The organism is Methylobacterium sp. 77 (assembly GCF_000372825.1).
Classification (GTDB): Bacteria; Pseudomonadota; Alphaproteobacteria; order Rhizobiales; family Beijerinckiaceae; genus Methylobacterium.
This window is the reverse complement of sequence record NZ_KB910516.1, coordinates 2,255,877-2,311,522: the sequence shown is the minus strand read 5'-3', so window position 1 is coordinate 2,311,522 and position 55,646 is coordinate 2,255,877. Positions and strand designations below refer to the sequence as shown.

Here is a 55,646-nt window from a genome sequence, read left to right as displayed (position 1 = left end):
GGGATCGACTGGGTCGCCCTGCGACCGGTCCTCGTCTACGGCGCGGGCGTGAAGGGCAACATGGCCACCCTGTTGCGACTGGCGCAAACGCCCTATCCCCTGCCGCTCGCCGGCCTCAGCGGGCGCCGCTCGCTGATTTCGGTGGAGAACCTGTCCGCCGCCATCGTCACGGTGCTGCGTCACCGGGGAACGCTCGGCCGCGCCCTCGCCGCCGCCGAACCGGAGGCGCTGAGACTGCCCGACATGATCGCGGCTTTGCGGTCCGGCCTCGGACGGCGGCCCGGCCTCGTTCCCTGTCCGGAAAGCCTGTTCGGCCTCGCCTGCCGATTGACCGGCCGCAGCGAGGCTTTTGCGCGCCTCTCCAGCGATCTCGTGGTACGGTCGGACGGGCTGGCGGCTCTGGGCTGGCAACCGAGGCTGACCTCGTCGGAGGGGCTCGCGGCCCTGGCTCGCGGCGACGCCGCCACTTGAGCGATCGCCGGGTTTAAGCGATCGCCGGGACAGGCTTCGGCTCGGCGGATCGTGCCGCGCGGTGGCGGTAATCCGGGATCGCGACCTCGAACACCGCGTCGGCCGCGGCCCTGTCATGGCTCTCCACCGCCCGTTTCAGGGCCTCGATCCAGCCTTCGAGCACCGTGCGGTCGGCAAAGACCGGTTTGGCCGCCATGACACCGTCGATCCCGTCGAGGGCGACACGCGGCTCCTCACGGGCGAACAGGATCTCGTTCAGGCGCTCGCCCGGCCGCGAGCCGGTGAAGACCACGTCGATATCCTCGCCGGGCTCGAAACCGGCGAGCCGGATCATGCGCTCGGCGAGGTCGAGGATACGCACCGGCTGGCCCATCTTGAGCACATAGACCGCCGCGCGCTGATCGGTGCCGGAGGCGGGGAGGGCGACGTTGCGGCCCTCCCGGTCGCCATGGGAGGCGGCGGTCAGGACGAGGTCGGCCGCCTCGCGCACGGTCATGAAGTAGCGCACCATCTCCGAATCGGTGACCGTCAGCGGGCCGCCGCGGGCGATCTGCGCCTTGAACACTGGCACCACCGAGCCGACCGAGCCCAGCACGTTGCCGAAGCGCACGGCAATCAGCCGGGTCGGCTTGTCCTGCGGGTCGGCCGCCTGCTCGGCATCGAGGGCCTGGGCCACCATCTCGGCGAAGCGCTTGGTGACGCCGAGCTGCGATACCGGCTCGATCGCCTTGTCGGTGGAGATCATCACCATGGCGCGGGCGCGGGCGGCGATGGTCGCGTCGGCCACGTTGATCGAGCCGAGCACGTTGGTCTTGATGCCCTCGGACCAGTCCCGCTCGAGATAGGGCACCTGTTTCAGGGCGGCGGCATGGAAGACGTAGTCCGGCCGGAAGGCGGCGAAGACCGCGTGCAGGCGCTCGCGGTCGCGGATGTCGCACAGGGCGCCGGTGACGTCGGCGGCGGCGATGGCGGGCTGGCTCAGGATGCCGTGCAGGGCCGGCTCGGAATTCTCGACCACGAGCACCGAAGCTGCGCCGAAGGCCACGGCGCGGGCGACGATCTCTGAGCCGATCGAGCCGCCGCCGCCGGTGACGATGACGCGGGTGCCGGCGAGGAAGCGCTCGAGGCGCGGCCGGTCGATCGAGACGGTGGGCCGCAGCAGCAGGTCCTCGATCTCCAGCGGCGCCAGTTCGGCGTCGCGCATCCCCTCGCCGAGACTGGTCACCCGCGAGAGCGGAAGCCCGAGGCGGCGGGCGCGGGCGATCAGGTCGTCGGGCTCGGCATCCGGCGTCAGGGCGTTGGGCACCGCCACGAGGCGGCGCACCGGGGTCCCTTCCGCGGCGAGGGTGGCGACGACGCGCTCGAGATCGGAGAATCCGCCGAGCACGGGGACGCCGCGCATGATCTGGCCGGTCTCGTCGGCGCGGGGCGACAGGATGCCCTTGGCCGAGAGCCGCCGAACGGAGCCGGATTCGATGGCGCGGACGAGAAGCTCGATATCGGTGCCGCGCCCTAAGAGCAGCGTCGGGGTCGTGGCCGCGCGGGCGTGGCTCTGCCGCGAGCGGGTGTATTTCAGGTAGCGGAAGGCGAGCCGGGTGCCGCCCAACAGGAAGATCTGAAGCACCCAGTACAGGGCGATGGCGATCTTCCCGAAGAAATAGAAGCCGTACATGTTCGCCGAAACGAGCACGTAATCGACCACCAGAAGGCTGAGGGCGAGGACGCTCGCCGCGCGCACGATCCCGGCGAGGTCGGGAAGCGAGGCGAAGCGCCACTTGGTCCGGTAGAGCTTGAACCGGCCGTAGACGAAGGCGGCGTAGACGATGAACGGCGGCAGCAGGATCGGGAGCGCGTGCAGACGCTCGGCGAGCAGCTCACCGTTGAAGCGGAAGATGAAGGTGAGGGTCACGGCCAGGACGGTCGCCACGCAATCGTGGACCACCATCACCGCCGTCTTGTACGTGCGCTGCTGCATGGGCTCCGGGCCGGGCGCGGTATCGGCGACGGAATGCCCTTCTGTCAACGCATCCTGCAATGCCCGAGCGTGGAGATCAGTTCAGGGACCGCACCGCGCGCATGACCGCATCGTCGGTCTCGTCGAGATCCGGCGCGTCGATGCGCCTGTATCGCGCCTGGATCAGGCCGAAGACACCGAAGGCGAGATGGCCCGCCGCGACGATGCCGAGGAGGAGGGATCCGTAGGGCTGGGCCCGCAACGCGGAGAAGGCCCCGGCGAGGCCCTTCACCTCGGAGGAGGCCTGATACCAGGCCGCGACCACGACGAAGCCGCCGATGATGAGGAAGGCGATCCCGCGCGCGGCATAGCCGAATTGGCCGAGGGGCTTGACCCACCGGCAATGCGCCTCGTCGAGGGAGAGCCTTTCGGTGACCTTGCCCTTGGCGGCCTTGACCAGGAAGGCGATCCCGCCGCCAACGATCCCGAGGCCGACCAGTCCGACGAGCCAGGGGCCGAACGGCTTGTCCAGAAGCCACGCCGTCCAGTCCTGCAATCCCCCGTCACCGCCGCTGGCGCGCCGGCCGAGGCCGAGGGCGAGGCTCGCCGCCGTGATGCCGAGGCCGGCCGCGACGATGCCGCTGCCGAAACTGGCCGCGCGAATGACCAGACCCTTCGCGGACGTGCCGTTACGATCCGCATCGGTGATCGATTCGACGAGGCGCCAAGTCGCGAAGCCGAACAGGCCGAGGGCGATGAGGCCGACCAGGATCGCCCCGAACGGGCCGAGGAAGACCCACCGGATCGCGCTCTCACTGTCGCCGGTGCTGCCGCCCCGCCCGAGCGCCGCGAGCAGGGCGAGGCCGCCGACGATGCAATAGACGATGCCGCGGGCACCGAAGCCCATGCGGGCGAGACGCTCGATGGTGTTCCGGCCGAGACGCTTCACGAGGAGACCTTCACCACCAGCCGGCCGAGCGTGCCGTGGCATCCCAACGCCAGATGACGGGAATCCGCTCCTGCGCCGTAGCGCTATTCTTTGCCGGCGCGAGGTGCTGGCGCCCTATTCCGCGCTGCGCGTCGCCTTGCCGGCGAGGGCGACGTAGAAACCGAGGCCGTCACCGGCCGGAAGGGTCTGGAGCCGGTCGACGATGCCCTTGCGCTTGGCGTCGAGCAGCAGGCGGCCGATGGGCTGGAACAGGGTCTCGCCACCGCCTTCCGGCGGCGGATCGAAGCGGATCGCCACGGTCTTGCCTTTGCCGAAGCGGCTGCGTTCGAGCATGTCGTTCAGGGATGCCTCGGCCGTCGGGCGGTTGGTGCCGCGCAGGTCGAGCACGGATTCCGCATCGGTGACCCCGAGGGAGCCACGGAGCTTGTCGGCATAGAAGTCTTCGAAATGGGGCAAGGGCAGGACCTGAATCGACGGGTTCCGGGGTAGCGAAGGCTCAGATGGGGACGTTCATATAGGGATCGCGAACGGAGACGCTTCCGCCGAGTTCGGGCAGATCGAGAAGATCGTCACGATAAAGCGCGTCGACCGCCCAATCGCCGGCATCGAGCCGGCGCCAGGCCTCGATCCTGACCTCGTCCTGCGACACGAGCAGGAACGTGCGAAGACTCGGTACGGACCGGTAGAAATCGGTCTTGCGCCCGCGGTCGAGGCTCATGGTGCTCTTCGACAGCACCTCCGCCACCAAGATCGGATCGGAGGCGTAACCATCCGGCAGGAGAGGGCCGCAGCGCACCACCACATCGGGGATCGGCGCAAAATCATCCATCGCCGCGCTGAGGATGGCGAGGCCGGGCAGCGCCCGGCAGCCTTTGTGATCGGCGAGGTCGCCGAGCCGTCTGATCAGGTTCGCGACGATGGTCTGATGGCGCTCGCGCGGCGGCGACATCAGCACCGCAAGACCGTCGAGCAGTTCCCAGCGCTCATCGTCGGGCCGGTTCTCGACCCAGAGGCGGTATTCGGCGACGTTCATGCGGGAATCGCGGCGCGCGGCGACGGCCATGGCGGATGCTCTCGGTCGGAGACGGGATGCTACCATCCCGCCCGCCACCTGCAACATCCATGCGCTGCATGGACCGGCCTATCGTGCCGATATCCGGGAGGACAGCGTCGGGCGACGCGCGGCCTCACATTCCGGATGCGGCGCGGGCCGCCCGCGATGGCGCGGACGGCCCAGACGTCTCAGCTCTGGACGAGGACGTTGCGGAACTGCCAAGGATCGGTCTCGTCGATGTTCTCGGCGAACAGGCCGGGGCGGCCAGCGAGCGGGGTCCAGTCGGTGTAGACGCCGACGACCGGGCCGAGATACGGCATCTGCACTTCGAGGCAGCGGCGGAAGTCCATCTCGTCGGCCTCGACGATGCCGGCCTCCGGGTTCTCCAGCGCCCAGACCATGCCCGCGAGGACCGCCGAGGTCACCTGAAGGCCGGTGGCGTTCTGGTAGGGCGCGATACGGCGGGTCTCCTCGATGGAGAGCTGCGAGCCGAACCAGTAGGCGTTCTTCTCGTGGCCGTAGAGCAGCACGCCGAGTTCGTCGATCCCGTCGACGATCTCGTTCTCGTCGAGGATGTGGTGCTTCTCCTGCACCGCTGCCGCCTTGCCGAACATCTCGTGCAGCGAGAGCACGGCGTCGTTGCAGGGGTGGTAGGCGTAGTGGCAGGTCGGGCGGTAGGCGGCGCGCTCGCCCTCCAGCACCGTGTAGTAATCGGAGATCGAGACGGCCTCGTTATGGGTCACGAGGAAGCCGAACTGGCTTTGCGCGGTGGGCGTCCAGGATCGCACGCGCGTGTCGGCACCGGGCTGGAGCAGGTAGATCGCGCAGCGCGAGCCCTTCTCCTGGTCGCGGGCATTATCCGGGCGCCAGGTCTCGTGGGTGCCCCAGCCGAGCTCGGCCGGCTGGTTGCCCTCGGAGACGAAGCCTTCCACCGACCAGGTGTTGACGAACACGCCCATGGGCTTGGGGCCCTTGGCGCGCTGGGTATCGCGCTCGGCGATATGGATGCCCTTGACGCCGACTTCGCGCATGAGGGCGGCCCACTCGGCGCGGGTCTTGGGCTCGGCCGTGGTCAGGCCGAGATCGGCGGCGACGTTGAGGAGACCCTGTTTCACGAACCAGGAGACCATGCCGGGATTGGCGCCGCAGCACGACACGGCGGTGGTGCCGCCGGGGCTGGCGCTGCGCGCGTCGAGGATGTCCTGGCGAAGCGCGTAGTTGGTGCGGTCGCCCTGGCCCTTGGACTTGTCGAAATAGAAGCCGGGCCAGGGCTCGGCTACGGTGTCGATGTAGAAGGCGCCGAGTTCACGGCACAGTTCCATGATGGCGCGGGAATAGGTGTCGACCGAGACGTTGACGCAGAAGCCCTGGCCGCCGCCCTCGGTGAGGAGGGGGGTGAGGACCTCGCGGTAGTTCTCCTTGGTCAGCGCCACCTGCTCGAAGCGCAGGCCGTGCTGGTCGGCCAGCGACTTGTGCGCGTCCGAGGGCTCGACCACGGTGAAGCGGGCCTTGTCGTACTCGAAATGGCGCTCGATGAGCGGCAGGGTGCCGCGGCCGATCGAGCCGAAGCCGATCATCACGATGGGACCGCTGATGCGGCCATGGACGGGCCAGGTGGTGGCGGCTTCGGTCATGCGGGCAATCCTTCTTCTCGGCCCCACTCGAACTCAACGAGCGAGGCACGTCCTTAGTCGGCGGAAATGACGGTCAGGCGACGGGCTAGTGGCCGCTTGAACGCGCGCGGTCAACCGTATCGGCTCCGACCATGCATCGTATCGCGGTGGGGGCGACCCCACCGACGGTTAAAGAACGGTTTCGTCGACGCATGAATCAGACGCAGGTCGCCATCCCGTTCAGCGCCATTGCGGTCGATGATCGACGCGCCGATATTGCACTGCAACAAATACGAGAACATCAACTATAGGGATGGAAAACACACGAACGCCGAAAGACGGAGTTCCCATGTTATCCTTCTTCGTATCCAGCACACCTGCTCAGGCCGACGAGCCGATCGATCGCGACCCCGGCGTCATCACCCTTGCGGCCGCCCTGATCCGCGCCGTTCGCCGCCAGCACGACGCCGCCTTCCGCCGCCGTTGCGATCAGGCCAACATACACACCGCGATCTAGCGATCACGCCGCATGTCGTCGCGCATCCAGCCCCACCGGACAGGCAGCCTCCTCGAGGAGGCCTGATGCGGTGAGGGTTCCGACGGCACCGTCGAGGCTTCCCCTGCGCAGGTTCAATCCAAGGAACCTCGCCCGCTCGAACGGGCCGGGCAGGGAAATACCGTCCATCAGTTCGCGGGAAAACCCGAACCGGGCATAATACGGCGCATCGCCCACCAGGATGATGGCGCCGTGGCCGAGGGCGCGAGCCCGCCCGATGGAAGCCCACATCAGCGTGCTGCCGAGACCGTGCCCCTGAAGCAGTGGATCGACGGCGAGGGGCCCGAGCAGCAGGGCCGGCCGGCCTGGACCGGCCTCCACGTGCCAGAGGCGGACGGTGCCGACGACGCGACCGCTCAGCTCGGCCGTCAGCGACAGGCCGGGCACGGGCAGACGGCCCTCGCGCAGGCGCTCGGACGTCTTGAGGTATCGCGCGGGGCCGAAACAGGTATCGAGCAACAGCTCCCGAGCCGAAATATCGGTCGGCCGTTCGTCACGAATCTCGATCAAGGCCGCGCCCTCTCCCAGGTCCTGGCGGGTAACTCAATTGCCGTCTCCGCAGGCGGCTCCACGCCTGCGGATCGGGACGGCACGGTGCTCGTTCCTCGATCGGATCGAGGTCAGATGACGTATTGCTGGAGGGGCGGGAAGCCGTTGAACGCCACCGCCGCATAGGTGGTGGTGTAGGCCCCGGCCCCCTCGATCAGCACCTTGTCGCCGATGGAGAGCGAGATCGGCAGCGGGTAGGGCGCCTTCTCGTAGAGCACGTCAGCGGAATCGCAGGTCGGCCCGGCGAGCACGCACGGCGCCATGCGATCCTCGTCGTGATCGGTGCGGATCGCGTAGCGGATCGACTCGTCCATGGTCTCGGCGAGGCCGCCGAACTTGCCGATATCGAGATAGACCCAGCGGATCTCGTCCTCGGCATCGGACTTCTTCGAGACCAGGATCACCTCGGCCTCGATCACGCCGGCATTGCCGACCATGCCGCGACCCGGCTCGATGATGGTCTCGGGCAGCTGGTTGCCGAAATGCTTGGTGAGCGCGCGGAAGATCGCGTCGCCGTAGGATTCCACGCCGGGCACCGCCTTGAGGTACTTGGTGGGGAAGCCGCCGCCGAGATTGACCATCGACAGGGCGATGCCGCGATCGGCGCATTCGCGGAAGATCGTGGAAGCGGAGGCGAGCGCCCCGTCCCAGGCTTCCGTGTTGCCCTGTTGCGAGCCGACATGGAACGACACGCCGTAGGCATGCAGGCCCTGGCGGCAGGCATGTTCGAGGACGTCGACGGCCATCTCCGGCACGCAGCCGAACTTGCGCGACAGCGGCCATTCGGCGCCCGCGCCGTCGCAGAGGATGCGGCAGAACACCTGGACCTCGCCGGCCTCGATCCCGACCGCATCGGCGGCGCGGGCGATCTTCTCGACCTCGGCCTCGCAATCGACGGCGAACAGGCGCACGCCGAGCTTGAGCGCGCGGCCGATGCAGCGCTCCTTCTTGATGGTGTTGCCGAAGGAGACGCGGTCGGCGGTGGCGCCGGCGGCGAGCGCCATCTCGACCTCGACCACGGAGGCCGTGTCGAAGCAGGAGCCCATCTCGGCGAGCAGGCGCAGCACCTCCGGCGCCGGGTTCGCCTTCACGGCGTAGAACACGCGGGTATCGGGCAGGGCGCGGGCGAAGGCGGTGTAGTTGTCGCGCACGACATCGAGGTCGAGCACCATCACCGGGCCTTCGTCCTGGCCCATGTCGCGGCGTGCGCGCAGGAAATCGCGGATACGATCGGTCATGGTCGTTCCAACCCACAGGTTCGCGAGCGCCCGTCCATGGGGCGCGCTGTCGAATGTCAGGACGGCGACGAGCCGTCCGGCGTCTGGGGGCGATGCGACGCGACACGCGACGTGCTGTGGAGACACGTCGTCGACCGCGGGCGCATCAGCACCCGGAAGCTGCCGTGGATTGGAAGGGGGATCCCCACCGCACGCCGGGCAAAGAGAAACAAGCCTCTTCGGTGCCGGCCTTTGGAGGGCCGACGAGACCAAAAAAGCCCGTTCGTCGTTGCTTTAAGCTGCGTCCCCCGTGGAGAGCGGGGTTCGCCGGTTTCGCCTCCGGCTGCCGGTTGTTGTCGGGGTCCGGTGTTGCCACCTGGATGCCGGCCGGAGGGAATCCACCCTATCGACCATCGATCCTTTAAGACCCCTGGCGGCTGTCCGGCAGTTGGCCGGATGCCCACCAACCGGCACGCGGCCACAGGCACGTGCGAAATTGGGCAAGGCGCGTATACGGTCTGACGGCTTTCGCCACAAGAAAAATCGGGGTCGTCCCCCTGCCGCAACCGGCCGTTTCCCGCGATTGTGACCTCGAAGGCTCACTTCCGCGCGGGAGCCCTTTCCAAGGGGCTTCGAACCGGCCATCAAGCGGGCGGTTTCACCATGTCGGGCTTCGATGTCCAGGCGCGTCGTCGCTCCGGTTCGATGACGCGCCGGAAGGCGTGGCTTGGCTCATTGCTCGCCGTCCGTCCGAAGAGTGCAGGATCATGTCCGACCCCACCCGCCGCGCCGTCGTCTCCGGGATCGCCGCGCTGTCCGTGGCGGGCACGCCATCCGCTGCGCAGGACGGCCGCGCGCCCAAGCCCTTCGACTTCGAGGATGTGGAGCGGCGCGCCGAGGCGCTCGCCAAGGTCGCCTACGATGCCCGCGTGCCGAGCCTGCCGGCACCCATCGCCAAGCTCGATTACGACGCCTGGCGCGACATCCGCTTCAAGCCCGACAAGGCTTTCCGCGGCGGCGAGGGCAGCCCGTTCCGGCTGCAGCTCTTCCATCTCGGCTTCCTCTATACGCGGCCGGTCACGGTGAACCTCGTGCGGCGCGGGATCGCGACGCCGATCGCCTATCAGTCTAGCCTGTTCGACATGGGCCGGACCAAGCTCGACAAGCCGCTGCCGGTCGATCTCGGCTTCGCCGGCCTGCGCTTCCACAGCACCCTCAACAAGCCGAACCTGCTCGACGAACTCATCGTCTTCCTCGGCGCGAGCTATTACCGCTTCCTCGGGCGCGACCAGCTCTACGGCCTTTCCGCGCGCGGCCTCGCCCTCAATGTCGAGGGAGAGGGCGGCCCCGAGGAATTCCCGGTCTTCCGCGAGTTCTGGGTGACGATGCCCGAGACCGGCGCCGAGGCCCTGGTGATCCACGCGCTCCTCGACAGCCCGTCCGTGACCGGCGCTTTCGCCTTCACCGTGAAGCCCGGCGACGAGACCAGCGTTTCGGTCCGCACCACGCTGATCCCGAGGGTGGCGCTGCCGTCGGTGGGGCTCGCCCCGCTCACTTCGATGTTCTTCATCGGCGAGAACGACCGCCATCACTCCGACGATTACCGGCCGGAACTGCACGATTCCGACGGTCTCCAGATCGCCGCCGGATCGGGCGAGTGGCTCTGGCGCCCCCTAGACAATCCGAAAGAGCGGCGCATCTCGTCTTTCGTCGATCGCGATCCCAAGGGATTCGGACTGATGCAGCGCGACCGCGCTTTCGAGACCTACCAGGACCTCGAAGCCTCCTATGACCGGCGGCCGAGCTACTTCGTCGAGCCCGAGGGCGGCTGGGGGGAGGGGGCGGTGACGCTGATGGAACTGCCCACCGACACCGAGGTCAACGACAACGTCGTCGCCTATTGGCGCCCGAAACAGCCCTACCCGGCGGGCGAGCCCGTTCGCCTGGCCTACAGCGTGCGGGCGATGGGCGCGGGCGGCCATCTCCATCCCGGCGGGCGCGTGGCGAACACCTTCTCGGCGGCGACTGTCGCCAGCGGCACCGCGAAGGCGGACGAGGCGAAAGGCGCCCTGAGCCGCCGCTTCCTCATCGATTTCAACGGTGGAGACCTGTCCTACTACCTGCCCGATGCGAGCAAGGTGGAGGTGGTGGCGAGCACCTCGCAGGGGCGCATCACCGCGACGTCGCTCACCCCGAACCCGCATACGGGCGGGCTGCGCGCGGCGATCGACGTGACGCTCGACACGGCCGGCCACTCCACCGACCTGCGCGTCTTCCTGCGCAGCGCAGGGCGCGCGCTTTCCGAAACCTGGGTCTATCCCTGGACCGCAGCGTGAGCCCGCAGCCACAGAAGGCGCCATCCGTCGCCCTCGTCACCATCCGCCCGGCGACCCTGGGCGATCTCGACGCCCTCGTGGCCCTCGAACACGCCGCCTTCGTCGGAGACAGAGCGGAGCGGCGGGCGATCCGCCACGCCATCGGCTCGCCGTCGATGTCGCTGCTGGTGGCGCTGGACGGCGAGGACACCTCCATGCTCGTGGCCGCGGCGACGCTGGAGCGCCGCAAGGGCAGCCGCCGAACCAGGCTCTCCTCCATCGCGGTCTCGCCGGGACGAGCGGGGCAGGGTCTCGGCAGCCTCATGCTGGACGCCGCCGAATCCGATGCGAAAGCCCATGGCTGCACGCGGTTGCGGCTGGAAGTGAGGGCCGATAACGGCGCCGGCATCCGGCTCTACGAGCGCCACGGATACGAGCGCTTCGCCATCCTCACCGACTATTACGAGGACGGCATGGAAGCCTGGCGCTACGAGAAGGCACTGTAGACGGCCGTCTCGCGCGCGGCCCGGCGAAGACCATCCCCGCCGGACCGGGTGTCCCCTCCAGGAACGGGAGGAGGGGACGAAGTCGGCTCAATCGCAGGATTCGCGCGTCACGGTCTTGCGGTCGCCTTCGTCGTTTTCGCGGGTGACGGACTTGGTCCGGCAGCCATCGCCCGATTCCCGGGTCTCGACCGTGCGGGACTCGGATGCAGGACGATCGACGATGACGCGGTCGGGCGCGTCGCGCTCGATGATCGTGGTCTGGGCCTGGACAGCAGAGGCGCCGAACAGAGTCAGTAGAGCAGCGGTGGCAAGGATGTGATGACGCATGGGGATCTCCTTCGAAACCATGCGCCCTAACGGACTTGCGAGCTCGACCGTTCCCGATTTGCCGAATTCTCCCGCCGAGAGTGTTTCGAGACTTACACCGCGTCTCACCGACCCCGAGCCATGGTCGGGGTCAGTGAGGTCCGGCGGACGAACGCCGCCGCGCAGTCGCGCGGCACGACCTCGCTGAGGTCCGGTCTTATCCCTCGATCTTCGAGAAGTCGGCGACTTCACGGGTCGCCGCGCGCAGGGCATTGAGCAGGGCGAGGCGGTTCTCGCGCAGGGCCGGGTCTTCGGCATTGACGGTGACCGTCTCGAAGAAGGCATCCACCGGCGCGCGAAGGGTCGAGAGCGCCCGCATGGCCCCGGCGAAATCCTCCGCCGCCACGGCCGCCGAGGCGGCCTCCCGCGCCGCGACCAGCGCCTCGGACAAGGCCTGCTCCTCCGGCTCGCCGGAGGCCGCGATGGCGACGCGGTCCGGCTCGGCCTCGTAACGGCGCCCGTCCTTCTTCTCCTCGATCCGCAGGATGTTGGCCGCGCGCTTGTAGCCGGCGAGCAGGTTTTTGCCGTCGTCGGTCTCCAGGAACTTGCCCAAGGCCTCGACGCGGCGGACCACCATCAGGAGATCGCGGACATTGGCCATCCCAGCTACTAGGGCAGGGCTCGTCATTCCCATATCAAAGACAGCATCAACGAGATCGTGGCGCCGACCGTTATCGCGAAGCTGAACCTTGGTGCGCTCCTGAATGAAACGCAGTAGACTGAAGGCGAGGTCTGATGCGTCGCAGTCAAAATATCGCTCAGCATGCGAACGGAAAATAAACTCCAGCTGCAAGCGCAGTTCGTTCTCGAGAATGATTCGGACGAGGCCCAAGGCAGCCCGCCTTAGCGCATAGGGATCCTTGCTCCCGGTCGGCTTCTCGTCGATCGCCCAGAATCCAACCAGTATATCGATCTTGTCGGCCAGCGCGACGGCGATGGAAATCGCATCGGTCGGCACGCGATCAGACGGTCCGACCGGCTTGTAATGCTCTTCGATGGCCGCGGCGACGCTCGCATGCTCGCCCTGAAGCGTCGCGTACTTGCGTCCCATCGAGCCCTGTAGTTCGGGAAACTCTCCGACCATTTCGGTGACGAGATCGGTCTTGGCGAGGCGCGCCGCCCGCTCGGCGAGGTCCGGATCGGCACCGACCAGCGGCGCGATCTCTCGCGCCAGCGAGGCGATGCGCTGGACCCGCTCGCCCTGCGTGCCGAGCTTCTCGTGGAACACGATGGAATCGAGCTTCGGGAGGCGGTCTTCGAGCCTGATCCCCTTGTCGGTCTCCCAGAAGAACTTCGCGTCCGAGAGGCGGGCGCGGACCACGCGCTCGTTTCCGCCGGTGATCGCGATGCCGCCGTCGCTGGCGATCAGGTTCGAGACCAGGATGAAGGCCGGGGCGAGGGTGTCCGTGCCGGATTCGCGCAGCACGAAGCATTTCTGGTTGGCGCGGATGGTGGCGCGGATCGCCTCCGCCGGGATGTCGAGGAAGCCCGGATCGAAGGTGCCGAGCAGCACGACCGGCCATTCCACAAGGCCCGCGACCTCGTCGAGCAGGCCCTCGTCTTCCACGAGTTCGAGGCCGCGCGCGAAGGCGAGGTCGCGAGCGTCATGCAGGATGATGTCCTTGCGCCGGTCGGGGTCGAGGACGACCCTGGCGCGCTCCAGGGCCTGGACGTAATCGTCGAACCGGCGCACCTCGATCGCCTCGGGAGCCAGGAAACGGTGGCCGTAGGTGGTGGTGCCGGCGACGATCCCGTCCACCGAGAAGGGCACGGTGTCGGGCGTCTCGGTCTCGGGTCCGAAAGTCGCCACGATGGATTGCAGCGGGCGCACCCAGCGCAAGGAGCCCGGCTGGGCCGAGGCCGCGCCCCAGCGCATGGATTTCGGCCAGGGGAAGCTCTTGATGATCGCGGGCAGGATCTCGGCCAGCACATCGAGCGTGTCGCGGCCGGCCCGCTCGATCACGGCCACGTAGAACTCGCCCTTCTTCGGGTCGGTGACGATGGTCGCCTGATCGAGGCTCGCGAGGCCGGCGCTCTTCAGGAAGCCCTGGATCGCCCCGTCCGGCGCGCCGACGCGCGGCCCTTTCCGCTCCTCGCGCACGTCCTTGCCGCGCGGCGGCAGGCCGGCCACGTGCAGGGCGAGCCGGCGCGGCGTGGAGAAGGCCTTGGCCCCCTCGTAGAGGAAGCCCCGCTCCACCAGCGCATCGGTGACGAGCGTCTTGAGATCCTCCGCCGCACGCCGCTGCATGCGGGCGGGAATCTCTTCGGAGCGCAGTTCGAGGAGGAGATCAGGCATGGGGAGACGGTCAGACCTATTCTCCCCCGTCCGGGACGGGAGAGTTTCCGGAAGCGGTATCGGCATCGAGGCCGGGCATCATGGCGCCCGTGTAGAGAGCCGCGTAAATCGTGTCGAGGACAGTGTCGACGTCGGTCATCACATCCGCATTCCAAAATCGCAGAACGCGATACCTACGGCGATTGAGCCATTCGGTGCGTATCGCATCGGCATTCGCCTGCGGATCGCGACCCTGATGCCCACCATCGATCTCGATGATGAAGCGGTGGTGGTGGCATCGAGCGCATGCACCCCCACCCTGACCCTCCCCGCAAGGAGAGGGGATCGCCGTCCGGAAAGGTGCCAGAACGGCGAGGGGAAGCAAATGCTCTCCCCCCCCTCGCGGGGAGGAGGTGAAGGTGGGGGTGTGGCGCCGTCCGTCGTCGCCGGAGCGCTCAATTTGCCCCGCCACCCGCCGTCTTCAGCCACGCCGCCCCGCAGGCCTTGGCCAGTTCGCGGACGCGGAGGATGTAGCTCTGGCGCTCGGTCACCGAGATCACGCCGCGGGCATCGAGCAGGTTGAAGACGTGGCTCGCCTTGATGCACTGGTCGTAGGCCGGCTGGGCCATCCGGTGGCGGCCGGCCTCGTCCTCCGGCGCGCCGGCATCGAGATAGGTCCGGCAGGCCTTCTCGGCATCGGTGAACTGGCGGAACAGCATCGCCGTGTCGGCCGCCTCGAAATTGTGGCGTGAATATTCCTGCTCGGCCTGGAGGAAGACGTCGCCGTAGGTGACCTTGTCCTCGCCCGCGCCGCCGTTGAAGTTCAGGTCGTAGACGTTCTCGACGCCCTGGACATACATGGCGAGGCGCTCGAGACCGTAGGTGAGTTCGCCCGCCACGGGCGCGCATTCGAAGCCGGCGACCTGCTGGAAATAGGTGAACTGGCTCACCTCCATGCCGTCGCACCAGCATTCCCAGCCGAGGCCCCAGGCGCCGAGCGTCGGGCTCTCCCAATCGTCCTCGACGAAGCGGATGTCGTGCAGCTTGAGGTCGACGCCGATGGCGTCGAGGGAGGCGAGGTAGAGTTCCTGCAGGTTCGGCGGGTTCGGCTTCAGGATCACCTGGAACTGGTAATAATGCTGCAGCCGGTTGGGGTTCTCGCCGTAGCGGCCGTCCTTCGGACGCCGCGACGGCTGAACATAGGCCGCCTTCCAGGGCTTCGGCCCCAGCGCGCGCAGGGTCGTCGCCGGGTGGAACGTGCCGGCGCCGACCTCCATGTCGTAGGGCTGCAGGATCACGCAGCCCTGCGCGGCCCAGAAATTCTGCAGCGTCAGGATCAGGCCCTGGAACGAGGTCTTAGGCGCGAGATCGACGGCGCCGGGCAAAACTTCGGCGCTGGGCAGGACTTGTGCGCTCGACATGAGGGGAAACTTCCGGTCCGCGGGAAAGGGCGGCAGCGTTTAAGAGCCGGGCTTGCGCTGTCAAGCCGACGCCCGGCCGGAGTGCGAGTGCGCAGCGGCACACATTTTCGCCACGATTGGTTTTATCGCCGGAACTGTCCCGCTTGTCGCAAGTTCTTAGCACAAATCAGGGGATCGGCCGAGTCGATAACGACCGCCGAACATTGCGGAAACCGGACCATGCGCAAGTCGTTCACTGTCTTCGCCGCTCTCTTTGCAGCATCGCTGGCCGCCACGCCGTTCGTCGTCGGTGCCTCGAACGCGCTCGCCACCACGGACGCGAGCGACACCGTGGTCATGCCCGCCCTGGTGACGCCGATCGAAGTCGCCGCCGTTCCCGCCCCGGTCGCGGCCGAAACCTGCACCCGCAAGGTGCGGGTGGTCTATTCGGGCTATGCCGCTCCGGCCTCGTCCTGCACCGTCGCGGCCCGCTAAGGCGCGCGTCCCGCCGGCACGACAACCCTCACAGGCCGTAGCGCGCCCAGGCCGCGCGCTCCTCGATCGCCGCGAAGGCGTCACCGGCGAAATCCGACAGGGTCGAGCCCGGCACGGCGCGGCGCAGGAGCCGGGAGACGAACGATCCCTGCTTCTCGGCGACGAGTTTCAGCACCACGTCGTCTCCGAACCGCGCCCTCAGCGTCGAGCGCGCATCGCCCAGCCCATCCACGAGCCCGAGCGGCAGCGCCTGCCGCCCGGTCCAGACCGCTCCGGTGAACAGGTTGTCGCCGCTCGCCCGGACAGCGGGCCTCCGCTCGGTGACGAGCGCGGTGAACAGCTCCTGCACATCCGCCTGGATCGCCTTCAGCCGGACGATGTCCTCCGGGTTCTCCGGGCGGAACGGATCGAGCATCGCCTTGGCCTCGCCCTGGGTATGGACCCGGCGCTCGACGCCGATCCGCTCGATCAGCTTGTCGAATCCGAATCCCGCCGAGACGACCCCGATCGATCCGATCAGCGAGGTCGGATCGGCGACGATCTCGTCGGCGGCGCAGGCGATCATGTAGCCGCCGGAGGCCGCCACATCTTCGACGAAGGCGTAGACCGGGAGCTTCTTCTCGATCGCCAACGAGCGGATGCGGCGATGGATGAGGTGGGACTGGGCCGGCGATCCCCCCGGCGAGTTGATCACCAGCGCCACAGCCGAGACGCCCGCCATTCCGAACCCGCTCTCCAGGCTGGATGCGACCGTCGCCATCGAGAGGCCCGACCGCAGGGGCGACACGGCACCGATCACGCCAGTGAGGCGGATGACCGCCACGCTCGGCTTGCGGGCACGCCACGCCTTCGGAAGGATCGGATGAAGGAAGCGCGGAAAGGCGAACGGCATCGTTTCTCGTCTCGCTGGTGAAGGGAATTCGTCGGGATCGAGGAGGCTGCGTAATCTCCCGTTTCCCAACCGATCATCACGAAATGGCGACGATCGAACTGTTTTGCAGGCTTCGCCGTTGCACTCAGCCGGCGTCGCATCGCGCCGCCGCAGCCCTGCGGCTTCAGCGACGCCCCGCAGGGAGAGGGAGACAGACCATCATGCGTATCGTGACGTGGATGATCGTTCTGATCGGGGTACTGGGCGGGGCCTACGGGTCCCTGTCCCAGGCGCGTGCCGCGCCGCTCCCCGTCGCAGCGATCGAGGGGTCCGCCGGGACGCCTCTCGTGGAGCAGGCCCGGTGGCGCCGGCACGGTTGGCATCGCCGCCATCACTGGCATCGCCGCCACTATTGGCACCGTCCGCATTACGGCTACCGCCGGCATTACTGGCGGCCGCGCTACTACCGCCCGGTCTATGGCTACCATCGCCCGGCCTATGGCTGGCGCCGCCATCACTGGCATCGTCGCCATCACTGGCACGGCCGGTATGGGCACCACCGCCGCCATCATTGGCGCTTCCGCTGAGTTCGATAGAAATTGCACTGAGTTCGATAGAACTTGAGAATTACGGCGAGGGCTCAGGCTCTCGCCGCGTCCACGATCATGCCGGCCAGGGTCGCCCGCGATGAAGCGCGTCGGCCTCCGGCGTCATCGCGCCGTCGGCCCCGTGAAGGATGAGCGGCGGCGCGAGCGCGAAGGGCGCGCGGCTTCCTTTGATCGCCGTGACGAGCACCCGGATTGCCGGCCGCTCGGCCCGTGCCTGAACCGGCCGCACCACGATCCCGCCGAAGCGCCGGCGCAGGGCGGCGAGGCAGTCGGGCAGGGCATCGGCGCGATGGATCAGCCCCAGCGTACCGCCCGGCTTCAGGATGTCGAGACAGGCTCTGAGCCAGGATTCGAGGTCGTCGCCCGCGAAGGAATGGGCCGTGGCCTTCCCCGCGACCGGTGAGGGTCTGTGCCGCCCGGCCTCGAAATAGGGAGGGTTGGTGAGCACGATGTCGGCCATGTCCGGTCGAAGCCCGGCCTCCCTGCGACCCGCGACGGAGAAGATATCGGCTGCGATCGCACTGGCCCGGCCGTGGAACCCGTTTGCCTCGATATTCCTGACGGCCAGGCCGACGAGGTCGAGGTCCCGCTCCACCAGGACGACCGTCGCCTCCGGCTCGCAAGATGCCAGCGCGAGCCCCACCGCTCCGGTGGCCGCGCCGATATCGACGACCAGAGCCTGCCGCGACGGAAGCACCAGCCGGCTCAGCAGCGCCGCATCCGTGCCGGCCCGGTGGGCGCCACGCGGCGGCTGATACAGGCGGAGGCGGCCGCCGAGCCAGAGGTCCCGGCTCGCATCCCCGGGAATCGAAGAATCATCGGGAATCGACGCCTCTCCGGGAGTCGTCCCCGCGTCGCTCGGATCACGCATCGCGCAGTTCGTGCGCGAGACCGGCATCCTCGAGCAGCCGCCGCGCCTGGGGCGCATGGTCGTCGGGCACGAGCAGCCGACGCGCGAAGGCGCCGATCGAGCCTTCGAGCATGCTCATGTGGTTGTCGGCGATGAGGACCGGAATATCCGCTCCCCGAAGCAGCGTCTCGGCAAAGCCAATCAGGACGATGTCGTTGCTGCGGATCAGCTCAGTCATGCGTCCACCCGCCTCATCGGCGGCCCCGCGCCGCCGCCCTTTGTATACAGGCAGAAGTGCTGGATGTTGCAGCGCCTCGGCGCGCATGCGAAGGGGTGCCCGCGTGGATGTTGGTCGCGGGAGATTGCCCGGTCGAGCGGACCGGCCCGAGAGGCGGGTACGCCGCCGGGATCTGCCCGGTGTGAGAGCTCGGGAGGCATCGAGTTTGGGTGTCGTCGTTTCCTTCGATGAGGGCCGCTCCGATCCGGAGTCTAGCCTGAACGATCTTGTGGCGCTGGTGGCGAAGGGCATGGAGCGCGTGAACGCGACCATCCTGTCGCGGACCGGCTCCGACGTCGCGATGATTCCGGAGGTGGCGAACCACCTCATCGCGTCCGGGGGCAAGCGCCTGCGCCCGATCCTCACCCTCGCCACGGCCGATCTCTGCGGCTACGCGGCCGGGGAGGGCGCGGTGAAGCTCGCCGCCAGCGTCGAGTTCATGCACACGGCGACGCTTCTCCACGACGACGTCGTGGACGAGAGCGACATGCGCCGTGGCCGCGTGGCGGCACGGATCAAATGGGGCAACGAGGCGAGCGTGCTCGTCGGCGACTTCCTGCTCGGCCAAGCCTTCCGGATGATGGTCGAGGTCGGCTCGCTGCGCGCCCTCGACATCCTCTCGGCGGCGGCGACCGTCATCGCCGAGGGCGAGGTGATGCAGCTCACCGCCGCCAAGAACACCGAGACCTCGGAAGACGAGTATCTCGCCGTCATCCGCGCCAAGACCGCCGAGCTGTTCGCCGCCGCCTGCGAGGTCGGTCCGGTGCTGGCCGAGCGGCCGAGGGCGGAGCAGGCGGCCTGCCGCTCCTACGGCATGAATCTCGGCATCGCCTTCCAGCTCATCGACGACGTGCTCGATTACGGCGGCACCAGCGCCTCGATGGGCAAGAATGTCGGCGACGACTTTCGCGAGGGCAAGATCACCCTGCCGATCGTGCTCGCGTTCCGGCGCGGGAGCGAAGAGGAGCGGACGTTCTGGCGCCGCACCCTGCAGGACGGAGAGGTGGCCGAGGCCGATCTCGACACGGCCCTGGCGATCCTGCGCAAGCACAGGGCGCTGGAGGACACGATCGACCGGGCCCGTCACTACGGTGCCATCGCCCGCGACGCCCTGGCACTGTTCCCGAACGGGCCAATGAAATCGGCCCTGCTTCAGGTGGTCGATTTCTGCATCGCTCGCGCTCACTGAGCGCGAGCCCGCCGCTTCACGGCAACATCGAGCGGCGTGATCGGCGAACCGTCAGGCGGCGGCGGTCGCCGGCCCTGCCGCGACCATCGGCAGATTCGCCGCGCGATCCAGCACGAGGTTGCCGTCCGTGTCGGTCCATTCGGTGAGCAGCCGGTCCGTCGCCGTCTTGGTCATCGGTGCGCCGAACAGGAAGCCCTGGCCATAGGTGCAGCCCTGGCCAGCGAGCCAATCGACGCTGTCGCTGCTCTCGATCCCCTCGGCGGTGGTGACGAGGCCGAGGCTCGACCCGAGGGCGATGATCGCATCGACGAGCTTGGCCCGTTCGGTGCCGAGCGGGATCGAGGCGACGTAGCTCCGGTCGATCTTCAGCTTGTCGAACTTCAGTTCGCGCAGGTGATAGAGGCTGGAATAGCCGGTTCCGAAATCGTCGAGGGCGATCCGCACGCCGAGCTTCTGCAACGAGGTTAGGGCGGTCCGTGCCGCCTCGATATCGTTGACCAGCGCCGTCTCGGTGATCTCGATCTCCAGCCTGTTCGGTGCGAAGCCGGTCTCCGTCAGGATCGTCAGGATGCGGGCCGGCATCTGCTTGTCCTGCAACTGCAGCGGCGAGATGTTGACCGCGAGCTGGAGATGCGACGGCCATGAGCGCGCATCGGTGCAGGCTTTCCGCATCAGCGCCCAGGTGAGGTCGGCGATCATGCCGGTTTCCTCCGCGACGGAGATGAAGGCATCCGGTCCGAGGAGGCCGTGGAGCGGGTGGCACCAGCGGGCGAGCACCTCGAACCCGATGAGTTCGCGGCCCGGGAGCGACACGACCGGCTGGTAGAAGGGCTCGATCTCGCCGCGTTCGATACCGACGCGCAGTTCCCGTTCGAGCAGCGCGCGAGCGCGCAACGCCAAGCCCATCTCCACCTGGAAGAAGCGGAACGCCCCGCGCCCGTCGCGCTTGGCCTGATACATCGCCAGATCCGCCGCGTGCAGCAGGGATTCCGCCGTGGCGGTTTCCGGCGATGCCAGGGCGATGCCCACCGTGGCGCCGATATCGAGGCGGTGGCCTCCCCAGGGGACCGGCTGCGACAGGGTGGCGATCACCTGCTGGGCGATCCGCCCGACCGTCTCCCGGTCGTCACCGTAATCGTAGAGGATGGCGAACTCGTCTCCGCCGAGCCGGGCGATGCCATGGCCGCCGGGCAGGAGCGCCCTCAACCGGTCGGCGACGACGCAGAGGATGGCATCGCCCGCCGCGTGTCCGTAGACGTCGTTGATCGGCTTGAAACGGTCGAGATCGATGACGAGAACCGCGATCGGCGTCTCGCCCCGCATGGCGGCGAGCCGGGCGTCCAGATTTTCCTGGAACAGGCGGCGGTTGGCCAGGCCCGTCATCGTGTCGTGCCGGGCAACCGCCTCGGCGCGCGACTGGGCGAGGTCCCGCGAGATCAGCGCCCGCCGCAGCATGAACGACTTCCGGACCGCCGCGACGACGATGCCGAGACTCATGCAGATCCCGAGCATGAGGAGATCGTGGCGCTCCTTGTCGTTCGGATAGGTCGCGAGGAGCGAAAACAGGCCCAGCTGCGTTCCGGCGAACCAGACGCATGTTCCGATCATCATCAGGCAGAGGAGCTCGCGAAACTCGCCCTCGGCCCAGGATCCTTGCTTCGCCTCTTCCATACTCAGCTCCCGACCGGAACGGACACTGGCCCAGCCACCTTTCGCCTCTCTGAACGAATTCGTCAGGAATACTCACAAATCGAAGTAAGCCCACATTGAAGGGGCCTATGCTTAACGGTTGCCGTCCTTTGCCGAGGGAGCGAGGGCCTCGGACCCGCCTCACCGCAGCAGGACGGGCCTCACCCACCACGATGGCCGCCGCGATCCGATGTGAGCGGCGGCCCGAACCGCGTCGCGCCGGTTCGCGAAGAGACCGAACACCGTGGCGCCCGAGCCGGACATGCGGGCGAGCCGGCATCCCGGCCGGTCGCGCAGCTCGGCGAGGGTCTCGGCGATGATGGGCGCGACGGTGAGTGCCGGTGCCTCCAGATCGTTCCGAGCCGGCGTCACCGCCGCCAGGATCGCATCGAGGCAGAGGCCCGGCGCAAGGACCGGATGGTCCGCCCCCGCATGGCGCTCGCCCACGGCGAGCCCGAGCGCCTTGAACACCGGGGCCGTCGAAACCGGTACGCCGGGATTGATCAGCACGGCGGGGAGCGCAGCGAAGTTCAGGGCCGGCCCGACATCCTCCCCGGCGCCGCGCATCATCCGGCCGCGAGGGTCGAGGCAGACGGGAACGTCGGCGCCGGTGGCGCGGGCGGCCTCGATCACGGCCGGGTGGTCGAGGGGCAGGTCGTTGAGGCGGGCGAGGAGCCGCAGGGCGGCGGCGGCATCCGAGGAACCGCCGCCGATGCCGGCCGCGACCGGCAGGCGCTTCACCAGATGGAAGGCGCCCAGTCGCAGGCCGGGCACGGCGCGGGCGAGGCCCCGCGCGGCGCGGATCACGAGGTTGTCGTCGAGGGGGCCGGCCGGGCCGGCGGTGGGGCCGGACACATCCAGCGCGAGATCGTCACCGGGCCGGAGGCTCAGGCCGTCGCCGGAGCCGGTGAAGGCGACGAGGCTCTCGAGCTCGTGGTAGCCGTCGCCCGTGCGGCGGCCGAGGACGTGCAGGGTGAGGTTGATCTTCGCCGGAGCGCGGGTGACGAGAACGGGCACGGATGACTCTGTCGGCGAGGGGCGGATCCGGGTCGGGCAAGGCCAGATCCGGGTCGGAGGGCGGCCGGTCCGGCGGCCACGCAAAAGGCGGGGCCGGTCTGGCCCCGCCCTCCGATGCTCGTCAAGTCAGATTCAGGCCCGTCGGACCCGTGGCTCAGCCGCCGGTCTTCTTGTCGGCCGCGCCCGGAGGCTCGGTCGGGGCCGGCGCGCCCTTGGGCAGTTCGGGATTCACCTTCTCCGCCTCGGGCGGGTTCTCGGCGGTGGCGGCCGGCTTCTCCAGCTCGGGCAGGCCGTCCTTCAGCTTCGCGTTGATCTTGGCGAGGTCGTCCGGCTCGGGGTTCAGGTCCTTGGCGTGCTGCCACTGGAACTTGCCCTCCAGCCGCCGGCCCGAACGCCAATAGGCATCGCCGAGATGGTCGTTGATCGTCGGGTCGCCGGGCTTCAGCTCGATCGCCTTCTCCAGCTCGCGCATGGCGTCGTCGTAGCGGCCGAGGCGGAAATAGGCCCAGCCGAGGCTGTCGATGATCATGCCGTCGCGCGGGCTCGCATCGACGGCCTGCTTCAGCATCGTGAAGGCCTCGTCGATATTCATGTTCTGGTCGACCCAGGAATAGGCGAGGTAGTTGAGCACCTGCGCCCGTGCCGCCGGCTGGTTCGCCGGCACCAGTTCCAGGGCCTTCTTCAGGTCGGCCTCGGCCTTCGGCCATTGCTTGGCCCGCTCGTAGGCGGTGCCGCGGAAATAGAAGGTCGTCCAGAAATTCGAGGCCGGCTGCTTGCCGATGAGATCGATGGCGCGGCTGTAGGTGGCCGCCGCCTCCTCGTATTTCTTGCGCGAGCGCTGGACGTTGCCGAGCGCCGTGACGACGTCGATATTGTCGGGATGCTCCTTCATCGCGGCGTCGAGGAGCTGGATCGCCTCCTCGCCCTTGCCGAGCTGTTCGAGATTGAGCCCGATCTGGATGTCGGCGTTGAGCTTGAGCGGCGAGGTCGCCGGAATCTGCGCATAGGCGTCGTTGGCGCGCTCGGTCTGCTTCATCCGGTCGAGCGTGTCGGCGAGGGTCAGGCGGGCGAGGGCGTGCTCGGGCGCGAGATAGAGTGCAAGGCGCAGGTAGACCACGGCGGGCAGCTCGTCGCCCTGGGTCGATCCGGCCGCGCCGAGCCCGTAAAGCACCTCGCCGGCCCCTTCCTGGGCGGTGTTGACGAGGCGGGTCAGCGGCTTGCCGGCCTTCAGCTTGTCGAGGGCGTCGCGCACGATCGGGTGGCGCGGCAGCAGCTGGTCGAAGGCGGTATAGGCCTGGATCGCAAGGTCGGTCCGGCCCGACTGGGCCTCGAACCGGGCATAGGCGTCGACGATGCGCAGGGTATTCTGGTCGGCGTCGTAGGCGGCCTTCAGCCGGCGCTCGGCCTCCGCCTGGTCGCCGACGAGGTTGGCGATCAGCCCGGCATGGAAGTCGCGGAACGTGTTGTAATAGCGCTCGCCCTTGAGCTTGCTCACCACTTCGAGGGCGCGCTTGCCGTCATTGGCGCCGGCATAGGCCCAGGCTGTGAGCAGCGTGCTGGTGAGGTCTGCGGCGGCGCCACGGCCGCTGCGGGAGAAGTTCTGCCGTGCCTGCGCGAACTGGCCGGCCTTGATCTGGCGGACGCCGAGGCTGAGCTGGGCGAGACCGTTCGATCCGTCGCGGGCGGTCAGGCGCTCGGCGGCGCGGAAGGCGTCGGGCAGGGCGCCGTCGGCGAGCAGCGACACGAAGGCGCGCTCGAGCAGTTCGGCGTTGCGCGGGTCGGCCTTCACCGCCTCGCGGTAGAAGCTCGCAGCGGCGGAGGTGTCCTTGGACGCACCCGCGATATAGGCCGAGAGGAAGTTGCCCTCGAGCGATTCCGCCGGCTCGTACTCCGTCATCGGAGTCGATTCCCGTGGCTGGGCGGCCATGGCGGTGAGCGACGTCGCCACCGAGGCGGCGAGGCACAAGGCGAGGGCCGAGAGGGTCCGGCGGGTCGCGGCGTTTCCGTTCATGGGCACCAGTCGCGTGTGTAGCGCATCGGCCTGAGGGGCCGATGCCGATCGGGCGGGGACACTGAACTCTTCCCGCCATCCCCGCAAGGCGAAAGGATGACGGGCGGCCTGGGGTTGGGCCGTCCTCACATGTTGGGATAGTTGGGGCCGCCCGGCCCCTCCGGCGTCACCCAGTTGATGTTCTGGTTGGGGTCCTTGATGTCGCACGTCTTGCAGTGGACGCAGTTCTGCGCGTTGATCTGGTAGCGCACGCCCGCCCCCTCCTGCACCCATTCGTAGACGCCGGCCGGGCAGTAGCGCGCCGAGGGGCCGCCATAGACGTCGTGCTCGGAACTCTTCTGGAGCGCCGCGTCCTTGACGTTGAGGTGGGGCGGCTGGTCCTCCTCGTGGTTGGTGTTCGAGAGATAGACCGAGGAGAGCCGGTCGAAGGTCAGCTTGCCGTCGGGCTTCGGGTAGACGATCGGAGTCACTTGCTCGATCGGCTTGGTCGCGGCGTGGTCCGGCTTGCCGTGTTTCAGCGTGCCGAAGGGCGAGGTGCCGAGGATCGTCTGCGCCCACATGTCGACACCGCCGAGACCGACGCCGACGAGGGTGCCGTATTTCGACCAGAGCGGCTTGACGTTGCGCACGCGCTTGAGATCGCGGCCGATGTCGCTGTCGCGCCAGCCGGCCTCGTAATCGGCGAGCTCATCGCCCTGGCGCCCGGCGGTCAGAGCGGCGGCGATGGCCTCGGCCGCCTGCATGCCGGAGAGGACGGCGTTGTGGGAGCCCTTGATGCGGGGCACGTTGACGAATCCGGCCGAGCAGCCGACGAGGCAGCCGCCGGGGAAGACGAGCTTGGGCACCGATTGCCAGCCGCCCTCCATGATGGCGCGGGCGCCGTAGCCGATGCGCTTGGCGCCCTCGAACACGTCGCGGATCATCGGGTGGGTCTTGAAGCGCTGGAACTCGTCGAACGGCGACAGGGTCGGGTTCTCGTAGTTCAGGTGCGTGACGAAGCCGACCGAGAGCAGGTGGTCGTCGAAATGGTAGAGCCAGGAGCCGCCGCCGGTCTTGTTCGAGAGCGGCCAGCCCATGGTGTGGCGCACGAGGCCGGGCTCGAACGTCGCCGGCTTGAGCTGCCACAGCTCCTTGACGCCGAGGCCGTATTTCTGGTGGTCGCTGTCCTTATTGAGCTGGAAGCGGTCGATCAGCGTCTTGGTGAGCGAGCCGCGCGCGCCCTCGCCGAAGATCGTGTACTTGCCGCGCAACTCCATGCCGCGGGTATAATCCTCGCGCGGCGTGCCGGCCTTGCCGATGCCGAGATCGCCCGTGGCGACGCCGATAACGGTGCCCGCGTCGTCGTAGAGCACCTCGGATGCCGGGAAGCCGGGATAGATCTCAACGCCGAGCTCCTCGGCCTTCACGCCGAGATACTTCGTCACGTTCGAGAGCGAGCCGACGTAATTGCCGTGGTTCGACATGAATTTCGGGAAGGTGAAGTTCGGCAGCGTGAGGCCGCTGTTCTTGGTGAGGAACAGGAACTCGTCGCGCTCGACCTCGGTCTTGAGCGGCCGGGCCTCGTCCTGGCGCCAATCGGGCAGCAGCCGGTCGAGCCCGAGCGGGTCGATCACCGCGCCGGACAGGATATGGGCGCCGACCTCGGACCCCTTCTCGACCACCACGACGGTGAGATCGGCGGCGATCTGCTTGAGGCGGATCGCGGCGGCGAGACCCGCGGGCCCCGCGCCCACGATCACCACGTCGAAATCCATGCCCTCGCGTTCCGGCAACGCCATCCTCGAAACTCCTCCTGCCGCGCCGGCCGAGACCGGTCGAGACCGGCCGGCAGACGCGTGGTGCCATGATTGCGAACACTCTCAACCCATTCCAAGCTAGGAACGCAAGCCTGCCGATGGTCTCGGCATGGAATGGGCCCGCTCCGCCGGGGCCTCGATGCCCACGCGAAGTGTCGCGCAAAGTGTTGTCCACAGGTCGGTTTGAGGCCACATCGAGAGTCATGAGCCAGGGTCCCGACCAGCCGCGCGATGTGATCGCCGATCTCGACTTCCATGTGGAAGCCGGCGTCGATCTCTGCCTCGACGAACGGCCGCATGACCGTTTCTCGGAGCCCGACGAACCGTCGCTGTGGCGACCGGCGCCGGCCCGGCGCGAGCTGCCCGCCCGGGATCCGTCCCCTGCCGATCCGCCGCCACCCCGTCGCGAACTGCCTTCGCGTGACCCGACGCCCGCGGCTCCCCCGGCACGGACCTACGGCCAATCGGCCTCGGCCAGACCCGGCGAGGCGGCGGGCGATGCGCGGGCGCGGGCTCGCGACGTCGCATCCATGGAGGAGCTGGAGGCGCTGCTCGCCGGCTTCGACGGCTGCCCCCTCAAGTTCACCGCCAAGAACCTCGTCTTCGCCGACGGCAACCCGGCCTCGAAACTGATGTTCATCGGCGAGGCGCCGGGGGCCGACGAGGACCGGGTCGGCAAACCGTTCATGGGCCGCTCCGGCCAGTTGCTCGACCGGATGATGGCGGCGATCGGCCTCGACCGGACCAAGGCCTACGTCACGAACATCGTGCCGTGGCGACCGCCCGGAAACCGCAATCCGACGCCCCAGGAAGTCTCGATCTGCAAGCCGTTCATCGAGCGGCAGATCGAGCTCGCCGACCCCGACCTCATCGTCTGCCTCGGCAGTCCGGCGACGCAGGCGATCACCGGGACGAAGGACGGCATCCTGAAAGCGCGCGGACGGTTCTATCCGTACCGGGTCGGAGACCGGGAGATAAGGGCGCTCGCGACCCTGCACCCGGCCTATCTGCTGCGGCAGCCGCTGCAGAAACGCCTCGCCTGGAGAGATTTCCGCCTTCTGCAGGCGACGCTCGAGGGCAGGGCGTGAGGTGAAACGCGCGGCGCAAGCGGAACCGTATCTTTCACCCGGGAATTAGTTCGGGCACACGGGGTCGTGACCAAGCCGCGCGTGACGGTCGGGGCCGGGCAAGCCTGCGCCACGACAAGCCTTCGCCACGACTTGCCTACGCCACCAGATGCGCCGCGACGCGAACCGATGCCACGAAGGGTGACGAGATCATGCGCTGGGAAGATTTCCGCTCGTCCGACAATGTCGAGGACCGTCGCGGCGAGGGCGGTGGTGGTGGCGGCGGCGGGTTTCCCGGTGGCGGCGCCGGCGGGCTCGGCATCGGGACCATCGTCATCCTCTGCATCATCGGCTGGGTCACCGGCATCAATCCCGCCATCCTGATCGGCGGCGCCGAGCAGATGGGCGGCGGCGGACGCCCGCGCCAGGAACAGGTCGACCCGCAGACCCAGGCCCAGCGCAACACCAAGCCGACCGACGAGAACGGGCGCTTCGCCGCCGCGATCCTCGGTAATACCGAGGACGTCTGGAAGGAGATCCTGCCCAACCAGACCGGCAAGCAGTACCACCCGACCGGCATGGTTCTGTATAAGGGCGGCACCCGCAGCGGCTGCGGCTCGGCCCAGGCAGCGATGGGGCCGTTCTACTGCCCGCTCGACAAGAAGATCTATCTCGACACCTCCTTCTTCAAGGAAATGGAACAGAAGTTCGGCGTGAAGGGTGACTTCGCCTATGCCTACGTCATCGCCCACGAGGTCGGCCACCACGTCCAGGACGAACTCGGCATCCTCGGCAAGGTCCAGGGCCGCCAGCAGGCGGCGTCGAGCAAGGTCGAGTCGAACCAGCTCTCGGTGCGCGTCGAGTTGATGGCCGATTGCCTCGCCGGCGTCTGGGCGAAGAACTCGAACGACAAGTTCAATTCCATGGAGCCGGGCGACATCGAGGAAGCGATGAAGGCCGCGAGCGCCATCGGCGACGACAAGCTCCAGAAGCAGTCGCAGGGCTACGCCGTGCCCGATTCCTTCACCCACGGCTCGTCCGACCAGCGGATGCGCTGGTTCATGACCGGCTACAAGAGCGGCCAGACCAAATCCTGCGACACCTTCAGGGCCGCCCGGAACTGAAGCCGCCGGGCCGGCAGGACGAGCGTAGTCCGCTCCACTTGTCATGATGCCGATGAGGGTTCGGAAAGCATAGCCGCAGACTCGTCGCCGCCGACCTTACAGGCGGCGACGACGTAACGATCGCTTCAACCCTGGAGCGCCAAGGATCGCTGGCGAGGCCGAACCGTTCCGGTGAACGCGGATGGCCCGGAACCGGCGATTCGAGGCAGATCTCCACCATGTCCGTGACCGAGACCGTCGCCATCATCATCGCCACCCGCGGGCGGCCGACCCTGGTGCGCGGTTTGGTGATGCTCCTGCAGGGCCAGAGCCTCGCCCCCGATCATATCGTGATCGTCGGCTCCGAAGCGGACGATCTCGGCGGGATCGAGGACGGTCCCGGCCTGACGGCCCGCGTCGGCAGAATCGGCAGCGCGCATCAGCGCAACGACGGGCTCGCCCTGGCGGGCGGGAACTACGATTACGTCGCTTTCTTCGACGACGATTTCATCCCCTCGCATTTCTGGCTCGAACAGATGGTGGCGACCTTCAGGGAGCGGCCGGACGTGGCCTGCCTGACGGGACGCGTTCTCGCCGACGGCGCCAAGTCGCCCGGCATCGCCCGCGACGAGGGCCTGCGGGTGGTACGGGACGAGGACGGGCACGGCGAGACGCCCGACGACACGCTGCACGAGGGGATCGGCCCCTACGGCTGCAACATGGCGTTTCGGGGCAGCGCCATCGAAGGCCTGAGCTTCGATGAACGGTTGCCGCTCTATGCTTGGCTGGAGGATTCCGATTTCGGCGGTCAGGTCGCGCGCCGGGGCCGCACCGCCCGCGCGGACGCGCTCTGGGGCGTTCATCTTGGCAACAAGATGGGGCGCGAACGGGGCAAGCGCGTCGGCTATTCCCAGGTCGCCAATTCCGTCTATCTCATGAGGAAGGGGACGCTCACCGTGCCGTTCCTCGGAAAACTGATGGCGCGCAACTTCGCGGCCAACGTCGTGCGTTCGCTCAAGCCCGAACCCTATATCGACCGGCGCGGGCGCCTCGCCGGCAACATCGCCGCGCTCCTCGACGTCGCGCGCGGTCGCATCTCGCCGGAACGGACCGCAAAGCTGTAACGGCGGGATCGACCTCGCCCCATCTTCGCGGCTAGAATCGAGCGGAATCGCCGAGCCGGAAAGCCGCCCTCCATGGTTGCCGCAGACAAGACCCGTAGCTTCATCCCGCTGTCGATCGCGGTGCTGACCGTCTCCGACACGCGCGTCGCCGAGGACGACCGGTCGGGCGACACGCTGTGCGAGCGCCTGGAAGCGGCGGGGCACCGCCTCGCCGACCGCGCCATCGTGCCCGACGAGGTGGCCGCGATCCGCGCCCGCGTCGAAGCCTGGACGCGCGACCCCGACATCGACGTGGTGATCACGACCGGCGGCACCGGCTTCACCGGGCGCGATGTCAGCCCGGAGGCGATCGAGCCCCTGTTCGAGAAGCGGATGGACGGCTTCTCGGCGGTCTTCCACCGCATCTCCTACGACAAGATCGGGACCTCGACGCTGCAGTCGCGGGCGACGGCGGGGCTCGCCAACGCGACCTTCGTCTTCGTCCTGCCCGGATCGCCCGGTGCCTGCCGGGACGCCTGGGACGGCATCCTCGCGGCGCAGCTCGATTACCGGCACAGGCCCTGCAACTTCGTCGAGATCATGCCGCGCCTCGACGAGCACCTTCGGCGGGGCGCCTCGATCCCGGTCTGATCAGGCCCTGTCGAGGCGGACGTTCACCCGTCGCGGCCGAAGGCGGGGCGAGAAATCGGCGCTGGCGACGAGCCGGTCGCGGCGCACCAGATCACCGGCACGCGGTGAGCGCACGCCGATCACCGATTCACCCCGCGCGACGAGGCGGGACGGCAAGCCGGCATGAGGGCGGCGCAACCGCCCGAGGATGGTCTCCGGACCGGCCGTTCCGATGAAGCGGTCGATGGCGCGGATCCAGCCCTCGCCCGGCACGTCGCCGACGTCGAGGCAGAGGACCCATTCGCGCCGCGCCGCCTTCGCTCCCGCCGACCAGGGCCTCGTCCCATTCGGCCGCGTGACGAACGTCGCCCCGGTCGCCTCGGCGACCGCATCGAGCGCCGCGTGATGCGAGGCCGCGATGATGACCGCGTCGCCGACGAGGCCGGCGGCGACGCCCTCCACGAGCGCCCCCAGCGAATCGGCGAGGTGATCGACCACGTCGGGGTCGTTCGGCCTCGCCACGTATATCAGAGCCGAAATCATGCGCGCGCATACCGTATTTTCGCCGTTCGAAAAGCCGGATGCCGGTGACAGGGCTGCAAGAACCTGTGCTCAGGCGCCGATCCACGGCATTTGCACGAAATAAGAGCAGCGATACCGGGCGAGTTCCTGATATGTTCTCGTCGCCCGCATCGGCGCGGGATGGCGTGGCCAGTGCCGACGTCGCGCCGCGCGATATCGATGAGGGCGAGATCGGAAGGAGCGACACATGCGACAGGATGGAAAGCTCGATTATCTCGAATTGCCCGGCGGCGCGATCGAGGCGGTGAAGACCTTCTATGGGGCGGCCTTCGGCTGGACCTTCACGGATTACGGCCCACGCTACGCGGCCTTCGACGAAGGGCTCGAGGGCGGCTTCGACGCCGACGAGGCGAAGGCGACGCGGGCGCCGCTGCCCGTGCTCTATGCCCACGACCTCGAAGCGATGCTGGCGCGGGTGGAATCCGCGGGCGGCACGATCCTGGCGCCGATCTACGCCTTCCCTGGCGGACGCCGGTTCCATTTCCGCGACCCGGCCGGAACGGAGCTGGCGGTCTGGTCCGAACGGTGACGGCGGCGGGGGAGGAGCGGGACGACGCGTTCGGCACGCCCGATCGACGGCTTGCGGCGAGCACCGCGTCGGCTGGCGCGCGAAAGGGGCGCGGCGCCACGGCCAACCCGACCGGCCGCTACGAACCCGCCCGGCGCGAGGCCTTCGACGACGGCTGGGCCTCGGACGAGGCGATCCCGCGCCTGCGCACCGAGGACGTTCCCGAGCGGGCGCGCACGATCCTGACGCGCAACACCTCGCCGGACCTGCCGTTCGACCGCTCGATCAATCCCTATCGCGGCTGCGAACACGGCTGCATCTACTGCTTCGCCCGCCCCAACCACGCCTATGTCGGCCTGTCGCCGGGCATCGATTTCGAGACGAAGCTCTTCCACAAGGCAAATGCGGCCGAGCTCTTGGAACGCGCGTTGTCGGCGAAGGGCTACGTGCCGCAGACGATCGCCCTCGGCACGGCCACCGACCCGTATCAGCCGATCGAGCGTGACCATGGCATCACCCGCGCCTTGCTCGGCGTGCTGGCGCGCTTCCGCCATCCGGTCGGTATCGTCACCAAGTCGAACCTCGTCACCCGCGATATCGACATCCTGGCGCCGATGGCCGAGCTCGGCCTCGTCAAGGTGGCGATATCGGTGACGACGCTCGATCCGGGCCTCGCCCGCCGGATGGAGCCGCGTGCTCCCCATCCCGCCCGTCGCCTCGACGCGATCCGTCAGCTGAGCCGCGCCGGCATCCCGGTCCTGGTGATGATGGCGCCGGTGATCCCGTCGCTGAACGACCACGAGATCGAGGCGGTGCTGGAACAGGCGCGGGAATGCGGCGCGGTCGAGGCCCGCCATGTCCTGCTGCGGCTGCCGCTCGAACTCGATGATCTCGTCAACGACTGGTTCGCCGAGCATTATCCGGGGCGGCGGAACCACGTCATGTCGCTGGTTCGGGAGGCGCGCGGCGGCAAGGCCTACGACGCCGCGTTCGGGCGGCGGATGACCGGCACCGGAGCCTATGCCGACCTCATCGGACACCGCATGCGGCTGGCGCGCCAGCGCCTCGGCTATGCGGAGGCGCGCATCAACCTGCGCACGGACCTGTTCACCGCCACGGCCGCCAGGGGCGCGCAGCTCAGCCTGCTGTGAGCCCCGGGACCGGGGCTCCGAAGCGCCGGGTGAAGCTCACCCGATGATGCGCCGAGCGGCCGAGACGGGCGAGCCCGGCGAGGTGGGCGGCGGTGCCGTAGCCGACGTTGCGGTCCCAGGCATAGGCCGGGTGGCGTTTCGCCAGAACCCGCATCAAGTCGTCGCGCAGGGTCTTGGCGACGATGGAGGCCGCCGCGATCTGGGGCACCAGTCGGTCGCCGCCGATCACCGCTCGGCACGGCAGGGCGAGGCCGGGAATGGCGTCGCGCCCGTCCACCGACACCGGCGCCTCGATCGCCAGCTTCTCCACCGCCCGGCGCATGGCGTCGAGGGTCGCGGCACGGACGTTGATCCGGTCCACGAGGTCCCGCGAGCCGGCCGCGACCGCGACCTCGGCATGCGCGCGGATCAGCGGCGTCAGGCGCTCGCGGGTCGGCCGGTCGAGCTTCTTGCTGTCGTCGAGGCTGGCGAGGATCGAGACCGGAAACACGGCCGGATCGAACCACACCGCCGCCACGACGACAGGGCCGCACAGGGCACCGCGCCCGACCTCGTCGCAACCGATGAGGGCGGGGAGGGCGGTGGCGGCGGGATCGGCGAACGGTCTGGTCATGAGCCCGGCGGAGTACACCTCACCGACCGGCCCGTCACCGGGCCTCGCGCGGGAGAGGCTGTGCGGGAGCGGCCACGGTGAGCGCGAAACCCTCGCACCGGGGAGGCCGCCGCGTCACCCCCTTTTTCCGCGCCGCGCTAAACCGCCGGCGCGGCCCTAAACGAACGGCGCCGGGGCATGGGGAGACCGGTGCCGTGCGCGAGCGAGATGTTGGTGAAGAACTGGCGCGCGCTCTCGCCCCAGGTGTAGCGCAGGGCTTCCCGGCGGCAGCGCTCGCGCGGGATCGCGAGGGCTGCGAGTGCGGCCTCGCGTAGATCGGGGCCGAGCACGCCTGCACCGGTCTCGCCGATGACGTCGAGGGGGCCGGTCACCGGAAAGGCCGCCACCGGAACACCGCAGGCGAGGGCTTCGAGCAGCACGATGCCGAACGTGTCGGTCAGGCTCGGGAACACGAACACGTCCGCCGCGGCGTAGACCCGCGCCAGCGCCGCGCCGGTCAGGGTGCCGAGGAAGCGCGCTTGGGGATGGAGGGCAGCGAGACGCGCACGGTCGGGCCCGTCACCGACCACGATCTTGGTGCCGGGCAGGTCGAGATCGAGGAAGGCCGAGACGTTCTTCTCCACCGCCAGCCGGCCGACGAAGAGGAAGAACGGGCCGGGCAGCCCCGCCAGGGCATCGGGGGGCGCCTCGTCGGCGGCGGCGGGCCGGAACAGGTCCGTGTCGACCCCGCGCGTCCAGCGCATCAGGTTGCGAAAGCCGCGCGAGGCGAGGTCGCGCTCCAGAGACGGGGTCGAGACCATCGTCCCGCTGGCCGCACCGTGGAAGCGCCGCAGCCAGGCATAGCTCCAGCTCTCGGGGACGGGGGCGCGCGCGGCGAGATATTCGGGAAACCGCGTATGGTAGCTCGTGGTGAACGGGCGGCCATGGGCGAGGCAGTACCGCCTCGTGGCGTAACCCACGGTCCCTTCCGTCGCCACATGGACGTGGGTCGGGGCGAGGTCGGACCAGAGCCGGGCGACCTTTGCCTTGGTGGCGTAGGACAGGCGGATCTCGGGATAGCCGGGCAGCGGGACCGAGGCGAAGTCCTGATGGGTCAGGAACAGGGTCTCGAAGCCGAGTTCGCGGCCCGCCGCCGCCATGTTCTCGAGGGAGCGAACGACGCCGTTGACCTGCGGGTGCCACGCATCGGTGGCGATCAGCAGCCTCACGCGACCGCCCGCGCCTTATCGGTGAGGATCGCGCTCCTCTCCGCTTCTTCGGCCGCCGCCCGCGCCCGCAGCACGCTCGGATAATGCAGCACCTCCATGGTGCCGTCGTAATGTTCGACGATGGCGGTGCAGGATTCCACCCAATCCCCGGTGTTCAGGTAGGTCAGGCCGCCGATCTGGCGGTGGGCGGCGGAATGGATGTGGCCGCAGATGACGCCGTCGGCACCGACGCGCCGGGCTTCGGCGCTGAGCAGCTCCTCGAACTTGCCGATGAAGTTGACGGCGTTCTTCACCTTGAGCTTCGCCCAGGCCGAGAGCGACCAATAGGCGAGGCCGAGGCGGCGCCTCAGGGTATTCAGATGCGTGTTGGCGAACAGCGCGAACGTGTAGGCGCCGTCCCCCAGGAAGGCGATCCATTTGGCATGGCGCACGACCATGTCGAACTGGTCGCCATGGATGACGAGGTAGCGCTTCCCATCCGCGGCGACGTGGATGCGGTCGTCCACCACCTCGATCCCGCCGAAGGTCATGCCGAGATAGTCGCGCAGGAACTCGTCGTGGTTGCCGGGGATGTAGACCAGCGTCGAGCCCTTGCGCACCTTGCGCAGGAGCTTCTGGACCACGTCGTTGTGGCTCTGCGGCCAGAACCAGCCCGATTTCAGCTGCCACCCGTCGACGATGTCGCCCACGAGGTAGATCTCGTCGGCGTCGTAATCGCGCAGAAAATCCAGCAGCAGCCCTGCCTGACAGCCCTTCGTGCCCAAATGCATATCGGACAGGAAGAGCGTCCTCACGCGGATCGTCTTCTCTGTATCTTCGCCCACGACCTTCTCCGAATGGCTTCGGTGGACCGAGCCAAACCGGATTCCCGTATCAGTTTGATGACGCGGCCCGCTTCCTCCCCGGCGATGCCGATTGAAGCGCATCGCAAGGATGCTGCGCTGCGCCACAAATTTTTTGAGTGGCCGCGAAGTTTTTTGCATTTTCCTTCGACGGCGAACCCCGGCATAGTCCAGCCCAAGGTGACCCACCGGATCGCGCTGGAAAGCGTGTGTCCGGAGCCCGCATGAGGCGCAATCAAGGTTGCCGACGAGGTGAGAAACGACGTCCACGGCCATGGGAGTGTGCGAGCACCGCGCGTCCCGGCCAACGGAGAGAGGCTTGATTCAGTCGAAGGCGGTCGCGTCGGGCGTTCCGGAACTCGCCATCCTCGGTGATGACGCGAGACTGGCCGCGCGCCTGTCGTCGATGGGCGCGGACCCTGCCGTCGCATCCGGCGGGAAAAGCGTGGACCGGGCCTTCGGCAGCGTTGTCGTATCTTCCCCCAAAGCTTAGGAACCGCCCCGGCACCAACCGAAGTCGGATCGCGACCTCAGACCACCGTATTCGATCCCAGCGTCGCACGCTGCGTGCGCGCACACCGAAGAAGAACCGGAGACACAACATGGCGGCAACGAGACGACCGGGTCGTAATCATCTGTTCGTTCCGGGCCCGACGAACATCCCCGACCGCGTGCAGCGGGCGATGATCGTTCCCTCGGAAGATCACCGTTCGGTCGATTTCCCGGCGCTGACGAAGCCCCTGTTCGAAGAGACCAAGGCGGTTTTCGGCTCGACCGAAGGCACCATCTTCCTGTTTCCCGCATCCGGAACCGGCATCTGGGAAGCCGCGCTGACCAACACGCTCCACCGTGGCGACAAGGTCCTGACCTCGCGCTTCGGCCAGTTCAGCCACCTCTGGATCGACATGGCTCAGCGCCTCGGCCTGAACGTGATCGTTCAGGAAGAGGAGTGGGGCACCGGCGCCAGCCCGGAGCGGATCGAGGAGGCGCTGCGCGCCGACACGAACCACGAGATCAAGGCCGTCATGACGGTCCATAACGAGACCGCCACCGGCGTCACCAGCGACATCGGCGCCGTGCGCAAGGCGATCGACGCGGCCGGCCACCCGGCCCTACTCTTCGTCGACGGCGTCTCCTCCATCGGCTCGCTGCCGTTCTACGCCGATGCGTGGAAGGTCGATTGCGCCATCGCCGGTTCGCAGAAGGGCCTGATGCTCCCCGCCGGCCTCGGCGTGATCTGCGTCAGCCAGAAGGCGCTCAAGGCCGCCGAATCCTCGTCGGGCCCCAACGATCGTCTCGCCCATGTCTATTTCGACTGGGCCGACCACCAGAAGCAGAACGGCGCCGGCTACTTCCCCTATACCCCGCCGCTGCCGCTCCTGTACGGCCTGCGCGAGGCGCTCGCCTGCCTTCGTGAAGAGGGTCTCGAGAACGTTTACAACCGTCACAAGGTTCTCGCCGAGGCGACCCGCCAGGCCGTGGCGGCCTGGGGTCTCAAGACCTGCGCCAAGGAAGCCAAGTGGAACTCGGACACGGTCACCGCGATCCTCGTCCCCGAGGGCGTCGATGCCGCCGCGATCATCAAGCACGCCTTCATGCGCTACAACCTCGCCCTCGGCGCAGGTCTGAGCCAGGTGGCCGGCAAGGTGTTCCGCATCGGCCACGTCGGTGACCTCAACGAGCTGTCGCTCCTCGGCGCCATCGCCGGCGCGGAGATGTCCATGCTCGACAACGGCGTGAAGGTGCAGCCGGGCTCCGGCGTCGCCGCCGCATCGAGCTACCTGCGCGAGAACCCGCTCGCCAAGGCTTAATCGGCTCGTAAAGTCCTGATCGGTTCGTGAAGTCCTGATCGACACCGTTTCCGGGACCGGCACCGTGCCGGCCCCGGGGCCATCTTCGTCAAAGCGTGTATCGCGTAACGCCGCGCCCGGCGCGGACCGTCGCTGAGGGTTCCACATGGCGCACACAATCGTCTTCCTCGACCGTGAATCCCTCGACGCCAAGGTGCGCGAATTCAATTTCCCGCACAGCTACACCGAGTACGATTCGACCTGGACGCCGGAAGAGATCGTCGAGCGCCTCAAGGGTGCCGAGATCGCGCTGATCAACAAGGTGCCCATGCGCGCCGAGACGTTGAAGCAGCTGCCCGACCTCAAGCTCATCGCCGTCGCCGCCACCGGCACGGACGTCGTCGACAAGAAGGCCGCCAAGGAACTCGGCATCACCGTCGTCAACATCCGCAACTACGCCTTCAACACCGTGCCCGAGCACGTGATCGGCCTGATGTTTGCCCTGCGGCGCGCCATCGTGCCCTACGCCAATTCCGTGCGCCGGGGGGATTGGGCGAAATCGACCCAGTTCTGCTACTTCGACTACCCGATCCACGACATCGCCGGCTCGACGTTGGGCATCGTCGGCTACGGAGCGCTCGGCAAGTCCATCGCCAAGCGCGCGGAAGCGCTCGGCATGAAGGTCATCGCCTATGACGTGTTCCCGCAGGACGGCCTCGTCGATTTCGAGACGATCCTGACGGAATCCGACGTCATCACCCTGCACGCGCCGCTGACGCCGGAGACCCGGAACATGATCGGCCGCGAGCAGCTCGCGAAGATGAAGAAGCACGCCATCCTCATCAACACCGCCCGTGGCGGCCTCGTCGACGAGGAAGCCCTCGCCGAGGCCCTCAAGGCCGGCACGATCGGTGGCGCCGGCTTCGACGTGGTGATGACCGAGCCGCCCAAGAACGGCAACATTCTGTGCGAGCTCGACCTGCCCAACCTCATCGTCACGCCGCACGTGGCCTGGGCGAGCAAGGAGGCCATGCAGATCCTGGCCGACCAGCTCGTGGACAATGTCGAGGCCTACGTCGCGGGCAAGCCGCAGAACGTGGTCGAAGGCTAAGGCTCTCGGGATCGCCCGGCTCGCCACCGCCGCATCCGCCAGAGGCCGTCCGGGTTTCCCGGAATGACGGGGCGCGTTCATCGAACGCGGTCCGTCGCAACGAACCGACGAAACGTCAGCCGCGCAGCGTCGCGGGCAGAGGAAACGACATGACGAAGAAGCTGCTGTTCCAATTCGATACCGACCCGGTTCCGAGCGTGTTCGATGTGGTCGTCGGTTACGATGGCGGAGCCGATCACATCGCCGGCTACGGCAACGTCACGCCCGACACAGTCGGCGCCCTGGTCGACGGCACGATCTACACCCGCGGCGGTTCGGAGAAGAAGTCCACGGCGATCTTCGTCGGCGGCGGCAGCATGGCGGCCGGCGAGGCGGTGTTCGAGGCGGTGAAGAAGCGCTTCTTCGGCCCGTTCCGCGTCTCGATCATGCTCGATTCCAACGGCTCCAACACCACCGCCGCCGCCGGCGTCGCCCTGGTGCAGAAGGCGGCCGGTTCGCTCGCGGGCAAGAAGGCCGTCGTCCTCGCCGGCACCGGTCCCGTCGGCATGCGCTCGGCCGCCCTCCTCGCCCAGGAAGGCGCCACCGTCGTTCTGTGCGGTCGCTCGCTCGACAAGGCCCAGGCCGCCGCCGACGCAATCAACACGCGCTTCAAGGTGAATATCAGCGCCGCCGCGACGCCGGATGCCGCCTCGCGCGCCGCCATCGTCAAGGGCCAGAACCTGGTCTTCTCGGCCGGTGCCATCGGCCTCGAGCTGCTCGCCGAAGCCGATTGGAAGGACGAGGCCAGCATCGAGTTCGTCGCCGATTACAACGCCCAGCCGCCGCTCGGCTTCGGCGGCATCGAGGCGATGGACAAGGGCAAGGAGCGCCACGGCAAGAAGGTGTTCGGCGCGCTCGGCATCGGCGGCCTGAAGCTCAAGCTCCACCGCGCCTGCGTCGGTAAGCTCTTCGAGAACGCCGAGACGGTGTTCGACGCCGAGGACATCTACGCCCTCGCCAAGACGATGGCCTGAACCATGGCTGACAAGACTTCCGCCGCCGGCGAAACCATCCAGGGCTTCCTCGACGGGCTCGCCAGCTCGGCCCCGACCCCCGGTGGCGGCGGTGCCGCCGCCATCTCCGGCGCCATGGGTGCCGCCTTGCTCAGCATGGTGTGCAACCTGACCATCGGGAAGAAGAAGTATGTCGAGGTCGAAGCCGAGCTGAAGGAGATCCTGGGCAAGTCCGAGGCGCTCCGGGCCGAACTCACCGGCATGATCTCCGACGACGTCGAGGCTTTCGACGCCGTCATGGCCGCCTACGGCCTGCCGAAGGGCACCGACGAGGAGAAGGCGGCCCGCGCCGCCAGGATCCAGGAGGCGCTCAGGGTCGCCACCGACGTGCCGCTCGCCTGCTGCCGCGTTTGCCGCGAGGTCATCGACCTCGCCGAGGCGGTGGCCGAGAAGGGCAACCTCAACGTCATCTCCGATGCCGGGGTTGCGGTTCTCTCGGCCCATGCCGGCCTGCGCAGCGCCGCGCTCAACGTCTATGTCAACGCCAAGGGCCTGGACGATCGCGGATTCGCTGAGGAACAACTGAAGCAACTCGAAGAGTTGCTCGGGCCGGCCGGGCCACTCAACGAGAAGATCTACGAGGTCGTGAAGGCCAAGGTGAACTAAGGATATCGAGAGGCCGGCGAGAACAAACTCAGCCGGCCTTTTCGTCTAAAAAATACATTCCGGCCGCCTGTAAAGGCGGAGTGAAAGAGAATGTAAAAAAATATTACAACAGAAGCTCTTTCCGTGAAGTGAAATTTACGAGAGTGTCTGTCCCAGGGAAAACGCCGAGGAGAACGCACATGGACGTGCATGAGTATCAAGCCAAGGAGCTGCTCGCCGGATTCGGCGTCGCGGTTCCCAAGGGCGCCGTGGCCTTCAGTCCCGATCAGGCGGTCTATGCCGCCACCGAGCTCGGTGGCTCGTTCTGGGCGGTGAAGGCACAGATCCATGCCGGCGCGCGTGGCAAGGCCGGCGGGATCAAGCTGTGCCGGACCTATAACGAGGTCCGTGACGCGGCCAAGGATCTCCTCGGCAAGCGCCTCGTCACCCTGCAGACCGGCCCCGAGGGCAAGCCGGTCCAGCGCGTCTATATCGAGACCGCCGATCCGTTCGAGCGCGAGCTCTATCTCGGCTACGTCCTCGACCGGAAGGCCGAGCGCGTCCGCGTCATCGCCTCCCAGCGCGGCGGCATGGATATCGAGGAAATCGCGGCCAATGAGCCCGAGGCCCTGATTCAGGTCGTGGTCGAGCCGGCCGTCGGCCTGCAGCAGTTCCAGGCCCGCGAGATCGCGTTCCAGCTCGGCTTGAACATCAAGCAGGTCTCGGCCGCCGTGAAGACGATCATGAACGCCTACCGGGCGTTCCGCGATTGCGACGGCACCATGCTGGAGATCAACCCGCTGGTCGTAACCAAGGACGACCGCGTCCTGGCCCTCGACGCCAAGATGTCGTTCGACGACAACGCCATGTTCCGCCGGCGCAACATCGCCGACATGCACGATCCCTCGCAGGGTGACCCGCGCGAGGCCCAGGCCGCCGAGCACAACCTCAGCTATATCGGCCTCGAAGGCGAGATCGGCTGCATCGTCAACGGCGCCGGTCTCGCCATGGCGACCATGGACATGATCAAGCATGCGGGTGGCGAACCCGCGAACTTCCTCGATGTCGGCGGCGGCGCCTCGCCGGACCGTGTGGCGACGGCCTTCCGCCTCGTCCTCTCCGACCGCAACGTGAAGGCGATCCTGGTCAACATCTTCGCCGGCATCAACCGCTGCGACTGGGTCGCCCAGGGCGTGATCCAGGCGGCCAAGGAAGTGAAGATCGACGTGCCGCTCATCGTCCGGCTCGCCGGCACGAATGTCGAGGCGGGCAAGAAGATCCTGGCCGAAAGCGGCCTCGACCTCATCACCGCCGACAGCCTGTCGGACGCCGCGACCAAGGCCGTCGCAGCCTGCGACGCCGCCAAGAACGACTCTGGCAAACGCAACCACTAAAGACGGGGAGGATACGTCATGAGCATTCTGATCGACGAGAAGACCCCGATCATCGTCCAGGGCATCACCGGCGATAAGGGCACGTTCCACGCCAAGGAGATGTTGGAATACGGCTCCAACGTCGTCGGCGGCGTCACCCCCGGCAAGGGCGGCAAGACCCATCTCGGGGTGCCGGTGTTCAACACCGTCAAGGAGGCCGTGGAGGCCACCGGCGCCACCACCTCGATCACCTTCGTCGCCCCGCCCTTCGCGGCCGACGCGATCATGGAGGGTGCCGATGCCGGCCTCGCGCTGATCTGCTCGATCACCGACGGCATCCCGGCGCAGGACATGATGCGGGTGAAGCGCTACCTGCGCCGCTACCCCAAGGACAAGCGCACCATGGTGGTGGGCCCGAACTGTGCCGGCATCATCTCGCCCGGCAAGTCGATGCTCGGCATCATGCCCGGCCACATCTACCTCAAGGGCAATGTCGGCGTGATCTCGCGCTCCGGCACCCTCGGCTACGAGGCCGCAGCGCAGATGATGGAGCGGGGCATCGGCATCACCACCTCCGTCGGCATCGGCGGCGACCCGATCAACGGCTCGTCCTTCCTCGATCACCTCGCTCTGTTCGAGCAGGATCCCGAGACCAAGGCCGTGCTGATGATCGGCGAGATCGGCGGTCCGCAGGAGGCCGAGGCCTCGGCCTGGATCAAGGAGAACATGACGAAGCCCGTCATCGGCTTCGTCGCCGGTCTCACCGCGCCGAAGGGTCGCCGCATGGGTCATGCCGGCGCGATCATCTCCGCCACCGGCGATTCTGCCGCCGAGAAGGCCGAGATCATGCGCTCCTACGGCCTGACGGTCGCCCCGAGCCCCGGTGATTTCGGCTCGACGGTCGAACAGGTGATGCGCAAGCTCGCGGCCTGAGAGCAAGACCTCTCCGTCCCGGCTAGGCCTCTCCCTCCCCGCATGTGCCCTCCCTCCTCGGCGGGGGAGGGAACGGCACCCCAACCATAGGGCTCGAACGCCCCCCTTGATCGCTCCGGTGCTGCGTTCCATGCTGCCGGAGCGGTCGCTTTCCACCGTTGCCCGCACGACCCGGCGGCCATCGGCTCAACTCTGTTCGAGGTGGCCATCCGATGACCGATACCCTCCACGCCCCGGTCGGATCCCTCGACCATCCCTTCGCGCCGCCGGTCATCACCGGCACCTCGTCGAAGGAGGCGCTCGACATCCTGTTCCACGCCCTGCTCGAAGTCGCCCGCCGCCACGAGCCGGAACTGGAAGCCGTCCTTCTCGGCACCGCCAACATCTCCGAATTCTCGCCCGAGCTCCTCGCCCGCGCGCTCCAGGTGCAGGGCATCTGGTTCCAGCTGCTCTCCATCGCCGAGCAGAACGCCGCCATGCGCCGGCGCCGGCACGTGGAGCGCACCAAGGGACGGGCAGATCTCAGCGGCAGCTTCAGCGCGGTCCTCGCGGATGCGGTGAAGAACGGCATCAAGGCGACCGAGATCCATACCCTGCTGAAGGATCTTCGTATCCGCCCGACCATCACGGCCCACCCCACCGAGGGCAAGCGCGTGACGGTGCTCGAGAAGTTCCGCCGCATCTATCTTGTCCTGCGCGAACTCGAACTGCCGCGCTGGACCGAGCGTGAGCGCACCGGGCTGATGAACGAGCTGCGCGACCAGATCGAACTCGTCTGGATGACCGGCGAACTCCATCTCGAGAAGGCCACCGTCGAGCGCGAGGTCGCCTGGGGGCTGCACTTCTTCGACGAGACCCTGTTCGAGATGCTGCCGGAAGTCCTCTACTCGCTCGAGGAATCGCTCGCCGAATACTATCCGGACGAGAAGTTCGAGGTGCCGGCCTTCTTCCAGTTCGGCTCCTGGATCGGCGGCGACCGCGACGGCAACCCCTACGTCACCTCGTCGGTGACCCGCGCCACGCTCCAACGCAACGCGCTCGCCTCCCTGCGGCGCTATCGCGACGGCGTCACCGCGCTCGGCCGCACGCTCTCCCTAACCGAGCGCTCGCTGCCGGTGCCGGCGACGTTCACGTCGGAACTCGCCCAGCTGCTCGCCGAGAGCGGAGACGGCCGCGCCATCGCCAGCCGCAACCCCGGCGAGGCCTATCGCCAGTTCCTCACCTGCATCCTGCGCAAGATCGAGGCGACGATCGCGCGCAACAAGGGACTGCGCTCGACCGGACCGGATTATCCGAGCGCCGACGGGCTCATCAACGACCTGCGCCATCTCGAGGCCGGGCTCGCCGACGCCAATTGCCCGTCGCTGGCGACCGACCTCGTGCGCCCGGTGCGCCGCATGGTCGAGATCTTCCGCTTCTCGACGGTGCGCCTCGATCTGCGTGAAAACACCACCCGGACCACGAAGACGCTCAACGCCCTGTGGCAGCAGGCCCACGGCCAGAACAAGACACCGCCCGCCCTCGAATCGGCGGAGTGGAAGAACTGGCTGCTCAGCGAACTCGCCAAGCCGATGCACGGCGAGCGCTCGTTCGAGAGCCTGCCCGACGACGCCCGCGAGACGCTGGAAACCTTCGCCCTCGTCGGCGAGATGCGCGAGCAGCTCGACCGCGAGGCCTTCGGCTCCTTCATCCTGTCGATGACCCGCTCGGTGCCCGACATTCTCGGCGCCTACCTCCTCGCCAAGGAGGCCGGCAACTTCCTCGATTCCACCGGAACCGAGATCTGCTGCCTGCCGATCGTGCCGCTGTTCGAGACGATCGACGACCTTCGCGCCGCGCCCGCGATCATGAAGGAGCTGTTCTCGATCCCGGTGGTCCGCCGCTCCACCCGCTGGCAGGGCGGTGTGCAGGAAGTGATGATCGGCTACTCGGATTCGAACAAGGATGGCGGTTTCGTCGCCTCGAACTGGGAGCTCTACAAGGCCCAGGACAAGCTGACCCAGCTCGGCAAGTCGTCGGGCGTGCCGATCGCCTTCTTCCACGGTCGCGGCGGCTCGGTCAGCCGCGGCGGCGCGCCGACGGCGCGGGCCATCGCCGCCCAGCCGCCGGGCTCGATCAACGGCCGCTTCCGCACCACCGAACAGGGCGAGGTCGTCTCGTTCAAATACGCCAACCGGGGCACGGCCGCCTACCAGATGGAGCTGCTGGCCTCGTCGGTGTTCGAGCACGCCCTGAAATCGGAGCGCGAGGCGGCCAAGATCCCGCGCAACGAATTCGACGATACGCTCGAGGCGCTGTCGGGCGCCTCGCGCGCGGCCTACGTCAACCTGATCCAGCACCCCGACCTCGTGACCTATTTCCAGGCCGCGAGCCCGCTCGACGAGATCGCGCTGCTCAATATCGGCTCGCGCCCGGCACGACGCTTCGGCGCCCGCTCGCTCGCCGACCTGCGCGCGATTCCCTGGGTCTTCGCCTGGTCGCAGAACCGGCACGTCATCACCGGCTGGTACGGGGTCGGCTCCGGCCTGAAGAGCTTCATCGACGTGCGCGGGGCGCAGGGCGAGGCGCAGCTGAAGCGTCTCTTCGCCGAATCGAAGCCGTTCCGTCTCATCCTCGACGAGGTCGAGAAGACGCTGCTGATGGTCGATCTCGAGATCGCCCGCGATTATGCCGGGCTGGTGGCCGACGAGAATGCCCGTGCCACCATCTTCCCGCTGATCGAGGCCGAGTACGAGCTGACCCGCGAGATGGCGCTTCGCGTCAGCGGCGGCACCGAACTCGCCGAGCGGTTTCCCCTGTTCCGCGACCGCCTCAACGGCCGGCTGCCGACGATCAACCAGGTCAGCCGCGAACAGGTGGAGCTGCTGCGCCGCTTCCGCGCGGAAGAGGACGAGGATAAGCGCGAGGCGGTGAAATCCGCCCTGCTGCTCTCGATCAACTGCATCGCCGTCGGCTTCGGCGCGACAGGCTGACGGCTTTGTAAGAATACCGAGGGCCGGCCACGGCCCTGGGACCGGCGCGAAAGCGTATCCCGACCGGTATGGTGGACCGCGTTTTGCGGTCTCGACCAACGACCAGAACACGAACCCAGAGGAAGGATTTCCCGATGAGCTTTACCCTGATCCAGCAGGCCACCCCGCGCCTGCACCGCTCGGAACTCGCCGTTCCCGGCTCCAACCCGACCTTCATGGAGAAGTCCGCGTCCTCCAAGGCCGACGTCATCTTCCTCGACCTCGAAGACGCCGTCGCTCCCGACGACAAGGAGCAGGCCCGCAAGAACATCATCCAGGCGCTCAACGAGATCGACTGGGGCAACAAGACCATGATGATCCGCATCAACGGTCTCGACACCCACTACATGTACCGCGACGTGGTCGACATCGTGGAGGCCTGTCCGCGCCTCGACATGATCCTGATCCCCAAGGTCGGCGTGGCGGCCGACGTCTACGCCATCGACGTGATGGTGACGCAGATCGAACAGGCCATGAAGCGCGAGAAGAAGATCGGCTTCGAAGTGCTGATCGAAACCGCCCTCGGCATGGCCAACGTGGAAGCCATCGCGACCTCCTCGAAGCGCCTCGAAGCCATGTCCTTCGGCGTGGCCGATTACGCCGCCTCGACCCGCGCCCGCTCCCAGGTGATCGGCGGCGTGAACCACGATTACAGCGTGCTCACCGACAAGGACGAGGCCGGTAACCGCCAGACCCATTGGCAGGACCCGTGGTTGTTCGCCCAGGCCCGCATGATGGTGGCGTGCCGCGCCTATGGCCTGCGTCCGATCGACGGCCCGTTCGGCGACTTCTCCGATCCGGACGGCTACGTCTCCGCCGCCCGCCGCTGCGCCGCGCTCGGCTACGAGGGCAAGTGGGCGATCCACCCCTCGCAGATCGATCTCGCCAATGACGTCTTCACCCCCTCGGAGGCCGAGGTCACCAAGGCTCGCCGCATCCTGGCGGCGATGGAAGACGCCGCCAAGGCCGGCAAGGGCGCCGTCTCCCTCGATGGCCGCCTCATCGACATCGCCTCGATCCGCATGGCCGAGGCGCTGATCGAGAAGGCCAACGCGATGGCCGCCAACTGAGCGACGCCACCACGACATGGACGGCCGCTCCCCATTCGGAGCGGCCGTCTCACGATGGAGACGGGTGGCCCATGCTGATCATGTCCATCGATCCGCTCATCGCCGCCGGCGTCGTCCTCGCCACGGCGGTGACCGATGCGGCCTACGTCTTCTTCAACGCGGCGGTGGCGGGCCGCCAGCGTGTCCGCGCGGCGAATTGGAGCGCGATCTGGTACCTGCTCTCTGCCTTCGCGGTCATCAGCTACACCCAGAACGCGCTCTACGTGCTGTTCGCCGCCCTGGGCTCCTGGCTCGGCGCCTATGCATCGGTGACGTGGCTGGTCCGCCGCGCCGAGACCGGAACCATCCGCCACCCCTGACGCTTTTGCGCTTCCGTACCCCGAACGGGGCGGGACACCATGGAGATACCCCCATGCACGTGACCATCGAAGACGCTCACAAGGCCATCGAGGCCGCCCGCGCCAAGGCGGTGGAACTCGACACCCAGATGTGTATCGCCGTGGTCGATTCCGGCGGCAACCTGAAGGCGTTCTACCGGATGGACGGGGCCTGGGTCGGCTCCATCGACATCGCCCAGAAGAAGGCCAAGACCTCGGTCTTCTTCGGCATGATGACGGGCCAGATCGGCCAGCTGTCGCAGCCGGGCGGCCCGCTCTTCGGCATCGAGCATTCCAACGAGGGTTTGATCACCTTCCCCGGCGGCATCCCGATCGTCGACAAGGACGGCGAGATGTCCGGCGCCATCGGCGTCAGCGGGTCGAGCGTCGAGAACGACCACGCAGTGGCGCTCGCCGGTGCCAGCTCGATCGGTGCGACCGAGCTGCCGGCCCATCCCTGGCGGACCTGAACCGGCGTCACGGACGCCAATCATCGGGTGCGGTGCACCCGATGAACACCGTCGGTTAAGCATGCGCGCCCTATCACGGTCCGACCAATCCGAGCCGTGACAGGAGCGCCGATGACCCGGGAACAACTCGCCACCGAACTGAAGCGCATGGCCACCGCGCAGGTCGCCGACATCGAGCGCGCGGTCAAGGACGGCCACCGGACCATCGCCCTCAACGAGCTGGCCGATCTCAACCGACAGCTGAAGGCCCTGGCCGCGGCGGTGAAGGCCAGGCCCGTCATCCGGGCCTGAACCGTCAATAGCGCGGATCGGGTCCGCGCCCATCCTCGGGGCGCTCATCGATGCGGCGCTCGTCGAGGGGCGGCTCCTCGGAGAGCCGATCTTCCCCGGAAAAGCGCTCGACGGGGCGTTCGTCGGCGTAGCCGCCTCTCTCGGAGCGGCCCTCCACGCCATAGGCAGGCGGAACGTCGCGCGGCGGCAGCAGCCTCGGCGGGAGAGGCCTCGGCTCGCGCTCGAACCGGAACCGGTCGGGCCGCTCCTCGCAGATCGTCACCCGCTTCACGATCTCCTCGCCCTCCGGCGTCACCCGACGCCGGATCACCGTCCGGCACGGCTCGATCGGGCGCGGCGGGCCCCGCTCGAGCCCGAATTCCTCGACCGGAGGCGGCGGCCGACGCTCATCCCGGAATTCGCGCGGCGCGCCGTAGGGCACAGGCTCCGGAAAGTCCGCCGCGCGCGCAGGCAGGGCACCGAGCGTCAGGGCGAGGACACCGGACAGGACAGCCGGCGTAAGGCGCCTGCCATGCGACGAGAACTGGTTTGCGGCCACGGAACGTCTCCGGAGAGAGGACCGCCACCCGCCATGGGTTCGCGGCACCGGATCATCCTGCAACGGACGAGCTGAACCGCGGTGTGCGCGGCCGCTCGGCCAGTATTCATCTTGGCCTTCCGCGTATCGGAAAGGCTCACGCTTCGCCGTCGGCGGCCTTCTGCTCCTCCACCTCCGGCGCGACCTGGCCGAAGTTCAACACCGCCACCAGCGCGGTCCCGCCGAAGACGTTGCCGAGCAGGGTCGGCACGAAGAATGTCCACAGATAATCGTCCATCGCTGCATGGCCGGTGAAGACGAGGTAGAACGTGTCGACCGAGCCGGCCACGATATGGGCGAGGCCGCACATGGAGACGAGCCACGTCATCAGGATGACGATGAAAGGCGCGGCGGTTCCCGTCGCCGGCAGCATCCACACCATCAGCGCGATGAGCCAGCCGGCGAAGACGGCCTTGATCGCGGTGGTCCAGAACGGCGCCTCGATGGTGTGATGGCTAATCGCCACGAAGGCCTCGCGGACGGGCGGGCTGAACGCCTCGGTGCCGGCGAGCACGGCGGCGATGATGGCGGTCGCCAGGATGTTGCCGACGAGGACGATGCTCCACAGGCGCATGACCCGCATCAGGGTCGCGACGCTGCGGTCGTGCAGCAGCGGCAGGATCGGGGTCAGGGTGTTCTCGGTGAAGAGCTGCTGACGGCCCAGGACCACGATGAGGAAGCCGGTGGCGTAGCCCATGCTGGTGATGAGCTCGGCCCAGGGCGCGTCGGGCAGATGGGCCTTGAGCACGCCGGGCACGATGAGCGAGAAGCCCATGGTCAGGCCGGCGGCGATGGCGGACAGGAACAGCGCCCCGCCCGTCCGCCGCAATTCCTCGTCACCCTCCTTGCGGATGACTTCGTGGAGCTGGAAGGCGTCGGGCCGCGCGACGTCCTGGCCGGCTGCCGCCTCTCCACCGGAGGAATCCGACCCCGTGCGATCCTCGTGCCGGCTCATCGGGAATCCTCGATCGTGGCCCCGTTCTGTCGCAGGCCTCGATGAGGGAAACGGCCAATCAGCCGGCGGTTCCATTCCTCAATCCGGCCACGAGGCGGTCCACCTCGATCCGGGCCCGGTCGACCGCCTCGGAATCCTTGCCGCGCACGACGATGCGGTTGGCGAAACCCTGCGGCGTCATCGACGGATAGGAGCCGATGGAGACGCTGGCATGCGCCTTCGCGATCTCGGCCAGGGCCGAGGCGTAGTGGCCCTCGGGCAGGGTGCCGGCCTCGATCGTCTCGGACAGGACGCGCGCGCCTGTATCAAGGGTCGGGCCGATCTGATCGAGCATGGCCTGCATGATCGCCGGCACGCCGGCCATGACGAAGACGTTGCCGATGCGAAAGCCCGGCGCCTTCGAGATCGGGTTGGCGATGAGATCGGCGCCGGCGGGAATGCGCGCCATGCGCAGCCGGGCCTCGTTGAGGTCTTCCGGCTTGTGCCGCTCCAACAGCATCGCCTTCGCCCGCGGATCGACGTCGATGGTCACGCCGAAGGCGGCCGCCACGCAATCGGCGGTGATGTCGTCATGGGTCGGCCCGATCCCGCCCGTGGTGAAGAGATAGGTGTAGCGCGCCCGCAGCGCGTTGACGGCCTCGACAATCTCCTCCGCCTCGTCGGGAACGATGCGGACCTGGCGCAGGTCGATGCCGATGGCGGTGCAATACTCGGCGATGGTGCCGATGTTCCTGTCCTTCGTGCGCCCTGACAGGATCTCGTCGCCGATGACGAGGATCGCGGCGGTGATGGGCGGTGAGGCAGGCGAGGTCATCATGGTCCGTGGCGGGCGCGAGGCAGTGACGCTGCTGACCTAGCGCGACTATGCCGACCTGACCATGGCGGGTGGCATCGGCCCGGATCGCGAGGGCCTGCGAGATTTGGACATCGGACGCTCGGTCCCCGCCGTTGAACGTCGGGGAAGGGGTGGGGAGCCGCGATTAGGGCTTGGCCCTGAAGCGGACCTTCCCGTTCCGACCAAACCTCGTCCTAGCAAGCGATCTCGGTTTTGCCCGGAAGTGGCTATTCGCCGATGGAGCGCTACGGAACCATGGAGTTATCTACTGAGCGAGGATGCGCTTGCGCCGCTGCGATGTCGCGGTTTTTCGAAGGATCCGTGAGAGTTGCTCCACGGAGTAGGGCTTGTTGAGCAATTCGAACCCGTCGGTGCCGTTCTGCGCCAGGACATGGCTGTAACCCGAGGTCAGAACGACCGGAAGGTCGTGATGTTGGCGACGGATCGCTTGAGCGAGGTCGATGCCGTTCATGCCGGGCATCACGACGTCCGAGAACACCACGTCGAACCGATCCGCGCCTTTGGCAAGTTCGGCCAGGGCCTCGTCGGAATTGGCTGCCCAGATCGCATGGTATCCCAGTTCGGCGAGGGTCTGGGTCGCAAAAATGCCGACGTCGATATTGTCCTCGACAACGAGCACACAGGTTCCATGCCCATCCATGAGCGGCTCGGGCTCACGCATGTCGAGAACCTCTGCCTTCTCCTCCGACCGCGGGAGATACAGGGTGAAGGTGGTACCGCTCCCGACCTCGCTCTCGACGGTCACCTCGCCGCCCGATTGTTTGGCGAACCCGAAGACTTGGCTCAGGCCGAGGCCTGTGCCCTCGCCGACGCCCTTGGTGGTGTAGAACGGCTCGAAGATCTGATCGAGTTTGCCGGTCGGGATGCCGCAGCCGGTATCCGTTACCGACACTGCGACGAACCCGCCGGTGACAGCAGGCTGCCGACGCATGGCGGGCATCTTTTCGACCGGGCGCACGCTGATCACAAGCCGGCCTTCCCCGTCCATCGCATCCCGGGCGTTGACGGCCATGTTCACGAGTGCGGTATCGAACTGGCTCGGGTCGGCATCGACGAGGCAGGTCTCCTCCGAAAAGTCGATCGTAATCTCGATGCGCGAGCCGGTCAGCGTTTTCAGCATCTCGCCGATGGCCCGCACTCTGTCGGAGACAACGAAGACCTCGGGCTTCAACGCTTGACGTCGGGCAAAGGCCAAGAGCTGCCCGGTGAGCTTGGCGGCTCGGTCCACCGTGCTGGAAATCGCGGCGATGTAGCGCTGGCGGCGTTCTTCGGCGAGATCGGGCCGCTTCAGGAGATCCGTGGAGGACTTGATGACGGTCAGCAGATTGTTGAAATCATGCGCTACGCCTCCGGTGAGCTGGCCGACGGCCTCCATCTTCTGCGCCTGGCGAAGCTGCTCCTGCATGCTGAATACTTCGGCCGCCGTGGTCTTTTCGCGGGTCACGTCACGACCGCTGCCGTAGATCAGTTCCCCTTCCGGCGCTGCCACCCAGGACACCCAGCGGTCGCCGCCATCCCTGTGCAGCATACGGGTCTCGTAAGCGGCGAGTGGCGTCACGGCGCTCTCGGACAGCGCCCCGTCACTCGCCGCGCGATGCTCGGGATGGTTGAACTCACGATGGTGTCGTCCGACCACCTCATCCGGATTCCAGCCGAGGATGGTCCCCCAAGCGCGATTCGCCGCCCGAATGGTCCCCGAGCTGTCCAGCACGACCTGGAGATCCTGCGAGTTCCTCCAGGCTCGGTCACGCTGAACCGTGGTGTTCGCAACGCGCCGATGTGCGTCGAGGTGGAAGGCGATGAGGTCGGCAAACAGCTTGAACATGCCGATCACTTCCGGCCGTTTCAGCTGTGCCGGCCGCGGATCGATGGCGCACAGGGTCCCGAAGAACGCACCGTCCGGCATCAGGATGGGCATCGAGATGTAGCTCTGGAAGCCGTACAGAGCCGGAGTGGGGTGCCCGCAATAGGATTGATCCTCGGCCACATGATCGATCACCACGGCGCTGCGCGACTGCCGGATCTCGTGGCAGATCGTGGTGGCGACCTGCAACTCACCGCCAGGCCGAAGGCCGAAGGCGATATCGTCACGGACCGCACAGGTCACCCAGCGGTCCTCCGTCACCCGTGCGACGGCAGCAAACCCCATTCCGGTCGTGCGACAGACGACATCGAGAATTGTGGGGATCGCCTGGATGCTCGCGATGTCCACGATGTCGGCAGCGAAATCGTGGGCTTCCATGAACCCACCTTCAGTGTTGTTCATAACGCGCGGGTACTTCTGGCCTGTAAGCGACGGTGCGGCCGACGACTCGGACGTGCTCGACCAGCAGCCGAAACCCAGCGCAAACCACCTCACCACCATTGCCGTAGTGGCGAAAGATCATCCCGATCAATCCCTCATGGACAAGCGGAACGTCGCAGATCCACTCTTCTCGAATGGAGAGCATCGGACGTCGCTCCGAGCTGCGACATCGAACAGGGTGATGGTAGTCACGGTTCTTCTCACTTTGCCGGTTGGGTCCGCGCGGTGAGCTTGTTCCCGTCCGGATCGCGAAGGTAAGCGACAAAAGACCCATTGGGTCGCTCGGCGGGCGGACTCTCGACTGCGGCACCACCATTCACGGTGCCGGCTTCATGCCACGCAAGAACATGCTGGCGGCTCGCTGCTACGATACCGATAGTCCCGCCATTGGCTGCGGTTGCCGGTCGGCCGTCGATCGGTGTCGTGATCATCAGCCGGCTGCCCTCATGGGAGTAGATCAGCCTGCCTGTGGCATCCACCTTGCCCGGCGCGCCTCCCAACGCGCCGAATGTGGCATCGTAGAACCTTTGGGCTCGCTCCAGGTCGTTGCTGCCGATCATGACGTGAGTGAACATGATTTATCTCCGAAACGTGTCAGCACGCGATAGCCGTGGCCGAACGCGCAGAGGAGACGTTCAACGCAATGCGGCGAGCCATCACTCTGCGCCGTTCAGAGTCCGGCCGAAGAGTGCGAACAACTCATCCCAGCCACGCTCGGCTTCGTCATGGTTGTAGACGGGAAAGTCCGGTATCATCCAGCCATGCGCGGCCGGGTAGGTTCGCGTTGTATGACGCACGTCAGCCCGCGTCAGGGAATTCTCCAACCGTTCGGCCATCGCGGGCGGGTAGCTGCCGTCGTTCTCGGCAGCCGCGACATAGATCTCCGCCTTTAGCTTCGGCGCGAACAGGTGGGGGCTTGTCGGCGCTTCGTTTGCGAGGTTGCCACCATGATAGCTGGCAGCCACCGCAAAACGGTCGGGGTAAGCTCCAGCCGATACCAGGGCCATGCCGCCTCCCATACAGAAGCCCACCGCACCGGCCTTGCTGCCCGCGACGTCATTGCGCGTGTCAAAGTAGGTAAGGAAGGCTTCCGTGTTTTGAGCGGCCTTGTCGTTCCCCGTCGTGGCCATCAATGGCCCGAGAATCGCACGAAAGTCGCCCGCGAACACTTCCTTGGGCTTGAACGGACCGTAGGGGCCGTATCGATAGAAGAGGTCCGGCAGCAAGACGAGGTAGCCGGCGTCGGCGAGACGCTGCGCCATGTCGAGCATCGCTGGCCGAATCCCACCGGCGTCCGCGTAAAAGATCACCCCGGGCCATGATCCGCCGCTGCCGGGTGTCATGATGTGCGAAGGACAAACCCCATCGCGCGTCAGGATCGTGACATGCTCGCTAGGCATCAGGTGGTCCTCGGTCAGACGTCTTAAAGGTCCGCCTCGAACTCTTTAGGTCCGTAAGCGGACTGGCAGCAAACCACCCGACTTGGTCGTGGTCTCCGATTGATCGACTGGTTCGCAGCGGCCGCTCCCAGCTTCCGCGAAAGGGCGCCATCGAACGAGACCAAGCATCGGATCTTCAAGGCTGGAACCTCATCCCGAAAAGTGGCACCCGGCTCTCGAAAGACGGCGATGCCTGAGCCCAGTCGCCGGTTCGGATGTCGAGTTCATACCCATGAGATTTCCCGGCACGCTGATCGAGGGCCGGCTGGTCCGTCGCTACAAGCGGTTCCTCGCCGATATCGAACTGGCGGATGGCAGCCTCGTCACGGCGCATTGCGCCAATCCGGGCGCCATGCTCGGGCTCGACCGGCTCGGATCGCGCGTTCTGCTCTCGGTCTCGACCAATCCGGCGCGCAAGCTCGGCTTTTCCTGGGAATTGGTGGAGGCCGACCTGCCCGGCGGCCCGCAATGGGTCGGCATCAACACCATGCGGCCGAACGCGCTCGTCGCCGAGGCCTTCACCGAGGGGCGCCTCGCGCCGCTGGCGGGCTATGCGACGCTGCGTCCCGAGGTCCGCTACGGTCGCGCCAGCCGGGTCGATTTCCTGGCCACCGGCGAGGGCGTGCCGGCCTGCCACGTGGAGGTGAAGAACTGCCACCTGCTGCGCGAGCCGGGCCTCGCCGAGTTTCCCGATTGCGTCGCCGCCCGCAGCGCGCGGCACATGGACGACCTGACGGAGGTGGTCGCGCAAGGAGGCCGGGCGATGCTGATCATCGTGGTGCAGATGCAGGCCGAGCGGTTCGACGTGGCGCGCGACCTCGATCCGGCCTTCGACCGCGCCTTTGCCAGGGCCGCGGGCGGCGGGGTCGAGATTCACGCCTATCGCTGCCGGATCGATCCCACGGAGGTGACCATCGCCGACCCCATTCCCGTGGTCTCACGGATTTGAGCGGGGCGACGAACCGGCTTTCTCCGAACCGTGCGATTTCATGGGTCCGCCCGCCGATTTCGTGCCATGCTCGCATCCCTACGATCCCGTGGCCCTACGACCCAAGGAGACGATCATGGCGACTGAGAAACCACGCGGTGGCCGCGAAGCGAAGAAGCCGAAGAAGCCCGTCGTCAAGACGATCGCCGCGGCCCCCTCGACCAAGGGCACCGTGAGCATCGGCGCCAAGAAGTAGCGCCGGAAACCTCGTCAGGCGGGGCTTGCCGCTCCCGGCAAAACTCTGCCGAGTTCGAGGAGAACGATCTCCGGCGGCACCCCGATACGGATCGGGACGCGGCTGACGCCGAAACCGCCGGAGACGATCATGTGCCGTCCGTCCTGGACAACATGGCCGTAGGACAGGTCCTTGCCGTCGACGCGCGGGATCAGCGGCGAAGTTCCGAAAATCCGGATCTGGCCGCCATGGGTATGGCCGGACAAGGTCAGCGAGACGCGCTCGGGCACGCGCGGGAAGATATAGGGTTCGTGCGCCATCAGGATCACCGGCGCATCGTCGGTCACCTGCGCCATCGTGCCGGAAAGATCGTCCCGCCCTCGGCGATCCCCCCGCATCAGGAACGGCTCCTGGTCCCCGAGGCCGGCGATCCAGAACGGCAGGCCGTCCTTCACCAGCCTCAGGACCGTGTTCTCCATCACCGGGATGCCGCGCGCTTCGAGCGCGCGCTGCGATTCCACCGGCCCGCGCCGGGTCTTCTGGGCGATCCTGTCGTCCCACCAATCGTGGTTGCCGAGGATGGCATGAGTTCCGAGCGGCGCGCGAAGGCCCTCGACGACCCGGGCGAAGTCGATAAGCGGCACCTTGCGCGTGGTCACGCTGGGGCCCGACGGATAATCTCCCAAAAGCAGGATGAGGTCGGGGTGGAGCCGGTTCGTCGCGTCGACGATCTCGGCGATCCGGTCGAGCGGCATGGTCGGCTCGCCCACGTGGAAATCGGCCAGGACCGCCACCGTCAGGCGCGGCCCCGTGGACCAGCCGGGCAGCACGGGCGCATAGCGCGTCACCACGAGCCTGTGGCGCGGCTCGATCACGAAGCCGTATGCCCCCGTGGCGGAGACGAGCGCCGTCGTCGCGCCGATCCCGGTCAGGAACTGCCGTCTCGTCGGCAGGATCAGCATGTCATCGCCCTCGGTCGCCGGTCTCGCGCTGAGTCATAGCGCAAGAGCGGTTCCGAATCCGGCACGGACGCGATCGGAGAGGAGGGTTCGAAGGCCCCGTTCAACGGACCGAGCCTCGACGGGCTCGGTCGGACGGTTCGGCCACACAGTCTGGACCGGACGGCGTATCGCCCCGGTCGGGTACGCCCTCAGACTAGAGGCGCATCCTCGTGCTGGAAGCGGGAGGCCTGATGGCGGGCGGCGACTTTCAGGGCCGCCTGCTTGGCGGCGGACGCGGCCACGTGAACGGCTGCGGCGAGGGCGGGCAGGGCCACGGGGCGGAAGCCTTCGCGATCGGTTACCAATCCGGACGCACGATGCGTCGACGAGGTGGCCACGCGCTGGTTCTGGTCGGGGCGGGACATGGGAACGGGTCCTGTTTCGCGATGTCGGAACGCCGCCAGATCCTCGATCGTCTGGTCGGCGGTCACGCCGGTCGCTCGGGCACCCTG

At 67.6% G+C, this 55,646-nt stretch carries 57 protein-coding genes (1 of these 57 only partly in view); 27 read left to right on the top strand and 30 right to left on the bottom strand.

The window, feature by feature from the left end:
• Positions 1–471: the 3' portion of an NAD-dependent epimerase/dehydratase family protein gene (locus A3OK_RS0111005; protein WP_019904920.1), read on the top strand. Its footprint begins 459 nt before the window's first position; 471 of the gene's 930 nt are visible here — the last part of the coding sequence; its start codon lies off the left edge, out of view; it ends in the stop codon at positions 469–471.
• A gap of 13 nt (positions 472–484) precedes the next feature.
• Here A3OK_RS0111005 and A3OK_RS0111000 read toward each other — a convergent pair whose 3' ends face one another.
• From A3OK_RS0111000 to A3OK_RS0110980, 5 genes are all read right to left on the bottom strand, one after another.
• The gene (locus A3OK_RS0111000) at positions 485–2,446 is read right to left on the bottom strand and encodes an SDR family NAD(P)-dependent oxidoreductase (protein ID WP_019904919.1); all 1,962 of its coding nucleotides are present in this window, start codon (positions 2,444–2,446) and stop codon (positions 485–487) included.
• Positions 2,447–2,522: 76 nt separating this feature from the next.
• Complete coding sequence (locus A3OK_RS0110995; RefSeq protein WP_019904918.1) at positions 2,523–3,374, bottom strand: DUF1206 domain-containing protein; 852 nt, start codon at positions 3,372–3,374, stop codon at positions 2,523–2,525.
• A gap of 114 nt (positions 3,375–3,488) precedes the next feature.
• Positions 3,489–3,830, bottom strand: a complete 342-nt coding sequence (locus tag A3OK_RS0110990; protein ID WP_019904917.1) for a hypothetical protein — start codon at positions 3,828–3,830, stop codon at positions 3,489–3,491.
• Between the two features lie 40 nt (positions 3,831–3,870).
• On the bottom strand, positions 3,871–4,437 hold the full coding sequence (locus A3OK_RS0110985; RefSeq protein ID WP_019904916.1) for a Uma2 family endonuclease: 567 nt from the start codon (positions 4,435–4,437) through the stop codon (positions 3,871–3,873).
• 179 nt (positions 4,438–4,616) lie between these two features.
• Positions 4,617–6,062, bottom strand: a complete 1,446-nt coding sequence (locus A3OK_RS0110980; RefSeq protein WP_019904915.1) for a saccharopine dehydrogenase NADP-binding domain-containing protein — start codon at positions 6,060–6,062, stop codon at positions 4,617–4,619.
• Positions 6,063–6,390: 328 nt separating this feature from the next.
• On the opposite strand from A3OK_RS0110980, the gene A3OK_RS24305 reads away from it, so the two are divergent.
• Positions 6,391–6,558: a hypothetical protein gene (locus A3OK_RS24305; protein WP_019904914.1), complete on the top strand. Its 168-nt coding sequence runs from the start codon at positions 6,391–6,393 to the stop codon at positions 6,556–6,558.
• Between the two features lie 3 nt (positions 6,559–6,561).
• Here A3OK_RS24305 and A3OK_RS0110970 read toward each other — a convergent pair whose 3' ends face one another.
• Positions 6,562–7,107, bottom strand: coding sequence for an N-acetyltransferase (locus tag A3OK_RS0110970; RefSeq protein WP_019904913.1), 546 nt, complete (start codon positions 7,105–7,107; stop codon positions 6,562–6,564).
• Between the two features lie 110 nt (positions 7,108–7,217).
• The gene (locus A3OK_RS0110965; protein ID WP_019904912.1) at positions 7,218–8,384 is read right to left on the bottom strand and encodes a type III PLP-dependent enzyme; all 1,167 of its coding nucleotides are present in this window, start codon (positions 8,382–8,384) and stop codon (positions 7,218–7,220) included.
• A 746-nt stretch (positions 8,385–9,130) separates the two neighbouring features.
• On the opposite strand from A3OK_RS0110965, the gene A3OK_RS0110960 reads away from it, so the two are divergent.
• Both A3OK_RS0110960 and A3OK_RS0110955 read left to right on the top strand, forming a co-directional pair.
• A complete protein-coding gene (locus tag A3OK_RS0110960; protein WP_019904911.1) occupies positions 9,131–10,699 on the top strand; it encodes a glucan biosynthesis protein G in 1,569 nt (522 codons plus the stop codon).
• On the top strand, positions 10,696–11,184 hold the full coding sequence (locus A3OK_RS0110955; protein ID WP_019904910.1) for an N-acetyltransferase: 489 nt from the start codon (positions 10,696–10,698) through the stop codon (positions 11,182–11,184). Before A3OK_RS0110960 ends, A3OK_RS0110955 begins: the two co-directional genes overlap by 4 nt.
• 87 nt (positions 11,185–11,271) lie before the next feature.
• Here the strand turns inward: A3OK_RS0110955 and A3OK_RS0110950 are convergent, their stop codons facing one another.
• The 4 genes from A3OK_RS0110950 to A3OK_RS0110935 form a co-directional block, all read right to left on the bottom strand.
• Positions 11,272–11,511 carry a hypothetical protein gene (locus A3OK_RS0110950; RefSeq protein WP_026597141.1) on the bottom strand — a complete coding sequence of 80 codons (240 nt, stop codon included), beginning with the start codon at positions 11,509–11,511 and terminating at the stop codon, positions 11,272–11,274.
• Positions 11,512–11,707: 196 nt separating this feature from the next.
• Positions 11,708–13,846 carry a glycine--tRNA ligase subunit beta gene (glyS, locus tag A3OK_RS0110945; protein ID WP_019904908.1) on the bottom strand — a complete coding sequence of 713 codons (2,139 nt, stop codon included), beginning with the start codon at positions 13,844–13,846 and terminating at the stop codon, positions 11,708–11,710.
• Positions 13,847–13,862: 16 nt separating this feature from the next.
• Positions 13,863–14,297: a DUF559 domain-containing protein gene (locus tag A3OK_RS23585; RefSeq protein ID WP_081631186.1), complete on the bottom strand. Its 435-nt coding sequence runs from the start codon at positions 14,295–14,297 to the stop codon at positions 13,863–13,865.
• Positions 14,281–15,246 carry a glycine--tRNA ligase subunit alpha gene (locus A3OK_RS0110935; RefSeq protein WP_019904906.1) on the bottom strand — a complete coding sequence of 322 codons (966 nt, stop codon included), beginning with the start codon at positions 15,244–15,246 and terminating at the stop codon, positions 14,281–14,283. The genes A3OK_RS23585 and A3OK_RS0110935 overlap by 17 nt, the downstream gene beginning before the upstream one ends.
• Positions 15,247–15,465: 219 nt before the next feature.
• On the opposite strand from A3OK_RS0110935, the gene A3OK_RS0110930 reads away from it, so the two are divergent.
• Positions 15,466–15,720, top strand: a complete 255-nt coding sequence (locus A3OK_RS0110930) for a hypothetical protein (RefSeq protein WP_019904905.1) — start codon at positions 15,466–15,468, stop codon at positions 15,718–15,720.
• 28 nt (positions 15,721–15,748) lie between these two features.
• On the opposite strand, the gene A3OK_RS0110925 is transcribed toward A3OK_RS0110930, so the two are convergent.
• Positions 15,749–16,612: a S49 family peptidase gene (locus tag A3OK_RS0110925; RefSeq protein ID WP_019904904.1), complete on the bottom strand. Its 864-nt coding sequence runs from the start codon at positions 16,610–16,612 to the stop codon at positions 15,749–15,751.
• Between the two features lie 200 nt (positions 16,613–16,812).
• Here A3OK_RS0110925 and A3OK_RS0110920 point away from each other — a divergent pair, with 200 nt between their 5' ends.
• On the top strand, positions 16,813–17,178 hold the full coding sequence (locus A3OK_RS0110920; protein ID WP_019904903.1) for a hypothetical protein: 366 nt from the start codon (positions 16,813–16,815) through the stop codon (positions 17,176–17,178).
• 76 nt (positions 17,179–17,254) lie between these two features.
• On the opposite strand, the gene A3OK_RS0110915 is transcribed toward A3OK_RS0110920, so the two are convergent.
• Positions 17,255–18,070 (bottom strand): methyltransferase, encoded by an 816-nt coding sequence (locus A3OK_RS0110915; protein ID WP_019904902.1) that lies wholly within the window; start codon positions 18,068–18,070, stop codon positions 17,255–17,257.
• Positions 18,063–18,287 carry a DUF2007 domain-containing protein gene (locus A3OK_RS0110910; RefSeq protein WP_019904901.1) on the bottom strand — a complete coding sequence of 75 codons (225 nt, stop codon included), beginning with the start codon at positions 18,285–18,287 and terminating at the stop codon, positions 18,063–18,065. Before A3OK_RS0110910 ends, A3OK_RS0110915 begins: the two co-directional genes overlap by 8 nt.
• A gap of 205 nt (positions 18,288–18,492) precedes the next feature.
• Here A3OK_RS0110910 and A3OK_RS0110905 point away from each other — a divergent pair, with 205 nt between their 5' ends.
• Positions 18,493–19,515, top strand: coding sequence for a polyprenyl synthetase family protein (locus tag A3OK_RS0110905; RefSeq protein ID WP_019904900.1), 1,023 nt, complete (start codon positions 18,493–18,495; stop codon positions 19,513–19,515).
• A gap of 51 nt (positions 19,516–19,566) precedes the next feature.
• Here the strand turns inward: A3OK_RS0110905 and A3OK_RS0110900 are convergent, their stop codons facing one another.
• From A3OK_RS0110900 to A3OK_RS0110885, 4 genes are all read right to left on the bottom strand, one after another.
• The gene (locus tag A3OK_RS0110900; protein WP_019904899.1) at positions 19,567–21,186 is read right to left on the bottom strand and encodes an EAL domain-containing protein; all 1,620 of its coding nucleotides are present in this window, start codon (positions 21,184–21,186) and stop codon (positions 19,567–19,569) included.
• Positions 21,187–21,345: 159 nt separating this feature from the next.
• A complete protein-coding gene (locus A3OK_RS0110895; RefSeq protein WP_019904898.1) occupies positions 21,346–22,221 on the bottom strand; it encodes a 4-(cytidine 5'-diphospho)-2-C-methyl-D-erythritol kinase in 876 nt (291 codons plus the stop codon).
• A gap of 154 nt (positions 22,222–22,375) precedes the next feature.
• Positions 22,376–24,232, bottom strand: coding sequence for a tetratricopeptide repeat protein (locus A3OK_RS0110890; RefSeq protein ID WP_019904897.1), 1,857 nt, complete (start codon positions 24,230–24,232; stop codon positions 22,376–22,378).
• A 125-nt stretch (positions 24,233–24,357) separates the two neighbouring features.
• On the bottom strand, positions 24,358–26,010 hold the full coding sequence (locus tag A3OK_RS0110885; protein WP_019904896.1) for an electron transfer flavoprotein-ubiquinone oxidoreductase: 1,653 nt from the start codon (positions 26,008–26,010) through the stop codon (positions 24,358–24,360).
• 221 nt (positions 26,011–26,231) lie between these two features.
• On the opposite strand from A3OK_RS0110885, the gene A3OK_RS0110880 reads away from it, so the two are divergent.
• The 4 genes from A3OK_RS0110880 (at position 26,232) to moaB (ending at position 29,952) form a co-directional block, all read left to right on the top strand.
• On the top strand, positions 26,232–27,116 hold the full coding sequence (locus tag A3OK_RS0110880) for a uracil-DNA glycosylase (RefSeq protein WP_019904895.1): 885 nt from the start codon (positions 26,232–26,234) through the stop codon (positions 27,114–27,116).
• A 191-nt stretch (positions 27,117–27,307) separates the two neighbouring features.
• Positions 27,308–28,219, top strand: coding sequence for a neutral zinc metallopeptidase (locus tag A3OK_RS0110875; protein WP_019904894.1), 912 nt, complete (start codon positions 27,308–27,310; stop codon positions 28,217–28,219).
• 218 nt (positions 28,220–28,437) lie between these two features.
• Positions 28,438–29,322 (top strand): glycosyltransferase family 2 protein, encoded by an 885-nt coding sequence (locus tag A3OK_RS0110870; protein WP_019904893.1) that lies wholly within the window; start codon positions 28,438–28,440, stop codon positions 29,320–29,322.
• Positions 29,323–29,394: 72 nt separating this feature from the next.
• Positions 29,395–29,952, top strand: coding sequence for a molybdenum cofactor biosynthesis protein B (moaB, locus tag A3OK_RS0110865; protein ID WP_019904892.1), 558 nt, complete (start codon positions 29,395–29,397; stop codon positions 29,950–29,952).
• Here the strand turns inward: moaB and A3OK_RS0110860 are convergent, their stop codons facing one another.
• A complete protein-coding gene (locus A3OK_RS0110860; RefSeq protein WP_019904891.1) occupies positions 29,953–30,474 on the bottom strand; it encodes a hypothetical protein in 522 nt (173 codons plus the stop codon).
• Positions 30,475–30,700: 226 nt separating this feature from the next.
• Here A3OK_RS0110860 and A3OK_RS0110855 point away from each other — a divergent pair, with 226 nt between their 5' ends.
• Both A3OK_RS0110855 and A3OK_RS0110850 read left to right on the top strand, forming a co-directional pair.
• Positions 30,701–31,042, top strand: a complete 342-nt coding sequence (locus tag A3OK_RS0110855) for a VOC family protein (protein WP_019904890.1) — start codon at positions 30,701–30,703, stop codon at positions 31,040–31,042.
• Positions 31,039–32,172, top strand: a complete 1,134-nt coding sequence (locus A3OK_RS0110850; protein WP_019904889.1) for a PA0069 family radical SAM protein — start codon at positions 31,039–31,041, stop codon at positions 32,170–32,172. Before A3OK_RS0110855 ends, A3OK_RS0110850 begins: the two co-directional genes overlap by 4 nt.
• On the opposite strand, the gene A3OK_RS0110845 is transcribed toward A3OK_RS0110850, so the two are convergent.
• The 3 genes from A3OK_RS0110845 to A3OK_RS22690 form a co-directional block, all read right to left on the bottom strand.
• Positions 32,159–32,785: a ribonuclease HII gene (locus A3OK_RS0110845; RefSeq protein WP_019904888.1), complete on the bottom strand. Its 627-nt coding sequence runs from the start codon at positions 32,783–32,785 to the stop codon at positions 32,159–32,161. The two genes, A3OK_RS0110850 and A3OK_RS0110845, sit on opposite strands and share 14 nt — an antisense overlap.
• Positions 32,786–32,922: 137 nt before the next feature.
• On the bottom strand, positions 32,923–33,993 hold the full coding sequence (locus A3OK_RS0110840; protein WP_019904887.1) for a glycosyltransferase family 1 protein: 1,071 nt from the start codon (positions 33,991–33,993) through the stop codon (positions 32,923–32,925).
• Positions 33,990–34,817, bottom strand: coding sequence for a UDP-2,3-diacylglucosamine diphosphatase (locus tag A3OK_RS22690; RefSeq protein WP_019904886.1), 828 nt, complete (start codon positions 34,815–34,817; stop codon positions 33,990–33,992). The genes A3OK_RS0110840 and A3OK_RS22690 overlap by 4 nt, the downstream gene beginning before the upstream one ends.
• A 12-nt stretch (positions 34,818–34,829) precedes the next feature.
• Here A3OK_RS22690 and A3OK_RS23995 point away from each other — a divergent pair, with 12 nt between their 5' ends.
• The 13 genes from A3OK_RS23995 to A3OK_RS0110775 all read left to right on the top strand — a co-directional run bounded on the left by A3OK_RS23995 (position 34,830) and on the right by A3OK_RS0110775 (position 46,898).
• Positions 34,830–35,063: a hypothetical protein gene (locus tag A3OK_RS23995; protein ID WP_155912003.1), complete on the top strand. Its 234-nt coding sequence runs from the start codon at positions 34,830–34,832 to the stop codon at positions 35,061–35,063.
• A gap of 91 nt (positions 35,064–35,154) precedes the next feature.
• Positions 35,155–35,328 (top strand): hypothetical protein, encoded by a 174-nt coding sequence (locus A3OK_RS23990; protein ID WP_155912002.1) that lies wholly within the window; start codon positions 35,155–35,157, stop codon positions 35,326–35,328.
• Positions 35,329–35,437: 109 nt separating this feature from the next.
• Positions 35,438–36,646 carry an aminotransferase class V-fold PLP-dependent enzyme gene (locus tag A3OK_RS0110825; protein ID WP_026597137.1) on the top strand — a complete coding sequence of 403 codons (1,209 nt, stop codon included), beginning with the start codon at positions 35,438–35,440 and terminating at the stop codon, positions 36,644–36,646.
• A 145-nt stretch (positions 36,647–36,791) separates the two neighbouring features.
• Entirely contained in the window at positions 36,792–37,736 is a 945-nt protein-coding gene (locus A3OK_RS0110820) for a D-2-hydroxyacid dehydrogenase (protein WP_019904883.1), read from the top strand.
• A 149-nt stretch (positions 37,737–37,885) separates the two neighbouring features.
• Complete coding sequence (locus A3OK_RS0110815; RefSeq protein WP_019904882.1) at positions 37,886–38,749, top strand: NADP-dependent methylenetetrahydromethanopterin/methylenetetrahydrofolate dehydrogenase; 864 nt, start codon at positions 37,886–37,888, stop codon at positions 38,747–38,749.
• Positions 38,750–38,752: 3 nt separating this feature from the next.
• A complete protein-coding gene (gene fchA / locus A3OK_RS0110810; RefSeq protein WP_019904881.1) occupies positions 38,753–39,394 on the top strand; it encodes a methenyltetrahydrofolate cyclohydrolase in 642 nt (213 codons plus the stop codon).
• Positions 39,395–39,573: 179 nt separating this feature from the next.
• Positions 39,574–40,767 carry a malate--CoA ligase subunit beta gene (locus A3OK_RS0110805; protein ID WP_019904880.1) on the top strand — a complete coding sequence of 398 codons (1,194 nt, stop codon included), beginning with the start codon at positions 39,574–39,576 and terminating at the stop codon, positions 40,765–40,767.
• A gap of 18 nt (positions 40,768–40,785) precedes the next feature.
• Positions 40,786–41,679 carry a succinate--CoA ligase subunit alpha gene (gene sucD / locus A3OK_RS0110800; RefSeq protein ID WP_019904879.1) on the top strand — a complete coding sequence of 298 codons (894 nt, stop codon included), beginning with the start codon at positions 40,786–40,788 and terminating at the stop codon, positions 41,677–41,679.
• A gap of 212 nt (positions 41,680–41,891) precedes the next feature.
• Positions 41,892–44,651 (top strand): phosphoenolpyruvate carboxylase, encoded by a 2,760-nt coding sequence (locus tag A3OK_RS0110795; protein ID WP_019904878.1) that lies wholly within the window; start codon positions 41,892–41,894, stop codon positions 44,649–44,651.
• A 134-nt stretch (positions 44,652–44,785) separates the two neighbouring features.
• On the top strand, positions 44,786–45,760 hold the full coding sequence (locus A3OK_RS0110790; protein WP_019904877.1) for a CoA ester lyase: 975 nt from the start codon (positions 44,786–44,788) through the stop codon (positions 45,758–45,760).
• Positions 45,761–45,837: 77 nt separating this feature from the next.
• Positions 45,838–46,119: a hypothetical protein gene (locus tag A3OK_RS0110785; RefSeq protein ID WP_036302776.1), complete on the top strand. Its 282-nt coding sequence runs from the start codon at positions 45,838–45,840 to the stop codon at positions 46,117–46,119.
• A 53-nt stretch (positions 46,120–46,172) separates the two neighbouring features.
• Entirely contained in the window at positions 46,173–46,607 is a 435-nt protein-coding gene (locus A3OK_RS0110780) for a heme-binding protein (RefSeq protein ID WP_019904875.1), read from the top strand.
• 111 nt (positions 46,608–46,718) lie between these two features.
• A complete protein-coding gene (locus A3OK_RS0110775) occupies positions 46,719–46,898 on the top strand; it encodes a hypothetical protein (protein ID WP_019904874.1) in 180 nt (59 codons plus the stop codon).
• A 4-nt stretch (positions 46,899–46,902) separates the two neighbouring features.
• Here A3OK_RS0110775 and A3OK_RS23320 read toward each other — a convergent pair whose 3' ends face one another.
• From A3OK_RS23320 to A3OK_RS0110745, 6 genes are all read right to left on the bottom strand, one after another.
• Positions 46,903–47,436 carry a hypothetical protein gene (locus A3OK_RS23320; protein WP_019904873.1) on the bottom strand — a complete coding sequence of 178 codons (534 nt, stop codon included), beginning with the start codon at positions 47,434–47,436 and terminating at the stop codon, positions 46,903–46,905.
• A 136-nt stretch (positions 47,437–47,572) separates the two neighbouring features.
• Positions 47,573–48,430, bottom strand: coding sequence for a formate/nitrite transporter family protein (locus A3OK_RS0110765; RefSeq protein WP_019904872.1), 858 nt, complete (start codon positions 48,428–48,430; stop codon positions 47,573–47,575).
• 58 nt (positions 48,431–48,488) lie between these two features.
• Complete coding sequence (locus A3OK_RS0110760) at positions 48,489–49,244, bottom strand: molybdopterin-binding protein (RefSeq protein ID WP_026597136.1); 756 nt, start codon at positions 49,242–49,244, stop codon at positions 48,489–48,491.
• Positions 49,245–49,530: 286 nt separating this feature from the next.
• Positions 49,531–51,552 carry an ATP-binding protein gene (locus A3OK_RS0110755; protein WP_051092921.1) on the bottom strand — a complete coding sequence of 674 codons (2,022 nt, stop codon included), beginning with the start codon at positions 51,550–51,552 and terminating at the stop codon, positions 49,531–49,533.
• Positions 51,553–51,791: 239 nt separating this feature from the next.
• Positions 51,792–52,166, bottom strand: a complete 375-nt coding sequence (locus tag A3OK_RS0110750) for a VOC family protein (RefSeq protein ID WP_019904869.1) — start codon at positions 52,164–52,166, stop codon at positions 51,792–51,794.
• An 81-nt stretch (positions 52,167–52,247) separates the two neighbouring features.
• Positions 52,248–52,991, bottom strand: coding sequence for a dienelactone hydrolase family protein (locus A3OK_RS0110745; protein ID WP_036302242.1), 744 nt, complete (start codon positions 52,989–52,991; stop codon positions 52,248–52,250).
• A gap of 271 nt (positions 52,992–53,262) precedes the next feature.
• Between A3OK_RS0110745 and sfsA the strand changes: the two genes are divergently transcribed.
• Positions 53,263–53,979 carry a DNA/RNA nuclease SfsA gene (sfsA, locus tag A3OK_RS0110740; protein WP_019904867.1) on the top strand — a complete coding sequence of 239 codons (717 nt, stop codon included), beginning with the start codon at positions 53,263–53,265 and terminating at the stop codon, positions 53,977–53,979.
• Between the two features lie 249 nt (positions 53,980–54,228).
• Here sfsA and A3OK_RS0110730 read toward each other — a convergent pair whose 3' ends face one another.
• The gene (locus A3OK_RS0110730; protein WP_019904865.1) at positions 54,229–55,155 is read right to left on the bottom strand and encodes a metallophosphoesterase; all 927 of its coding nucleotides are present in this window, start codon (positions 55,153–55,155) and stop codon (positions 54,229–54,231) included.
• Positions 55,156–55,343: 188 nt separating this feature from the next.
• Complete coding sequence (locus A3OK_RS22675) at positions 55,344–55,559, bottom strand: hypothetical protein (RefSeq protein WP_155912001.1); 216 nt, start codon at positions 55,557–55,559, stop codon at positions 55,344–55,346.
• Positions 55,560–55,646 lie beyond the last annotated feature (87 nt).

Excerpts from the sequence above, each read along its gene's own strand:
- A3OK_RS0110790 (WP_019904877.1), top strand. The coding sequence starts at position 44,786 with ATGAGCTTTACCCTGATCCAGCAGGCCACCCCGCGCCTGCACCGCTCG.
- A3OK_RS23995 (WP_155912003.1), top strand. The coding sequence starts at position 34,830 with ATGGCTTCGGTGGACCGAGCCAAACCGGATTCCCGTATCAGTTTGATG.
- A3OK_RS0110820 (WP_019904883.1), top strand. The coding sequence starts at position 36,792 with ATGGCGCACACAATCGTCTTCCTCGACCGTGAATCCCTCGACGCCAAG.
- A3OK_RS0110910 (WP_019904901.1), bottom strand. The coding sequence starts at position 18,287 with ATGACTGAGCTGATCCGCAGCAACGACATCGTCCTGATTGGCTTTGCC.
- A3OK_RS0110960 (WP_019904911.1), top strand. The coding sequence starts at position 9,131 with ATGTCCGACCCCACCCGCCGCGCCGTCGTCTCCGGGATCGCCGCGCTG.
- A3OK_RS0110965 (WP_019904912.1), bottom strand. The coding sequence starts at position 8,384 with ATGACCGATCGTATCCGCGATTTCCTGCGCGCACGCCGCGACATGGGC.
- A3OK_RS0111000 (WP_019904919.1), bottom strand. The coding sequence starts at position 2,446 with ATGCAGCAGCGCACGTACAAGACGGCGGTGATGGTGGTCCACGATTGC.
- A3OK_RS22675 (WP_155912001.1), bottom strand. The coding sequence starts at position 55,559 with ATGTCCCGCCCCGACCAGAACCAGCGCGTGGCCACCTCGTCGACGCAT.
- A3OK_RS0110815 (WP_019904882.1), top strand. The coding sequence starts at position 37,886 with ATGACGAAGAAGCTGCTGTTCCAATTCGATACCGACCCGGTTCCGAGC.
- A3OK_RS0110920 (WP_019904903.1), top strand. The coding sequence starts at position 16,813 with ATGCGTATCGTGACGTGGATGATCGTTCTGATCGGGGTACTGGGCGGG.
- A3OK_RS0110980 (WP_019904915.1), bottom strand. The coding sequence starts at position 6,062 with ATGACCGAAGCCGCCACCACCTGGCCCGTCCATGGCCGCATCAGCGGT.
- moaB (WP_019904892.1), top strand. The coding sequence starts at position 29,395 with ATGGTTGCCGCAGACAAGACCCGTAGCTTCATCCCGCTGTCGATCGCG.
- A3OK_RS0110730 (WP_019904865.1), bottom strand. The coding sequence starts at position 55,155 with ATGCTGATCCTGCCGACGAGACGGCAGTTCCTGACCGGGATCGGCGCG.
- A3OK_RS0110950 (WP_026597141.1), bottom strand. The coding sequence starts at position 11,511 with ATGCGTCATCACATCCTTGCCACCGCTGCTCTACTGACTCTGTTCGGC.
- A3OK_RS0110855 (WP_019904890.1), top strand. The coding sequence starts at position 30,701 with ATGCGACAGGATGGAAAGCTCGATTATCTCGAATTGCCCGGCGGCGCG.
- A3OK_RS0110885 (WP_019904896.1), bottom strand. The coding sequence starts at position 26,010 with ATGGCGTTGCCGGAACGCGAGGGCATGGATTTCGACGTGGTGATCGTG.
- A3OK_RS0110745 (WP_036302242.1), bottom strand. The coding sequence starts at position 52,991 with ATGCCTAGCGAGCATGTCACGATCCTGACGCGCGATGGGGTTTGTCCT.
- sucD (WP_019904879.1), top strand. The coding sequence starts at position 40,786 with ATGAGCATTCTGATCGACGAGAAGACCCCGATCATCGTCCAGGGCATC.
- A3OK_RS0110775 (WP_019904874.1), top strand. The coding sequence starts at position 46,719 with ATGACCCGGGAACAACTCGCCACCGAACTGAAGCGCATGGCCACCGCG.
- A3OK_RS0110755 (WP_051092921.1), bottom strand. The coding sequence starts at position 51,552 with ATGAACAACACTGAAGGTGGGTTCATGGAAGCCCACGATTTCGCTGCC.
- A3OK_RS0110795 (WP_019904878.1), top strand. The coding sequence starts at position 41,892 with ATGACCGATACCCTCCACGCCCCGGTCGGATCCCTCGACCATCCCTTC.
- A3OK_RS0110805 (WP_019904880.1), top strand. The coding sequence starts at position 39,574 with ATGGACGTGCATGAGTATCAAGCCAAGGAGCTGCTCGCCGGATTCGGC.
- A3OK_RS0110930 (WP_019904905.1), top strand. The coding sequence starts at position 15,466 with ATGCGCAAGTCGTTCACTGTCTTCGCCGCTCTCTTTGCAGCATCGCTG.
- A3OK_RS0110915 (WP_019904902.1), bottom strand. The coding sequence starts at position 18,070 with ATGCGTGATCCGAGCGACGCGGGGACGACTCCCGGAGAGGCGTCGATT.
- A3OK_RS0110875 (WP_019904894.1), top strand. The coding sequence starts at position 27,308 with ATGCGCTGGGAAGATTTCCGCTCGTCCGACAATGTCGAGGACCGTCGC.
- A3OK_RS0110935 (WP_019904906.1), bottom strand. The coding sequence starts at position 15,246 with ATGTCGAGCGCACAAGTCCTGCCCAGCGCCGAAGTTTTGCCCGGCGCC.
- fchA (WP_019904881.1), top strand. The coding sequence starts at position 38,753 with ATGGCTGACAAGACTTCCGCCGCCGGCGAAACCATCCAGGGCTTCCTC.
- A3OK_RS0110900 (WP_019904899.1), bottom strand. The coding sequence starts at position 21,186 with ATGGAAGAGGCGAAGCAAGGATCCTGGGCCGAGGGCGAGTTTCGCGAG.
- A3OK_RS0110825 (WP_026597137.1), top strand. The coding sequence starts at position 35,438 with ATGGCGGCAACGAGACGACCGGGTCGTAATCATCTGTTCGTTCCGGGC.
- A3OK_RS0110880 (WP_019904895.1), top strand. The coding sequence starts at position 26,232 with ATGAGCCAGGGTCCCGACCAGCCGCGCGATGTGATCGCCGATCTCGAC.
- A3OK_RS0110985 (WP_019904916.1), bottom strand. The coding sequence starts at position 4,437 with ATGGCCGTCGCCGCGCGCCGCGATTCCCGCATGAACGTCGCCGAATAC.
- A3OK_RS0110760 (WP_026597136.1), bottom strand. The coding sequence starts at position 49,244 with ATGACCTCGCCTGCCTCACCGCCCATCACCGCCGCGATCCTCGTCATC.
- A3OK_RS0110860 (WP_019904891.1), bottom strand. The coding sequence starts at position 30,474 with ATGATTTCGGCTCTGATATACGTGGCGAGGCCGAACGACCCCGACGTG.
- A3OK_RS0110750 (WP_019904869.1), bottom strand. The coding sequence starts at position 52,166 with ATGTTCACTCACGTCATGATCGGCAGCAACGACCTGGAGCGAGCCCAA.
- sfsA (WP_019904867.1), top strand. The coding sequence starts at position 53,263 with ATGAGATTTCCCGGCACGCTGATCGAGGGCCGGCTGGTCCGTCGCTAC.
- A3OK_RS0110845 (WP_019904888.1), bottom strand. The coding sequence starts at position 32,785 with ATGACCAGACCGTTCGCCGATCCCGCCGCCACCGCCCTCCCCGCCCTC.
- A3OK_RS0110765 (WP_019904872.1), bottom strand. The coding sequence starts at position 48,430 with ATGAGCCGGCACGAGGATCGCACGGGGTCGGATTCCTCCGGTGGAGAG.
- A3OK_RS24305 (WP_019904914.1), top strand. The coding sequence starts at position 6,391 with ATGTTATCCTTCTTCGTATCCAGCACACCTGCTCAGGCCGACGAGCCG.
- glyS (WP_019904908.1), bottom strand. The coding sequence starts at position 13,846 with ATGCCTGATCTCCTCCTCGAACTGCGCTCCGAAGAGATTCCCGCCCGC.
- A3OK_RS0110890 (WP_019904897.1), bottom strand. The coding sequence starts at position 24,232 with ATGAACGGAAACGCCGCGACCCGCCGGACCCTCTCGGCCCTCGCCTTG.
- A3OK_RS0110925 (WP_019904904.1), bottom strand. The coding sequence starts at position 16,612 with ATGCCGTTCGCCTTTCCGCGCTTCCTTCATCCGATCCTTCCGAAGGCG.
- A3OK_RS0110870 (WP_019904893.1), top strand. The coding sequence starts at position 28,438 with ATGTCCGTGACCGAGACCGTCGCCATCATCATCGCCACCCGCGGGCGG.
- A3OK_RS0110780 (WP_019904875.1), top strand. The coding sequence starts at position 46,173 with ATGCACGTGACCATCGAAGACGCTCACAAGGCCATCGAGGCCGCCCGC.